The organism is Pseudomonas sp. FW305-25, assembly GCF_017351415.1.
Taxonomy (GTDB): domain Bacteria; phylum Pseudomonadota; class Gammaproteobacteria; order Pseudomonadales; family Pseudomonadaceae; genus Aquipseudomonas; species Aquipseudomonas chlororaphis.
In genome coordinates this window covers 1-55136 of sequence record NZ_JACNDE010000031.1, presented here as the reverse complement: position 1 = coordinate 55136, position 55136 = coordinate 1, and the positions used below count along the sequence as shown (strand labels likewise).

Here is a 55136-nt window from a genome sequence, read left to right as displayed (position 1 = left end):
CGTGTTCATCATCGGCGCCGCCATGGCGGCGCTGGCGGGCGTACTGATCACCATGAACTACGGCACGTTCGACTTCTATGCCGGCTTCATCATCGGCATCAAGGCGTTCACCGCGGCGGTACTCGGCGGCATCGGCTCGCTGCCGGGCGCGATGCTCGGCGGGATCATCCTCGGGATCTCCGAGTCGCTGTTCTCCGGTCTGATCAACTCCGACTACAAAGACGTGTTCAGTTTCTCGCTGCTGGTGCTGATTCTGATCTTCCGTCCCCAAGGCCTGCTGGGTCGCCCACTCGTGGCGAAGGTATAAGTATGTCTGCTGCCAATAAACCGATTGATATCAAAAAGAGCCTCATCGACGCCGTACTGGCCGGGCTGATCTCGCTGATCGTGTTCGGTCCTATCGTGGGCGTGGTACTCGAGGGCTACAGCTTCAACCTGCAACCGGCCCGCGTCGGCTGGCTGGTGGCGATCGTGATGGTCGGCCGTTTCGCCTTGAGCCTGTTCTTGCAGACGCCCAAGGGGTTGAAGATCCTCCAGGGTTTCGAAAGCACCGGTTCCGGTGTGCATGTGCGGGCGCCGGACTACAAGTCGCGGCTGCGCTGGATCATCCCGGCGCTGATCGTGATCGCCATCGTCTTCCCGTTCTTCGCCAACAAGTACCTGCTGACCGTGGTCATCCTCGGCCTGATCTACGTGCTGCTCGGTCTTGGGCTGAACATCGTGGTCGGCCTGGCCGGGCTGCTCGACCTGGGGTACGTGGCGTTCTACGCCATCGGTGCCTACGGCCTGGCGCTGGGTTACCAGTACCTGGGCCTGGGCTTCTGGACCGTGCTGCCCCTGGCGGCCCTCGCCGCGGCGCTGGCGGGCTGCATACTCGGCTTCCCGGTGTTGCGCATGCACGGTGACTACCTGGCCATCGTGACCCTGGGCTTCGGCGAGATCATCCGCCTGATCCTCAACAACTGGCTGTCCTTCACCGGCGGCCCGAACGGCATGCCAGTGCCATCGCCGACCATCTTCGGCCTGGAGTTCGGACGGCGGGCGAAGGATGGCGGGGTGCCGTTCCATGAGTTCTTCGGCCTGGAATACAACCCCAACCTGAAGTTCCTGTTCATCTACATCGTGCTGTTCATCGTGGTGCTGCTGGTGCTCTACATCAAGCACCGGCTGACCCGCATGCCGGTCGGACGGGCCTGGGAAGCCTTGCGCGAAGACGAGATCGCCTGCCGCGCCATGGGCCTGAACCATGTGCTGGTGAAACTCTCGGCCTTCACCATCGGTGCTTCCACCGCCGGCTTGGCCGGGGTGTTCTTCGCCAGCTACCAGGGCTTCGTGAACCCCTCGTCCTTCACCTTCTTCGAGTCGGCGCTGATCCTGGCCATCGTGGTCCTGGGCGGCATGGGTTCGACCGTGGGCGTGGTGATCGCGGCGTTCGTGCTCACCGTGGCGCCGGAGCTGTTGCGCAGCTTCTCCGAGTACCGGGTGCTGCTGTTCGGCATTCTCATGGTGTTAATGATGATCTGGCGGCCACGAGGCCTGATTCGTATCAGCCGCACCGGCGTGACCCCGCGTAAGGGTGCCCTGACCGAGAGGAGCGCATCATGAGCGATGAAGTGATCCTGAAGGTCGAGAACCTGATGATGCACTTCGGTGGCATCAAGGCCCTGAGCGACGTCAGCCTGGAGGTCAAGCGCAACTCCATCTTCGCCCTGATCGGCCCCAACGGCGCCGGCAAGACCACGGTGTTCAACTGCCTGACCGGTTTCTACAAGGCCACGGGCGGGCATATCGCCCTCAATACCCGGGGTACTCCGACCAATGTCATCAAGCTGCTGGGCGAGCCGTTTCGTGCGACCGACTTCGTGTCGCCCAAGCGCTTTGCCAGCCGGCTGTTCTACAAGATGTTCGGCGGTACCCACCTGGTGAACCGGGCGGGCCTGGCGCGGACCTTCCAGAACATTCGCCTGTTCAGGGAAATGTCGGTGCTGGAGAACCTGCTGGTGGCCCAGCACATGTGGGTCAACCGCAACCTGCTGTCCGGCATCCTCAATACCAAGGGTTACCAGAAGGCTGAAAGCGACGCCCTGGACCACGCCTTCTACTGGCTGGAGGTAGTGGACCTGGTGGACTGCGCCAACCGCCTGGCCGGCGAGTTGTCCTACGGCCAGCAACGCCGCCTGGAAATCGCCCGCGCCATGTGCACCCGGCCGCAGATCATCTGCCTCGACGAACCGGCCGCCGGCCTCAACCCCCAGGAAACCGAAGCGCTCAGCGCGATGATCCGGCTGCTGCGCGACGAGCACGACCTGACCGTGGTGCTGATCGAACATGACATGGGCATGGTGATGAGTATTTCCGACCATATCGTGGTGCTCGACCACGGCAACGTGATCGCCGAGGGCGGGCCCGAAGCGATCCGCAACGACCCGAAAGTGATTGCCGCCTACCTGGGTGCGGACGAAGAGGAACTGGTATGACGACTGCGCCTATCCTCGAACTCAAGGACCTGGACGTGTACTACGGGCCGATCCAGGCCCTGAAGAAAGTCTCGCTGCACATCAACGAAGGTGAAACCGTGAGCCTGATCGGCTCCAACGGTGCCGGCAAGTCCACGCTGCTGATGTCGATTTTCGGCCAGCCGCGGGCCGAGTCCGGGCAGATCATCTACCGCGGTGTGGACATCACCCACAAGTCCTCGCACTACATCGCCTCCAACGGCATCGCCCAGTCGCCGGAAGGGCGCCGGGTGTTTCCGGACATGACGGTGGAAGAGAACCTGCTGATGGGCACCATCCCCATCGGCGACAAGTACGCTAGCGAAGACATGCAGCGCATGTTCGAACTGTTCCCGCGGCTCAAGGAACGTCGGACCCAGCGGGCCATGACCATGTCCGGCGGCGAGCAGCAGATGCTCGCCATCGCCCGCGCGCTGATGAGCCGTCCCAAGCTGCTGTTGCTGGACGAACCGAGCCTGGGGCTGGCGCCGATCGTGGTGAAGCAGATCTTCGCCACCCTGCGCGAGCTGGCCTCCACCGGCATGACCATCTTCCTGGTCGAGCAGAACGCCAACCACGCGTTGAAGCTGTCGGACCGCGCCTATGTGATGGTCAACGGCGAGATCCGCCTGAACGGCACCGGCCAGGAACTGCTGGTCAACGAGGAGGTGCGCAACGCGTATCTGGGCGGTCACTGAGCCTGAGTGCCGTGGATAAGACATGCCCCGCCGGTTCGCGCCGCCGGGGCATTTTTTATCTCTTTGATCTTGTAGGAGCGAGCTTGCTCGCGATGCTCGTCAACGGTGACGCTGGCTGTCTGGATATACGCGTCGTTCTCCGGTTCTTCGCGAGCAGGCTCGCTCCTACAGAGGCTGGATGACCTTGTCCACAGCAGAAAACGCAAATTGTGGAAAACATTCTGCGCAAGCTGGCAAAGCGCGGCATAAAGACGCTGCAAATAGTTGTTTTGCCAAGGTTTTGACTTGTCCCCGTTTGCTGTGGAACTGGCTGTGGGTAACGTGGGAGTAGCTGGCTGGAGGCCTTGAGTGGCGTGGCCTGCAGGCTGGCGATCGTTTTTTGATCAGGCGTTTTTGCATGACCTTGAGCGGCCGTTGTCAACCTTTTTATTGTCGCAGGCAAAGGGCGGAAACCCCCTGGATAAACCTGTGGATAAGTCTGTGATTAAACTCTGGAAAGACTCGCCGAGGCAGCGTCGTTACTGGCTTGAAGCCATCCCTTGCCTGACCGTCCGGTCGCCTGTGTCGGCCTGGGCTGCATGGACGCCATGCCCAGGTCAAGCAAAAAACTTTCTAAAACCGCCTGCAGCCCCTGTGGATAGCGGCTTGCGGACTTTTGCACTTGCCCCCAAAGACTGTGGAGCGTCCTGTGGATAAGGTGCGTGCATGTGGCTGCGGGCCACGACCTGCCTGGCTTGGCGGTGGTTGGTTGTTTTTTGTACAGTTGCGTCTCTGTAGCCGCTGCCGAAGGCTGCGATAAGGCCCGGAGGGCCTTTCAACGATCTTGAAGAGCACGCCCTCTTCGAACGGAATGCCGCCCAGACCGATCGCAGCCTTCGGCAGCGGCTACAGGGGAGGCTGATAGCCTGGCTCGCACAACCTCCGGTTGCCGCTGCGATTCAGGCCGGGCATGCTGCGAAACGATTTTTCATTTCCACGGCGGTTCGACGCCCAGCAAGGAGAACACCATGACTTCCACCCTGTTTATTACCGGCGCGACCTCCGGTTTTGGCGAAGCTTGTGCCCGTCGTTTTGCCGAGGCCGGCTGGTCGCTGGTGCTGACCGGGCGCCGCGAAGAGCGTCTCAACGCCCTGTGCGCCGAACTGTCGAAGCAGACCGAAGTGCACGGCCTGGTGCTCGATGTGCGGGACCGCAAGGCCATGGAAGAAGCGATCGCCAACCTGCCGCCGTCCTTCGCCAAGCTGCGCGGGCTGATCAACAACGCCGGCCTGGCCCTGGGGGTCGACCCGGCGCCCAAGTGCGACCTGGACGACTGGGACACCATGGTCGACACCAACATCAAGGGGCTGATGTACAGCACCCGCCTGCTGCTGCCACGGCTGATCGCCCATGGCCGCGGCGCCGGCATCGTCAACCTCGGCTCCATCGCCGGTAACTACCCGTATCCGGGCAGCCACGTGTATGGCGCGAGCAAGGCGTTCGTCAAACAGTTCTCCCTGAACCTACGTTGCGACCTGCAAGGCACCGGTGTGCGGGTGACCAACATCGAGCCGGGCCTGTGCGAAAGCGAGTTCTCCCTGGTGCGCTTCAAAGGCGACCAGGAGCGTTACAACGCCACCTACGCCGGTGCCGAGCCGATCCAGCCGCAGGACATCGCCGACACCATCTTCTGGGTGCTCAACACCCCGGCCCACGTCAATATCAACAGCCTGGAGCTGATGCCGGTGAGCCAGACCTGGGCCGGCTTCGCCATCGAGCGCAACGCCAAGGGCTGAATGCTCCGCCTGTAGCCGCTGCCGTAGGCTGCGATGGTCCGGGCCACGTTGGTCGCAGGACCTTCAGCGATCTTGAGTCCTGCGACCGGTTCCCGGTCGATCGCAGCCTGCGGCAGCGGCTACACTCCGCGTGCCGATGCGTTTGGCAACACAGCCGTTCAGGCCTGAATCAGCCCGCACAAGGTAGACTCCCGCTCCGCAACCCATCGCAGCCTTGCATCAAGGCCGCGAATTCAAAGGTTCTCGAGGAGGAAATGTGAGTAACCGAGGTGAGCAGGTACTGCTCAAACAATCGACCGTCCTGATGTTCGCCGTGGCGATCGCCGCTATCGTCACGGGTTTTTTTTCCGGTTCCCAATCGATTCTGTTCGATGGTTTTTTTTCGCTGATCGCGACTGTCATCAAGGTCTTGATGCTGATCACCGCCAAGCTGATCGCCAAGGAAAGTAACCAGCGCTTTCAGTTCGGCTTCTGGCACCTGGAACCGATGGTGCTGCTGATCGAAGGCAGCTTTTTGTTGCTGATTGCGATCTACGCCTTTCTCAGCGGTATGTTCGGCATCATCAACGGTGGCCGCGAGATCGAACTGGGCCTGGTGATCCCTTTTGCGATGGTGCTTAGCGTCGTCTGCTTCGCCTATTTCTTCTACGTCCGTTATCGCAATCGCACGTTGAAATCCTCGTTGATCCAGTTCGACAACGTCAGCTGGCTGGTGGACGCGATGCTCTCGGTCGGCTTGCTGGTGAGCTTTCTCATCGCGTTGCTGCTCAAGACCCAGGGTTATGGCCAGTGGGCCGCTTACGTCGACCCGTCAATCCTGATCCTGCTGGCCCTGAGCATGCTCGCGCCGGCCTTCAATATTCTCAAGCCAGCGTTACGCGATGTACTGGGAATTGTCCCGGACCAACTGGATGACAAGGTTCGCCAAGTGATGGACGAGGCGACAGTCGAGCACGGCTTTGCCGACTACGTCTCGTATGTGCAGAAGCATGGACGGGCGCGGTTCATCGAGATTCACATCGTGCTGCCGCAGGACTATCCATTGCAGGGCGTGGCGACGCTGGACACGCTGCGCGAGGAGATATCCACACAGCTCGGCAAGGCGGATGCGGCGCGCTGGCTGACCATCAGCTTTACCGGCGATCGCAAGTGGATTGCCTGAGGCCTTCCTGAGCGCAGGCGCGCAATCGCGAGCTTCGCTCCTACAGAGGCATGCCCGTTTTTCTGTAGGAGCGAAGCTTGTTCGCGATAGCGATGTAAAGATCAGCCGAAGTATTCAGCCAGGCCGAGATAACAGGTCGCCAGGTGATAAGGCGTGGTCGACGGCATGTCCCGGCGGCTGAGTACGCCATGGGCGTCCAGGCATTCGTTCCAGCCCTTGGCATGCAGGAAGTGTTGTTGCAGCGCCAGCAATTGGTGTTGCAGGCGTTCGGCGCTGTCCTGGCGCAAGGTCAGGGCGCGCAGGTATTCGGCCTGGGCCCAGATGCGCTGGGTCGGGTCGAGCACATCGCCCTCGACACTCAGCATTCCGCTCACCGCGCCGCTGGAGTTATCCACACCAACCTGCTCGGCATAGGCGAAGGCCCGCTCCAGCGAGGCGTGCAGCGGGCAGCCGCGCAGCAAGGCCGAGGATTGCAGCAGGAAGAACCATTCGAACTGGTGCCCCGGCTCGAACCAGTTATCCACAGCCCCCAGCGGTTTCTCCATCATCAGCCCATGCCGTGGCTCGATGAAGCGCTGCTGCATGGTCGTGCACAGGGCCAGCAGTGCGCCTTGCACGGCGGCGTCGTCACGCACGGCCAGGGTGGCGAGGAAGGCTTCGGCCAGGTGCATCAGCGGGTTCTGCAAGGGGCCGCAAGCCAGGGACGACCAGTCTTCGGCGAGGACCGCTTCGTACAGGCCATCGCCGCTGGCAAAACGTTCGGCCACCACTTTCAGTGCGGCATTGAGCACCGATGCCACCAGCGGCTCGCGGACCCTGGCCCAGTAATGGGCGCAGGCAAAGACGATAAAGGCGTGGGTGTAGAGGTCCTTGCGCCTGTCCAGCGGCGCGCCCTGGGCATCGATGCTGTAGAACCAGCCACCGTGCTCGGCGTCGTGGAAGTGCCGTTGCAGGGAGCGGAACAGCGCCGCGGCGCGCGCTTCGGCAAGCGGTGTACGGCCATCGCCGATCAGGCTGGAAAACAGGTACAGCTGCCGGGCGCAGGCCATGGCCCGATAACGCTGAGGCGGCAGCGGGGCATGCTCGGCGTCCAGCGCCTCGAAGGGCAGTGCCAGTTCCGGATTCCAGCCCGGCCCCTGCCAGAGCGGCACGATCACGCTGTGGAAATGCTGTTGCACGGCCTTGAACAGGGCGGTCGATTCAGACGGGGAAGTGGGGCTGGAAACATCGGGCATTGGCTGGCGTCGTCACGGCAGGGTGGAATGCGCGACATGGTAGCAGAGAAGGCCCCGGGGATCGTGGTTGGGCCGGAGCCCTTAATCGCGAGCAAGCTCGCTCCTACAGTGGCGGCGTTGTTCCTGTAGGAGCGAGCTTGCTCGCGAAAATAAGCCTCAAACGACGCGCATCAGCCGGCCAGCAACCACACGCCCGTCGCGGCGGACGCCGCGCCCGCCAGGCGCACCAGCGGCGCAGCGGCCTGTGGCAGGAGCCGGACCACGGCATAACCGGCCGCGTGCAGTGCCGCGGTGGCGGCGACGAAGCCTGCGGCATAGGTCCAGGGGCTGGACATGTCCGGCAGTTCCAGGCCGTGGGCCACGCCGTGGAACAGGGCGAACAGCGCGGTGGCGGCCACCGCCAGGCTCAACGGCGGCCGCACCGCCAGGGCCACAGCCAGGCCGAGGGCCAGGACCGAGGCGGCGATCCCGCTTTCCAGGGCCGGCAGGTTCAGCCCCGCAAAACCCAGCACGCCGCCGATCAGCATGGTGCCGACGAAGGTGCAGGGCAGTACCCAGCGCGCCGCGCCTTGCTGCTGCGCGGCCCACAGGCCGACCGCAACCATCGCCAGCAAGTGGTCGAGGCCACCGATCGGGTGGCTGATGCCGGCCATCAGGCCGTTGTCGCCGTGGCCCGGGTGAGCGAAGGCCAAAGCTGGAGTCAGCAGCAGGGCGAGGGTGCCGAGAATGCGTTTGAGTGTCATGACAGGTTTCCTTGTTGAGCTTTTTTGAAAAGAGCGATCAGGCCGCGATCAGCAGTCCCTGGCGTTCGATAAAGGCGATGATTTCCTCCAGGCCCTGGCCGGTCTTCTGATTGCTGAAGACGAACGGTTTGCCGCCGCGCATGCGCTGGGTGTCGCCGTCCATCATCTCCAGCGAAGCGCCGACCAGGGGCGCCAGGTCGATCTTGTTGATCACCAGCAGGTCGGACTTGCAGATGCCCGGGCCACCCTTGCGCGGCAGCTTGTCGCCCGCCGACACGTCGATCACGTAGATCGTCAGGTCGGACAGCTCAGGGCTGAAGGTCGCCGACAGGTTGTCGCCGCCGGACTCCACCAGAATCAGGTCGAGGCCGGGAAAACGCCGGTTCAGTTGATCTACCGCCTCAAGGTTGATCGAGGCGTCTTCGCGAATCGCCGTGTGCGGGCAGCCGCCGGTTTCCACGCCGATGATGCGCTCGGGCGCCAGGGCCTGGTTACGCACCAGGAAGTCGGCGTCTTCGCGGGTGTAGATATCGTTGGTCACCACCGCCAGGTTGTAGCGTTCGCGCAGGGCCAGGCACAGGGCCAGGGTCAGGGCGGTCTTGCCGGAGCCCACCGGGCCGCCGATGCCGACGCGCAGAGGTTGTGCGTTCATGTGACTCTCCACAATAAAAGGCACCAAGTAAAAGGCGCCAAACTAAAAGCACCTAGGCTCTGTACGAAAAGTGGCTGCGCTCGGCCATGCTGCGTTAAAAACAGGCTCGGAATGCTCATTTAGGCCCCTACAGTCGAGCGCGACCCCGGCCGTTCCTCGCCTGTTTTTGCCTTGCCTGACCTTCGCTCGCCGACTTTTCGTACAGACCCCTAGGAACGGAACAGGCGGCTGTACTGGCGCTCATGGGCCATGCACGCCAGGGACAGGCCGAAGGCGGCGCTGCCGTAATGTTCGGGGTCGAGGTTCGAGGCATTGCGCTGGGCCTCTTGCAGCAACGGCAACAGTTCGCTGGTCAGGCGCTGAGCAGCCTGCTGGCCCAGGGGCAGGGTTTTCATCAGCACCGCCAGCTGGTTTTCCAGCCAGCTCCACAGCCAGGCGGCCAGGGCGTCCTGCGGGCTGATCCGCCAGGCCCGCGCGGCCAGGGCCCAGCCCAGGGCCAGGTGCGGCTCGGCGATCTGCGCGAGAAAGGCGCGGGCCGGCGGATCCAGCTCCGGCAGGCCGTTCAGCAGCTGTTGCAGGGAATAGCCCATTTGCCGGCTTTCCTGGTGCAGCTCGCGGGTTTCGCGGCTGGCGCGATGTTCCTGGCACAGCTGCAGCAACCGCGCCCAGTCCTCGTCCGCGGCCGCCTGACAATGAGCCAGCAACAGCGGTGCTTCGAAGCGCGCCAGGTTGAGCAGCAACTGGTCGCCGATCCAGCGTCGGGCGCTGTGCGGGTCGTTGACCCTGGCCTGTTCCACGGCCATTTCCAGGCCCTGGGAATAGCTGTAGCCGCCAATCGGCAGCTGTGGGCTGGCCAGGCGCAGCAGGGCCCAGGCCGGGTTCATTGACGGACGCCGAACTGGTGCAACCGCGGCGCGTAGTTGAAGTCCTCGTCGCCGTGGCGGGAATGATGATGGCCGCCGCCGTAGGCGCCGTGTTCCGGCTGGAACGGCGCCTCGATGGTTTCGGTATTGGCGCCGAGCTGTTCGAGCATGGCCTTGAGCACATAGTCGTCGAGCAGGCGCAGCCAGCCATCGCCGACTTGCAGGGCGACGTGGCGGTTGCCCAGGTGGTAGGCGGCGCGGGTCAGTTCGAAGGCATTGCGGCAGGTGACATGCAACAGGGTTTCCGGACGCGCGCAAACCCGCACGATCCGGCCGTCTTCGGCTTGCAGGCATTCGCCGTCGTGCAGCGGCGACTGGCCACGCTCCAGAAACAGCCCGACGTCCTCACCGTCGGCACTAAAACAGCGCAAGCGGCTTTTGCTGCGGGCTTCGAAGGTCAGGTGCAACTCGGCGGACCAGTCGGGTTGCGGCGCGATTCTGCGATGAATCACCAGCATTGGAAGGCTTCCAGCTATGAGCGATGCAGGGTGTAGAGCAAGTGCCTTGCCAATCGCCCGGTCTGATCGGAAACGGGTGGAAAGCGCCTGAAAATGGGGCAGGCTTCTGTTTTATTTTGTTACAAATTCAGGGTGTGCGCTGATTTATAGCACTGACTTGGTGCGTTGTGCTGTTTTTTGATGCGCGGCGAAGCGCCGCCCTGGCGCGAGCCATGGCGGGCAGATGAGGCGGTGGAGGAGGTTGTGCGGTTGAGCGCAGCGGCGGGGGTTATTCGGTGCTGCCCAGCCCTTGCCAATGCTTGAGGCCGATAAAGATGAAACGCAGCTGCTGGGTGATTTTCGCCTGGGGCGTGAGGTGCTCGGGCAGGGCTTGCGCGGGCGGATCGATGATGTCCGGCAAGGTGGCGAACACACTTTTGACGATCAGGTCGGCCATCACCGTCAGGTCGGCGATGTTCAGGTGTTGCAGCTTGGGCATCAGGGTCAGGTCGGCCGCCAGGTCGGCGCTGATGTTTTCCCGCAGGCTGGCGATCGCCTGGCGCACCGGCAGCGAACCGCCGTACTGCTCGCGGGCGAGGAACAGGAACTGCGAGCGGTTGGCTGCCACTACATCGAGGAAGATCCGTACCGAGGCATCGATGATGCCGCCCATGACAAATTCGTTATGGCGCACCAGGCGGATGGTTTCGCGGAAGGTCTGGCCGACTTCGCTGACCAGTACCAGGCCGAGTTGGTCCATATCGTCGAAATGCCGGTAGAAACCGGTCGGCACTATGCCGGCGGTTTTCGCCACTTCGCGCAGGCTCAGGCTGCCGAATCCGCGGCCGCATTCCATCAGGTGGCGGGCAGCGTCCATCAGAGCGTTGCGAGTCTGTTGTTTCTGTTCGGCGCGGGGCAGCATCGGCGGGCTGGTTTTCTGATCAAGAGAGCGGCGCACTCTAGCAAATCAACTTTGCCGGCGTCGAACCTGGTGGGGGCGGTGAGCTGAAGGCGAGACCTGGATCGGAGCGGTGGACGCAGAAAAAAACGGTGCGGCTCAGGAAAAAACAAAGCCCGATCCAGGGACCGGGCTTTTCTGTAGAGGCATCATAGGCTTGACTCACAGCTGGGTTGCGTTAGGCCAAACGGTCGTTGCCGTCTTAAACCAGACCTTTCTCTTCCAGGCGATCACGGCCACCTTCGGCTACAGCCTGGCCCAAGGGAGTGCGATCGAAGCCGTCTTCAGCCAGGGTCTGGCCTTGTGGGGTACGGTCGCCGCCATCGGAAGCCAGGGTCTGGCCTTGTGGGGTACGGTCGCCGCCATCGGAAGCCAGGGTTTGGCCTTGTGGGGTACGGTCGCTGCCGTCAGAGGCCAGGGTCTGACCTTGTGGGGTACGGTCGCTACCGTCGGAAGCCAGGGTTTGGCCTTGTGGGGTACGGTCGCTACCGTCGGAAGCCAGGGTTTGGCCTTGTGGGGTGCGGTCGCTGCCATCGGAAGCCAGGGTCTGGGTGAATACCGAGGTGCTGGCCTTGACTTGTGGGGTAGCCTGTTCAGCGGCTGGCAGGGCGAAAGCATTGGCTGCCAGGATCGAGAGAGTCAGGCTAAGCAGTAATTGGCGTTTCATGATGGGTTGCTCCTTGGGAGGGCGATAAAGTGGGTACGGAGCCAATGTTACGCGCGCAAAATCGATATAAAAGTTCATAAAGACAATGGTAATAATCAACAGAATTGATTGTTCTGCCCGAGGGCTCTAGAACGGGCGTTTCCGAAGAAGGGTTTTGCACCGGGGTGGGTATTTTCGACCCATCTGCGCCTCGCAAAAGTGCGGCGGCGGTAACGCCAAGCTGGCGCTTCGGTCAGGAAAATCCGTGCTTTTGTGTCTGATTCGCGGCTTTGGGTTAAACCTGCGGGCCGTTTGTCAGTCCTAGTTTTCATGACCGGTGGATTTCAACCCCGGCCGTTCACAGGGGCGTCGTTATCCCGGTGCCCTTCAGTAGTCAGGAGCCCTGTGCATGACGCGCACTCGTAAAATTCTCGCCTGGACAGTCGGTAGCCTTTTCCTGCTGCTGGCCGTGCTGGTACTGATCATCGCGTTCTTCGATTGGAACCGGATCAAGCCGCCACTCAATGCCAAAGTCTCCGAAGAACTGCATCGCCCCTTCGCCATCAATGGCAACCTGGCGGTGATCTGGCAGCGCGAGCCCGACGAAGGCGGCTGGCGGGCCTGGGTGCCGTGGCCGCATGTGGTGGCCGAAGACCTGACCCTGGGCAACCCCGACTGGTCCAAGTCGCCGCAGATGGTCAGCCTCAAGCGCGTTGAGTTGCGCATTTCACCCTTGGCATTGCTGGCGCAGCGCGTGCGCATTCCGCGTATCGACCTCACCGAGCCGAACGCCGCCCTCGAACGCCTGGCCGACGGCCGCGCCAACTGGACCTTTCAGTTCGACCCGAAAGACCCGAATGCCGAGCCCTCCAACTGGGTGGTGGACATCGGCGCCATCGGCTTTGACAAAGGCCATGTCACCCTCAATGACCAAAGCCTGAAAACCCGCCTCGACCTGCTGATCGACCCGTTGGGCAAGCCAATTCCGTTCAGCGACATCGTCGGCGACAAGGCAGCGAAGAAAGCCGAGGAGAAAGGCGCGGCTCCCCAGTCCTATGCCTTTGCCTTCAAGGCCAAGGGGCAATATCACGGCCAGGCGCTCGCCGGTTCCGGCAAGATCGGCGGCTTGCTGGCGCTGCAGGACGCGAGCAAGCCATTTCCGCTGCAAGTCCAGGCAACGATCGGCGATACCCGTGTCGAACTGGCCGGCACCCTGACCGACCCGCTCAACCTCGGCGCCCTGGATCTGCGCATGAAGCTCGCCGGCACCAGCCTGGGCAACCTGTACCCGCTGACTGGCGTGACCCTGCCGGACTCGCCGGCCTATGCCACCGATGGCCACCTGACCGCGCAGTTGCGCGACCCGGCCGGGGCGAAGTTCCAGTACCAGGATTTCAACGGCAAGATCGGCGACAGCGACATTCACGGCAACCTGACCTATGTCGCCAGCCAGCCGCGGCCCAAGCTGACCGGCGCGCTGGTGTCCAATCAGTTGCTGTTCAGCGACCTGGCGCCGCTGATCGGCGCCGACTCCAACGCCGAGCAGAAGGCCCGGGGCGGCGACAGCAAGCAGCCGGCGGACAAGGTGTTGCCGGTGGAAGAGTTCCGCACCGAGCGCTGGCGCGACATGGACGCCGATGTCGAGTTCACCGGCAAGCGCATCGTCCATAGCGCCGACTTGCCCTTCACCGACCTGTACACCCACCTGGTGCTCGACGACGGGCGCCTGAGCCTGGAGCCGCTGCGTTTCGGCGTGGCTGGCGGCAAGCTGGATGCGCAGATTCGCCTCAACGGCCAGGCCACGCCGCTGGAAGGCCGGGCCAAGCTGACCGCGCGCAACTTCAAGCTCAAGCAGCTGTTCCCGACCTTCGAGCCGATGAAAACCAGCTTCGGCGAACTCAATGGCGATGCCGATATCGCCGGGCGCGGCAATTCGGTGGCGGCCCTGCTCGGCAGTACCAATGGCGAGCTGAAGATGCTGATCAACGACGGCGCCATCAGCCGCAGCCTGATGGAGATCGCCGGGCTCAACGTCGGCAACTATGTGATCGGCAAGATGTTTGGCGACAAGGAAGTGAAGATCAATTGCGCCGCCGCCGACTTCGGCATCAAGACCGGCCTGGCCACCAGCCGCCTGTTCGTGTTCGACACCGAGAACGCGATCGTCTACATCGACGGCACCGCGAACATGGCCAGCGAGCAACTGGACCTGACCATCACCCCGGAATCCAAGGGCCTGCGCCTGTTCTCCCTGCGCTCGCCGCTCTATGTGCAAGGCAAGTTCATCAAGCCGGAGGCCGGGGTCAAGGCCGTGCCGCTGATGTTGCGCGGCGCCGGCATGGTGGCGCTGGGGGTGATCGCCGGGCCGGCGGCCGGGTTGCTGGCGCTGGTGGCACCGAGCGGCGGCGAGCCGAACCAGTGCGCGCCGCTACTCGAGCAGATGCGTTCGGGCAAGGCGCCGGTGGCGGTCAAGCCGACGCGTTGAGAGCAAACGGAGTTTTCCTGTAGGAGCGAGCTTGCTCGCGATAGCCGCGAAGCGGCGACCTGTCTGCCAAAACTGGTCATCCTTGGCGATCTTTTCGCGAGCAAGCTCGCTCCTGCCTGGTCCCTGGGGCATTAGCCGGCGGCGAGCAGCGGATGCCCGGCTGCCTGGGCCTCTTCGCGCAACCACTGGAAAAACACCCGCACCGGCGGATGCCGTTCGCGCCCGGGCACGCACAAGGCGCTGTAGCCCGCGCCGTCGACATGGATCTCCGGGCGATACGGCAGCAACAGGCCGCTGGCCACGCTTTCCGACACCAGGATATTGCTGGCCAGCACCAGGCCCTGGCCGGCAATGGCCGCCTGCAGGGCGTAGTGTTCCTCGTCGTATTCGCGAATCACCGGGCGGCCCTGCATCCAGCTTTCCTGCGCCTTGTCGCACCAGGCCTCCCAGCCATGGGCGTAGAGCTTGGAGTTGTGCCAGCGCACGCTGATCAGCGTCGGCGTCTGTTGGCGAGCCAGGGTTACCTGCTCCGGCGAGCCGTAGACCGCGAAGCATTCGTCGAACAGGCACAGCCCATAGAGATTCGGGTAGTCGTCCAGGCTGTAGCGGATCACCAGGTCGACGCTCGCATCCTGTTGCAGGTCGATGACCTCGCAGTTGGTGTCCAGGCGCAGGTTGATGTTCGGGTGCCGGGCATAAAAACGCCCCAGGCGCGGCACCAGCCACAGCGCGGCGAAGGCCGGCGTGGTGGAGATCATCAGGTTCGCGCCGCTGCGTTGCGGGCGCAGGCTGTCGACGCTCTGCGCCACTTCCAGCAAGGCGCCGTGCAGGCTGTGGAACAGCCGTTCGCCGCATTCGGTCAGGCGCACCTGGCGCGGCAGGCGCTGGAACAGCGGCACGCCCAGCCAGCTTTCCAGGGAGCGGATCTGGTGGGAAATCGCCGTGGGCGTAACCGACAGTTCCTCGGCGGCAGCCTTGAAGCTCAGGAGCCGGGACGCCGATTCGAAGGCGCGCAGGGCGGTCAGCGGCAGGTTGGCAAACATACTGGGTCACCTTATGGGTGAAATTAATTCATCCTGATCAACTATTGCTCATTTGTTCCATAGGGCCTGCATCAATAGCTTTATTCCTCGCCCAGGAAGGCTTTTTACGGTCTTCCAGAATGTTCCAGGATGAGGAATGACAGATGAGCAGAATTCTAGCAGTACATGGCAGCCCCCGTGGCGAACGCTCCCATTCGCGGCGGCTGACGGAGCGCTTTCTCCAGGCCTGGCTCGAGGCCCATCCCCAGGGCAAATTGACCCGCCGGGAAGTCGGTCGCGCTTCGCTGCCCCACGTCAGCGAAGCCTTCGTCGCCGCGGCGTTTTATCCCGAACCCCAGGCGCGGCCCTTGTCGATGCAGGCCGACCTGGCCCTGAGCGACGAGCTGGTGACGGAGTTGCTGGAACATGAACTGCTGGTGATCTCGGCGCCGATGTACAACTTCAGCGTGCCCAGCGGCCTCAAGGCCTGGGTCGACCAGATCGTGCGCCTGGGCCTGACCTTCAATACCGTCCAGGACAACGGTGTCGCCCAGTACGAGCCGCTGGTGCGGGGCAAGAAAGCGCTGATCGTCACCAGTCGCGGCGGCTTCGGCTTCGGCCCGGGCGGCGAACTGGAGGCCATGAACCATGCCGACCCATGGTTGCGCACGGCGCTGGGCTTTATCGGTATCGACGACGTCACAGTGGTCGCGGCCGAAGGCGAGGAATCGGCCGAGCGCACGTTCCAGGTGTCCTGCGCCGAAGCCGAGCAGCGCCTGCTGGCACTGGCGCGAACCTTCTGAGGAGGCGACATGGCCTGGCTGTTCTTGCTGATCGCCGCCGCCTTCGAAGTCACCTTCGCCATGGGCATGAAGTACGCCGAGGGGTTCACCCGGTTGTGGCCGTCGCTGCTGACGGTGGTGGCCGCGCTGGGCGGCATCTACTTCCTGACCCTGGCGATGCGTGAACTGCCGGTGAGCATCGCCTACCCGATCTGGACCGCCATCGGCTCCCTGGGCACGGTGTTCCTCGGTTTCGCCTTGCTGGGGGAGAGCCTGACGCTGGTCAAACTGCTGTCGGTGGGGCTGATCGTGGCCGGGGTGGTGGGGCTGAAATAGCGTATCCCTTGTAGGAGCGAAGCTTGCTCGCGATGGGCTGCGTAGCAGCCCCAAACCCGCTCAGGTTCTACTGGAAGAAATCCATTGCCTGAATCGGGGCTATCGCGAGCAAGCTTCGCTCCTGCAGACCCGGGGCGATCCATTTATAGCCAGTCCCCTGTAGCGAGCTTGCTCGCGTTAGCCTTGGGGGAATGTCATACAGTGGTCGTGAAGCTGTCATCTTGGCTGTCGATGCTCTTGGCTGCTGTCCTGCATCCAGCCTTGGGCGCCGCGGTCCCTGATACAAGTCCGATCACAAGGATGTTCCCATGTCCCAAGAGCTTGCCACGCGTTACCCGCTGGTCCTGGTCCCCGGCATGCTGGGGTTTATCCGGCTGGTGCTGTACTCCTACTGGTTCGGCATCGAGTCGGCGTTGCGCCGCGGCGGGGCCACGGTGATTGCGGTGCAGGTCTCGCCGCTGCACTCCACTGAGGTGCGCGGCGAGCAATTGCTGGCGCGGATCGAGGAGATCCGCCGCGAAACCGGCGCGGACAAGGTCAACCTGATCGGCCACAGCCAGGGCTCGCTCACCGCCCGCTATGCCGCGGCCAAACGGCCGGACTGGGTGGCCTCGGTGACCTCGGTGGCCGGGCCCAATCATGGCTCCGAACTGGCCGACTACATCGAGCGCCACCATTCCATCGACACCCTGCGCGGGCGTGTGCTGAGTTTTATCCTGCGGGTGATTGCCGTGCTGATGAGCTGGCTCGACACCGGTTATCGCGGGCCGAAGCTGCCGGCGGATATCCATGCCTCGCACCGCTCGCTGACGAGCGAGGGCGTGGCGCTGTTCAACCGCCAGTATCCCCAGGGCCTGCCGGACACCTGGGGTGGGCAGGGACCGGAAGAGGTCAACGGGGTGCGCTACTACTCCTGGTCCGGCACCTTGCAGCCGGGCAAGACCAATCGCGGGCGCAACCTGTTCGACGGCACCAACCGCACTTGCCGGCTGTTCGCCAGGACCTTTGTCCGCGAGGCCGGGCAATGCGATGGCATGGTCGGCCGCTACAGCTCGCACCTGGGCACGGTGATTGGCGACGATTACCCCCTGGACCACTTCGATATCGTCAACCAGTCGCTGGGGCTGGTGGGCAAGGGCGCCGAGCCGATCCGGCTGTTCGTCGAGCATGCGCAGCGGTTGAAGGCGGCGGGGGTATAGCCAGAGAGGGATGTGGCGGTCTTGAGATGTATCGCGAGCACGCTCTCTCCTACAGGATCGCGCGGTCCCCGGTAGGAGCGAGCTTGCTCGCGATGACGATCTGTCAGGCGACGCTGGCCTTGCGCCCCAGCGCGGTGGTCCAGCGTTCCGACAGAATCACCCCGCCCAGGGTCAGCACCCCACCCACCAGGTGATACAACGCCAGCTGTTCATGCAGCACCACGGCGGCAATCAGCGCGGTGATCAGCGGCAGCAGGTTGAAGAACAGCGTGGTGCGGCTCGGTCCCAGGCGTACCACCGCCTGCATCCAGGCCAGCGGCGCGAGCATCGAGGCCAGCAGGCAGGCATAGAGCACCAGGGGAATGTTGTGCAGGGTCAGGCCGGTTTTCGGCGAGGCCAAAAACAGCGGAAACAGCACCACCACGGCCACCAGCACCTGCAGGTACAGCAGCACCAGCGGCGGCAGGCGCAGCTGCCATTTTTTCAGCAGGGTGCTGTAGATCGCGTAGGCCAGGGTGGCGATCAGCATCATCGCGTCGCCCAGGTTCACCCCCTGTTCCAGCAGCACGTCGAGGCTGCCGGACGACACCACCACCAGCACCCCGGCAAACGACAGCACGGCACCGGCCAGGGCGCCGGCCGTCAGGCGCTGGCCGAGGCTGGCGATGGCCATGGCCAGCGACATCAGCGGCATCAGCGAGAGGATGATGCCCATGTTGGTGGCCGAGGTCAGGGTCGCGGCGAAGTAGGCCAGGCTCTGATACACCGCCATGCCCAGCACGCCGAGGATGAAGATCTTGCCCAGGTTCGGGCGGATCACCGCCCAATGGGCGACCACTGCCTTGAGCATGAAGGGCGTGAACAACAGGCCGGCCAGCAGCCAGCGATAGAAACCGATCTCCGCGGGGAAGATCGCCCCGACCGCCAGTTTGTTGATGACGGTATTGCCGGCCCAGATAAAGACGGCCAGTAACGGATAAGCGTATTGCATGAGGAAAACCAGAACGTTGATGAAGGGTGATTATCCCTCTGTCTGGATCCAGGCCTATACTTCGATCCAGACAACCCGCCCCTGAATCCGGACAGCATGAGCAAAAAACACATCGACCTGCTGCCCTTCAGCGGTCTGCCGGCGCCGGTGTACTTCCGCTACGCCGATTTCGACGCCCACAGCCATGCGCTGGAACATCGCCACCCCTGGGGCTGCCTGGAATATTCGGCCCATGGCGTGATGCACATGGAGATCGCCGGCCAGCGCTTTATGTCGCCGCCACAGTACGCCATCTGGATTCCGCCGGGCACCGAGCATAGTTTCTACAGCCCGCAACCGATCGTGTACCGCGCCGTGTGTCTGGCCCCGGAGTTGTGCCAGGCGCTGCCGCAGCAGGCCTGTACCCTGGCCATCAGCGATATTCTCAAGGCGATCCTCAAGGACTTCGCCGCGCGCGACGTGCAGATTCCCGAGCAGGAAGCGGACAGCCGCCTGGCCCAGGTAATGCTCGACCAGTTGCAACAGGCGCCGGTGCATGACGGTTACCTGCCGTATGCCAGCAGCCCGGCCTTGCTCGGTGTGCTGGAAGCGTTGCAGGCCGCCCCGGGGGATAACCGCGCGCTGGCCGATTGGGCGCGGCAGATCCACGTCAGCGAACGCACCCTGGCCCGGCAATTCGTGCGCGAGCTGGGCATGAGTTTCGGCGAATGGCGCCAGCGCCTGCGCTTCCTGGCGTCCATCGAGGCGCTGGACAGCGCGCGCAGTGTCCAGGAGGTGGCGTTCGACATGGGCTACAGCAGCGCCTCGGCATTTATCGCGATGTTCCAGCGCCAGGCCGGTTGCACCCCCGAGCAGTACCGGCGCACCAGCCTACAGAACAGGTGAACCTGTAACAGGGTTTGTCTACACTGCGCTGGAGGCCGCGCCCGTCGGTGCGGTAACAAGGAGAAAACTCCATGAAGATGCTGCGTATCCCTTTGTTGATGGTCGGTCTGCTGCTCTGTTCCCAAGGCTTTGCCGCCACCGCCCAGCAGAACAAGATGACCACTTGCAACGCCGACGCCACCGCGAAAGCCCTCAAGGGCGATGAACGCAAAGCCTTTATGAGCACCTGCCTGAAAGCCACGCCGGCTGCCGCGGCAACCCCGCAGGAACGGATGAAGACCTGCAACGCCGACGCCACTGCCAAAGCCCTCAAGGGCGATGAGCGCAAGACCTTCATGAGCACGTGCCTGAAGAAGCAATAACCTTCTCCCTCGCAGGCGCGAGCTTGTTCACGGTCCGGTCGCGGCGGTTTGCCTGACACACCCTGTATCGTTGATCGCCAGCAAACCCGCGCCTGTCGGCCTCGCATCGTCAGTGCAACGCTGGCAGACTGCCAATCCTTTCACGCTGTTTGTTTGAGGCTGTATGCCAACGTTTTCTCAGCGTCATCTGTTGTTGTTCAGTTGGGTGATCATCTTCGGCGGCCTGTTGCTGGTAATCCCGTTGCGGCTATTACCGAGCCTGCTGGCGGGCCTGCTGGTGTTCGAACTGGTCAACATGCTCACCCCGCAACTGCAACGGCTGATCGAAGGTCGGCGGGCGCGCTGGTTGGCGGTGGCCCTGCTCGGCACCCTGGTGGTCAGCGTGCTGACGCTGCTGTTCGCCGGCGCCATCAGCTTCCTGCTGCACGAAGCGGAGAACCCGGGGGCTTCCCTGGACAAATTCATGACGGTGGTGGACAAGGCGCGCGGCCAGCTGCCGCCGTTCCTCGACTCCTATCTGCCGGCCAGCGCGGCGGAGTTCCAGGTGGCCATCGGCGCCTGGGCCAGCAAGCACTTGAGCGAGCTGCAACTGGTGGGCAAGGACGCGGCGCACATGTTCGTGACCTTGCTGATCGGCATGGTGCTGGGGGCGATCATCGCCTTGCAGCGCGTGCCCGATCTGACCAAGCGCAAGCCACTGGCGGCTGCGCTGTTCGACCGCCTGCACCTGCTGGTCCAGGCCTTTCGCAACATCGTGTTCGCGCAGATCAAGATTTCCCTGCTCAACACCTTCTTCACCGGGATCTTCCTCGCGCTGATCCTGCCGATGTTCGGGGTCAAGCTGCCGCTGACCAAGACCCTGATCGTGCTGACCTTCCTGCTGGGGCTGTTGCCGGTGATCGGCAACCTGATCTCCAACACCCTGATCACCATCGTCGGCATGTCGCTGTCGATCTGGGTGGCCGCGGCGGCGCTGGGCTACCTGATCTTTATCCACAAGCTGGAATACTTCCTCAACGCGCGGATCGTCGGCGGGCAGATCAGTGCCAAGTCCTGGGAGTTGCTGTTGGCGATGCTGGTGTTCGAGGCGGCGTTCGGCCTGCCGGGGGTGGTGGCCGGGCCGATCTACTACGCGTACCTGAAGAGTGAATTGAAGCAGGCGGGGTTGGTTTAAAAGCAGCTGCAAGCTTCAAGCGGCAAGCGGCAAGCGGCAAGCTGCAAGTTTGAGGCAGATAAGGCTTCTGCTTTTACTTGCGGCTTGTAGCTTGCAACTTGCCGCTGCTTTTATCCGTAACGTTTCTTCGCTTCGATCGCCAGGCCGCTACCGATGCTGCCGAAGATATTGCCTTCGACATGGCGGGCGTTGGGCAGCATGTCCGCGACGCTCTGGCGCAGGGCCGGGATGCCGCTGGAACCGCCGGTGAAGAACACCGTATCGACCTGGCCGACGCCGACATTGGCATCGCCCAGCAGTTGCGTGACGCTGCCGCGGATGCGCTCCAGCAGGCTGTCGATGGACGACTCGAACAGCGCCCGGCTCAGGTCCACGCTCAGGCCGGCCTCGATACGGTCCAGGGGCACCATGCGGTTGTCGGCGTGGGTCAGCTGGATCTTGGTCTCTTCCACTTCCATGGCCAGCCAGTGCCCGGCGCGCTGTTCGATCAGCTTGAACAGGCGGTCGATGCCGCCGGTGTCTTCGATGTCGTAGCGCATGCTGCCCAGGGCCAGCTGGGACTTCTGCGAGTACACCGAGTTGATGGTGTGCCAGGTCGCCAGGTTCATGTGGGTGCTGGTGGGCATGTAGGCGCCGCTCTTCATCCGGCTGCCGTAGCCGAACAGCGGCATCAGGCCCTGCAAGCTCAACTGTTTGTCGAAGTCGGTGCCGCCGATGTGCACGCCGCCGGTGGCGAGGATGTCCTCGTGGCGGTTGTCCAGGCCACGGCGCTCGGGCGACAGGCGCACCAGGGAGAAGTCGGAAGTACCACCGCCGATGTCGACGATCAGCACCAGCTCTTCGCGCTCGATGGTCGACTCGTAGTCGAAGGCCGCGGCAATCGGCTCGTACTGGAACGAGACTTCCTTGAAGCCCAGCTTGCGCGCCACTTCCACCAGGGTGTCCTGGGCCTCCTGGTCGGCGGCGGCGTCGTCATCGACGAAAAACACCGGGCGACCCAGCACCACTTCCTCGAACTCCCGGCCGGCGGCGGCTTCGGCGCGGCTCTTGAGCTGGCCGATGAACAGGCCCAGCAGGTCCTTGAACGGCATCGCCGTGCCCAGCACGCTGGTGTCGTGCTTGATCAGCTTGGAACCCAGCAGGCTCTTCAGCGAGCGCATCAGCCGGCCTTCGTAGCCTTCCAGGTATTCGTGCAGCGCCAGGCGGCCATACACCGGACGGCGTTCTTCGATGTTGAAGAAGACCACCGACGGCAGGGTGATCTTGTCGTCCTCCAGCGCAATCAGCGTTTCCATGCCGGGGCGCAGCCAGCCGACCGTGGAGTTGGACGTGCCGAAGTCGATACCGCAGGCACGGGCCGCAGATGCGTTTTTCATGTCTTTCGAGTTCCGGTTGGAAAAAACGGCCGCGCAGTGTATGCCAGTCGTTCGCAGAATCGAAGGCCGACTATCCGCTAAATCGAAACCCGCAAGCCTTGAAAGACTATTCTTCACCCCAAACTTGCAGGCATGGGCCGGGCAGCCATCGGGCGGTCGCAAGAACCGCCGCCAGCTGCCGATAAACTTCTGCTGCGCCGCGTGAGTCACAGTATTGAGATCGATCAGCCTTGACGCTGTTCAAGAGTGCATGCTGTACGTCCCGCCGCGCCATATTGATAACGGATGGTGATCCTTAGATGGACTTCAAAGACTATTACAAGATTCTCGGGGTGGAGCCGACGGCGGACGACAAGGCGATCAAGGCCGCCTATCGCAAGCTGGCGCGCAAATACCACCCGGATGTCAGCAAGGAAAAAGACGCCGAAGCCAAGTTCAAGGACGCGTCGGAAGCCTACGAAGCGCTGAAAAGCGCGGACAAGCGGGCCGAATACGACGATCTGCGGCGTTACGGCCAGCACGGCCAGCCGTTCCAGGGCCCACCGGGCTGGAAGGGTCGCGCGGATGCCGGCGGTTTCGGCGATGGCGGGGATTTTTCGGACTTCTTCAGTTCGATCTTCGGCAACCGCGGGCCGGGTTTCGGCGGTGGACAATCGCGCAGCGCCGGGCGCAGGGGGCAAGACGTGGAAATGGAATTACCGATCTTTCTGGAAGAGACCCTGTCGGCCGAGTCGAAGAAGGTCAGCTTCAAGGTGCCGCAGTACAACGCTGCCGGCCAGCACGTCAGCAACACCAGCAAGAGCCTGAACGTGAAGATCCCGGCCGGCGTCACCGACGGCGAGCGTATCCGCCTCAAGGGCCAGGGCGCGCCGGGTGTCGGTGGCGGGGCCAATGGCGACCTGTACCTGACCATTCGTTTCGCGCCCCATCCGAAGTTCGATATCGAGGGCGAGAACCTGATCATCACCTTGCCGCTGGCCCCTTGGGAGCTGGCGCTGGGAACCGAGGTCGCGGTGCCGACCCTGACCGGCAAGATCAACCTCAAGGTGCCGGCCGGCAGCCAGAACGGCCAACGCATGCGTGCCAAGGGCCATGGCCTGCTGAACAAGGCCGGGCATCGCGGTTATCTGTTCGTGCAGCTCAAGGCCGTGATGCCCAAGGCCTCCGGCGATGACGTCAAGGCGCTGTGGCAGGAGCTGGCGAAAAAGGCCGCCTTCAATCCGCGGGAGCATTTCTGATCTGCAACCCATTCTGATCTGAAACAAGGAGTCGCTAACCATGAGCACCCTGATCGTTCAGCTGGATATGGAAGAGTTCTGCGAGGTGGCCGATCTGCCGGCCGCCTATGTGATGGAAATTGTCGAGCACGGGATCCTCGATCCCCATGGCTCGGCGCCACGGGATTGGCGTTTCACCGATTACGAACTGGCGGTCGCCAAGCGCGCCGCCAAGTTGCGGCGTGATCTGGAACTGGAGTGGGAAGGCGTCGCCCTGGCGCTGGAACTGCTCGACGAAGTCCGCGAATTGCGCACGGAAAACCAGATGCTCAAGCAGCGCCTGGGGCGTCTGCTCAGTGAGTGACGAGCGTCTGTAGGCGCTGCCGAGCCTGCGAGGCTGCGTTCGAGGACGGAGTCCTCGCAAAACCTGCATTAGCGGTTTACCTGAAGGAAAGCAGTGCCCGGTTTACGACCGCTCCGCGGTCGAGCGCAGCCTCGCAGGCTCGGCAGCGGCTACAGGGATGTCGGCAGTTTGCTCTCTACGACTATTCGGCGTGGGACACCCGCGGCAGGGTCACGGTGAAGGTGGTGCCATCGGCTTCGCTGGAGCTGACCTCGATGCTGCCTTGGTGGGCAGTGACCACTTCCTTGACGATGAACAGGCCCAGGCCGAGGCTGGTGGAGGAGCTGCCGAGTTCTTCGTTGGCGCTGCGCACCAGCGGATCGAAGAGGGTACTCAAGGCTTCCTTGGGGATCGGCGGGCCGTAGTTGTGGATGGTCAGCAGCACCTGCTCGGCGGCGCCGGTGAGGGTGACGGTCACGGTGTGGTTATTGCTGCCATGCTGCAGGGCGTTGCCGATCAGGTTCTGCAGCATCTGCTCGATGCGCCCGCGATCCCAGATGCCATGGCTGTCGCCATGGAAGTTCAGCGCCGGCGTGCAGTCCGGCCAGCCGGCGCAGGCTTCGTCCATGGCCGCCTTGGCGGCACTGGCCATGTCCATGGGCGCCGGTTCGATGGGCAGGCTGCTGCCCAGGCGGCTGCGCACGAACTCCAGCAGGTCGCCGACCATCGTCGCCATGTGCCGGGAGCTGCTCTTGATCCGCGACACGTAGGCCAGCGCATCGGCGTCCAGCGCGACTTTGCGCGCCAGCATCTCGGTGGACATGCTCACCGCCTGCAAGGGGGTTCGCAGGTCGTGGCCGAGAATCGCCAGGAAGATATCCCGCGAACGGTTGACCTGTTCGGCATAGGCCGCGGTGGACTCGGCCAATGCTTCGTCTATGGCTTCGTTGAAACGGATCATGTCCTGGAAATAGGCCAGTTCCGGCGACTCCAGGCTGGCGACCCAGAGGCGGATCACGCAGGCGCGCAGGTGGCGGAATTCCGAGGTCATCTGCACCAGGTCGAAGCCCACGTTGTGGCGCAATTCGCCATGGCTGGCGGCGGCTTCGTCGAGGCTCGGGGTCTTTTCCGGGCCTTCGCCCCGCGCCTTGGCGGCCTGTTCGCTGGCGGTCTGGGCAGTGCGCATGTCGCGAGCGGCGGCCAGCAGGATGGACTTGGCGTGGTCGCGCAATTGCAGGCGGGTCAGGGAGTCGGTATCGGGGGCAATGGATCGGGCGAACCGCTCCCACTCATCAACGATGCGATCAACCTGTTGCACGATGAAATCGGGTAGACGCATGGCCGGGAACCTTGTCAGGCAGCAAGAGTGAGGACGGCGTGTCGAATTCTAGTCGCGATTGAGCCGTTCAACACGGTAAGACGTCCGGCTTTGCTGACCGTTGGGCGGCCCGGATGGGCGCCCGTTGGATCCAGGTTTCTAGAACAGCCAGGTTTCTAGAACAGGAAGTAGCGCTGCGCCATCGGCAACACGTCCGCCGGTTCGCACCAGAGCAGCACGCCGTCGGCCTTGACCTGATAGGTCTGCGGGTCAACCTCGATATCCGGCAGGTAGTCGTTGTGGATCAGGTCGCTCTTTTGCACGTCGCGGCAGCCCTTGACCACAGCGATCTGCTTTTTCAGCCCCAATTGTTGCGGCACCCCGGCCGCCAGCGCGGCCTGGCTGATAAAGGTCAGGCTGGTGGCGTGCCGGCTGCCACCGTAGCTTGCGAACATCGGCCGGTAATGCACGGGTTGCGGGGTCGGGATCGAGGCGTTGGCATCACCCATCAGGCTGGCGGCGATGGCCCCGCCCTTGAGGATCAATGTCGGCTTGACCCCGAAGAACGCCGGACGCCAGAGCACCAGGTCGGCCCATTTGCCGATTTCGATGGAGCCCACTTCGTGGCTGATGCCGTGGGTGATCGCCGGATTGATCGTGTATTTGGCGATGTAGCGCTTGACCCGGAAGTTGCTGTTGCCGGCGCCGTCGCCCGGCAGCGGGCCGCGCTGGCGGTGCATCTTGTCGGCGGTCTGCCAGGTGCGGGTGATGACCTCGCCGACCCGGCCCATGGCCTGGCTGTCGGAGCTGATCATCGAGAAGGCGCCCAGGTCGTGGAGGATGTCTTCGGCGGCGATGGTCTCGCGGCGGATGCGGCTTTCGGCGAAGGCCACGTCCTCGGCGATGCTCGGGTCGAGGTGGTGGCAGACCATCAACATGTCCAGGTGTTCGTCGATGGTGTTGCGGGTGAACGGCCGGGTCGGGTTGGTCGAGCTCGGCAGCACGTTGGGCAAGCCGCAGGCCTTGATGATGTCCGGGGCATGGCCGCCGCCGGCGCCTTCGGTGTGATAGGTGTGGATGGTGCGGCCCTTGAACGCGCCGAGGGTGGTTTCGACGAAGCCCGATTCGTTGAGGGTGTCGGTGTGGATTGCCACCTGCACGTCGTACTGGTCGGCGACGCCCAGGCAGTTGTCGATGCTGGCCGGGGTGGTGCCCCAGTCCTCATGGAGCTTGAGGCCGATGGCCCCGGCCTTGACCTGCTCGATCAAGGGTTCCGGCAGGCTGGCGTTGCCCTTGCCGGTGAAGCCGATGTTCATCGGGAACGCGTCCGCCGCCTGGAGCATGCGCGCCATGTGCCACGGCCCCGAGGTGCAGGTGGTGGCGTTGGTGCCGGTGGCCGGCCCGGTGCCGCCGCCGATCATGGTGGTGACGCCGCTCATCAGCGCCTCTTCGATCTGCTGCGGGCAGATGAAGTGGATATGGGTGTCGATGCCGCCGGCGGTGAGGATCATGCCCTCGCCGGCGATCACTTCGGTGCTGGCGCCGACAGCGATGGTCACGTCGGGCTGGATGTCCGGGTTGCCGGCCTTGCCGATGGCGGCAATGCGTCCGTCCTTGAGGCCGACGTCGGCCTTGACGATGCCCCAGTGATCGATGATCAGCGCGTTGGTGATCAGGGTGTCGACCACCTCGGCCGCCAGCAGTTGGCCCTGGCCCATGCCGTCACGGATCACCTTGCCGCCGCCGAACTTCACTTCTTCGCCGTAGGTGGTGAAGTCCTTCTCGACTTCGATCCACAGCTCGGTGTCGGCCAGGCGCACCTTGTCACCGACGGTGGGGCCGAACATGTCGGCGTAGGCTTGGCGGGAAATCTTCATTGCACCTTCCTAAGAATTGAGTCGGGCACCTGTAGCCGCTGCCGAAGGCTGCGCTAAGGGCCGAAGGACCTTCGTTCGCTTTGAAATGCAGGGGCCGCTGCGCAGCCATCGCAGCCTGCGGCAGCGGCTACCGGGATTGCATCAGTCCAGGTCACCCATGACCCGCCCGGCAAACCCGAACACCCGGCGATGCCCGGCCAGGTCCACCAGTTCCACCTCCCGGGTCTGCCCCGGCTCGAAGCGCACGGCGGTGCCGGCCGGGATGTTCAGGCGCATGCCACGGCTGGCGGCGCGGTCGAAGGTCAGGGCGTCGTTGGTTTCGAAAAAGTGATAGTGCGAGCCCACCTGGATCGGCCGGTCGCCGCTGTTGGCGACGCTCAGGCTGAGGGTGCGGCGGCCGGCGTTGAGTTCGATGTCGCCGGGCTGGATCTGGTATTGGCCTGGAATCATACGGGTTGCCCCAGAGTCTTGAAGTAAATGGCGGTCGGGCTATAGGTGCCGTCCGGGCTTTGGCAGTAGTTCGGCAGTTCGCCGACGCGGGTGTAGCCCTGGGCGCTGTAGAAGGCTTCGGCGTCCGAGCCGGCTTCGGTGTCCAGGTACAGCAGGCCGCGTTTGTGCTGGCGCGCCGCCTGTTCCACGGCGTGCATCAACTGCTGGCCCAGGCCACGGCGGCGAGCGTCGTGGCGCACCTGCAGCTTTTGTACCTCGGCGCGATTGAGGCCGTTGGGCTTCTGGCACAGCGCCAGTTGCACGCTGGCCAGGACCCGCTCGTCCTGCACCACCACCCACAGCAGCAGGCTGCCGTCGGTCACGCTGGCCTGGACGCTGTTGACGTAGGCGCGGGCCTGTTCCTCGTCGAGGTCGGCCATGAAACCGACCGAGGCGCCGTGGCCCACGGCGTCGAACAACAGATCAATCAACCCCTGGCGATAGTGGGCAAAGCTCTCCGCATGGACTCGACGCAGTTGGGCAGCGTTCATCGGGTATCACTCCTTGTGGATGGTGGGCGGTGGCGCCCCCGGATCGAGGGTCAGCTGCATGAACGTCAGGTCCAGCCAGCGCCCGAACTTGGTGCCCACTTGCGGCATCTGTCCGGTGGTGACGAAGCCCATGCGTTCGTGCAGGCGGATCGAGGCGGTATTGCCGCTTTCGATGGCCGCGACCATCACGTGCTTGTCGCAGCTTTTGGCGCGTTCGATCAGCGCTTGCATCAGGCGCGGGCCGAGGCCGTTGCCGCGCTGGTCGTTGCGCACATAGACCGAGTGCTCGACGGTATGGCGGAAGCCGTCGAAGGGCCGCCAGTCGCCGAACGAGGCATAACCGAGCACGCTTTCGTCGGCGTCGACCGCCACCAGGATCGGATAACCCTGGGCCTGGCGGGCGCTGAACCAGGCCTGGCGATTGCCCAGGTCCACGGCCTGTTCGTTCCAGATCGCCGTGGTGTTGAGTACGGCGTCGTTATAGATATCGCGGATCGCCGGCAGGTCGGCATGCACGGCATCGCGGATGGAATACGTCATGGGCGGCCTCAGGCGATCGGTTGGTGGACGGTGACCAGCTTGGTGCCGTCGGGGAAAGTCGCTTCCACCTGGATTTCCGGAATCATCTCCGGGATGCCTTCCATTACTTGTTCGCGGGTCAGCAGGGTGGTGCCGTAGTGCATCAGCTCGGCCACGGTCTGGCCGTCGCGGGCGCCTTCGAGCAGCGCCGCGGAGATGTAGGCCATGGCTTCCGGGTAATTGAGCTTCACGCCACGGGCCAGGCGCCGTTCGGCCACCAGGCCGGCGGTGAATATCAGCAGTTTGTCTTTTTCGCGTGGGGTCAGGTCCATCGTTCAAAATCCGTTGTTGTAGGAGCGAGCTTGCTCGCGAAAAGTCTTGACGATAATGCGTACTGCCTGAAGGAATGCGGTGACTTGGCGTTTTTCGCGAGCAAGCTCGCTCCTACAGGGGCGTGGATATTCATGTGTTCCAGATCCTCGGCGGCAGCGCCTCGCGCCCCAACAGGGCCGGGCGCAACAGGCGCCACAGGTCGATCAGCCAGGCGCGGGCCAGCAGCGCTTCGCTGGCCAGGCAGCGGGCCACCAGCAGGCCGGGCAGTTGCGTCAGGTCGCCGCGCACGGCATGAGGCAGCGAACGGCAACGCTCCAGCAACTGGCTGGCGATTTCGCCGGTGGCCAGCAGGGTGGCGAAGACCGGCTGGCCGTCCAGGCCGATCGGCGAGTCGAGCAAGCCGTCGCCGCCGCCGATGCGCTGGCGTTCGTGCCACAGCAACTGGCCGTCGCGGCGGATGTCCAGGTGCGACTGGAAATGCCCGAGGTCGAAGCGCTCGTCGCTGGCGGGGCGGCCGAGGGCCACCACGTCCCAGTAGAACAGCCGGGCGTCGCCGTGCAGCTCGATACGGGTGCTCAGTTCGGCCTGGGCGGCGCTGAACACGATGGTTTCCTGGGGCAGCCATTCCAGGGTGGCGCCATCGGCGACGTTCAATTCCAGGGTCTGATAGGCGGGCCCGTTGGCGCGATACCACTTGGCGGCGCCGGGGCTGGTCAGTTGCGCCCAGGCATCGCGCTCGACCCTGGCGCGGATCTGCAGGCGGTCGCCGCCGGCAATCCCGCCGGGCGGATGCACGATGATGTGCTGGCAGACCTCGGGGCCTTCGGCGTACAGGTGTTTCTGCACCCGCAGCGGGCCCTTGTGCCGGCGCTGCACTGGGCGCGTGCTGTCGTCAAAGCGGGCGTAGCCGAGTTCCAGCTCGGCATGCCAGCTGGGGGTGAACAGGGCGGTGTGGGCTGGCAGGTTCATGGTTCGTGCTTAATGTCTGGACGTTACAGGCTAGATCGTAACTTAGATGGTAACCAGGCCGCGTACACCCTCGGCTTGCATATTTTCACCGCGGCCCTGCTGGACGATTTCGCCCCGGGACATCACCAGGTACTGGTCGGCCAGTTCGGCGGCGAAGTCGTAGAACTGCTCCACCAACAGGATCGCCATATCGCCGCGGGCCGCGAGTTTCTTGATCACCGCGCCGATTTCCTTGATCACCGATGGCTGGATGCCCTCGGTGGGCTCGTCGAGGATCAACAGCCGCGGCCGGCTGGCCAGGGCCCGGCCGATGGCCAGCTGCTGTTGCTGGCCGCCGGACAGGTCGCCGCCGCGCCGCTGTTTCATTTGCAGCAGCACCGGGAACAGCTCGTAGATGAAGGCCGGCACTTCCTTGGCCTCCTTAGCGCCAAAACGGGAAAGCCCCATCAACAGGTTTTCTTCCACGGTCAGGCGGCCGAAGATTTCCCGGCCCTGGGGCACGTAAGCGATGCCGGCATGCACCCGTTGATGGGGCTTGTAGGCGGTGATGGCCTGGCCTTCCCAGTTCACCGTGCCTTCCTTGGCCGGCAGCAGGCCCATCAGGCATTTGAGCAGGGTGGTCTTGCCCACCCCGTTGCGCCCGAGCAGGCAGGTGACTTCACCGACCTTCGCCTCGAAGCTCAGGCCGCGCAGGATGTGGCTACCGCCGTAGTACTGGTGAAGGTGTTGGACCTGTAGCATTGGAACTCCGTTAGTAGGGCGGCAAGGGGCAGTTGCAAGCGGCAAGCTTCAAGCTGCAAGTAAGAGCGAGGTGCATGGCTTTGCTGTTCACTTGCCGCTTGAAGCTTGCGGCTTGAAGCTGGCCGATTCATCGCCCCAAATAAACTTCAACAACGCGTTCATCGGCCTGCACCTGTTCCAGCGACCCTTCGGCCAGCACGCTGCCCTGGTGCAGCACGGTGACGTGGTCGGCGATCGAGCCGACGAAGCCCATGTCGTGCTCCACCACCATCAGCGAATGCTTGCCCGCCAGGCGCTTGAACAGCTCGGCGGTGAACTCGGTCTCGGCATCGGTCATGCCCGCCACCGGCTCGTCGAGCAGCAGCAACTGCGGGTCCTGCATCAGCAGCATGCCGATTTCCAGGAACTGCTTCTGGCCGTGGGACAGCAGGCCGGCCTGGCGTTCCACCGAGGCGGTCAGGCGAATGGTTTCCAGCACTTCGTCGATGCGGTCTTTCTGCTCGCCGGAGAGTTTCGCCCGCAGGCTGGCCCATACCGACTTGTCGGTGTTCTGCGCCAGCTCCAGGTTTTCGAACACGCTCAGGGCTTCGAACACCGTGGGTTTCTGGAACTTGCGGCCGATGCCGGCCTGGGCGATCTGCACCTCGCTCATCTGCGTCAGGTCCAGGGTTTCGCCGAACCAGGCCTTGCCGTGGGTGGGCCGGGTCTTGCCGGTGATCACGTCCATCAGGGTGGTCTTGCCCGCGCCGTTGGGGCCGATGATGCAGCGCAGCTCGCCGACGCCGATGTACAGGTTGAGGTCGTTGAGCGCCTTGAAGCCATCGAAGCTGACGCTGATGTCTTCCAGGGTCAGGATGGTGCCGTGGCGGGTGTTCAGGCCCTTGCCGGCGGCCTGGCCGAGGCCGATGGCGTCGCGGCTGGCGCCTGCATCCTTGTTGGCATCGAGGATAGGTTCGAGCATGAATTCGGCCGTCGGTGTGATTCTCATGATTCGCCCCTTTTCTTCAGCAAGCCGATGATGCCTTTGGGCAAATACAGGGTGACGATGATGAAGAGCGCCCCAAGGAAGAACAGCCAGTATTCCGGGAAGGCCACGGTGAACCAGCTCTTCATGCCGTTGACCACGCCGGCGCCGAGCAGTGGGCCGATCAGCGTGCCGCGACCGCCCAGGGCGACCCACACGGCGGCCTCGATGGAGTTGGTCGGCGACATTTCGCTGGGGTTGATGATGCCTACTTGCGGTACGTACAACGCCCCCGCCAGGCCGCACAGCACCGCGCTCAGCACCCAGACGAACAGCTTGAAGCCGCGTGGGTCGTAGCCGCAGAACATCAGGCGGTTTTCCGCGTCCCGCAGCGCGGTCAGCACCCGGCCGAACTTGCTCCGGGCCAGGCGCCAGCCGATATACAGGCTGGCCACCAGCAACAGCACGGTGGCCAGGAACAGCACCGCGCGGGTTCCAGGCTCGGTGATGCCGAAGCCGAGGATGGTGCGGAAGTTGGTGAAGCCGTTGTTGCCGCCAAACCCGGTCTCGTTGCGAAAGAACAGAAGCATGCCGGCGAAGGTCAGGGCCTGGGTCATGATCGAGAAATACACGCCCTTGATCCGCGAGCGAAAGGCGAAGAAGCCGAACACCAGTGCCAGCAAACCCGGCGCCAGCACCACCAGGCACAGGGCCCAGAGGAAGCTGCCGGTGCCGCTCCAGTACCACGGCAGCTCGGTCCACGAGAGGAAGGTCATGAACGCCGGCAGGCTGTCCCCCGCGGCCTGGCGCATCAGGTACATGCCCATGGCGTAGCCGCCGAGGGCGAAGAACAGGCCATGGCCCAGGGACAGCAGCCCGGCATAACCCCAGACGAGGTCCAGGGCCAGGGCGACGATGGCGTAGCAGAGGATCTTGCCCACCAGGGTCAAGGTGTAGGCCGAGACGTGCAGCGGGTTGTCCGGCGCCAGCAGCGAGAGCAGCGGCAGGGCCAGCAGCACCACCAGGATCAGCGCGCCGACGGCGACCGAGACCTTGGGCCCGGCCTTTTGTGTAGCGGTAACCAATAGAGGCTGATTCATCAGTCGATCACCCGTCCTTTCAATGCGAAGAGGCCTTGCGGACGTTTCTGGATAAACAGAATGATCAGCGCGAGGATCAGGATCTTGCCGAGCACGGCGCCGATCTGGGGTTCGAGAATCTTGTTGGCTACCCCCAGGCCGAACGCGGCGAACACGCTACCGGCCAGCTGGCCGACGCCGCCGAGCACCACCACCAGGAACGAGTCGATGATGTAGCTCTGGCCCAGGTCCGGGCCGACGTTGCCGATCTGGCTCAGGGCCACGCCACCGAGGCCGGCGATGCCGGAGCCGAGGCCGAAGGCGAGCATGTCGACCCGTCCTGTCGGTACGCCGCAGCAGGCGGCCATGTTGCGGTTCTGGGTGACCGCGCGCACGTTCAGGCCCAGGCGGGTCTTGTTCAGCAGCAGCCAAGTGAGTACGACGACAAACAGCGCGAAGGCGATGATCACGATGCGGTTGTAAGGCAGCACCAGATTGGGCAGCACCTGGATCCCGCCGGACAGCCAGGCCGGGTTCGACACCTCGACGTTTTGCGCGCCGAACACCAGGCGCACCAGCTGGATCAGCATCAGGCTGATGCCCCAGGTGGCGAGCAGGGTTTCCAGCGGCCGGCCGTAGAGATGGCGGATCACCGTGCGTTCCAGGGCCATGCCGATGCCGGCGGTGACGAAGAACGCCACCGGCAGGGCGATCAGCGGGTAGAACTCGATGGCCTGTGGGGCGTAGCGCTGGAACAGCAACTGCACCATGTAGGTGGAGTAGGCGCCGAGCATCAGCATCTCGCCGTGGGCCATGTTGATCACCCCGAGCAGGCCGAAGGTGATTGCCAGGCCCAGGGCCGCCAGCAGCAGGATCGAGCCCAGGGACATGCCGCTGAAGGCCTGGCCGAGCACCTCGCCCACCAGCAGCTTGCGCTTGACCTGGGCCAGGCTGGTTTCGGCGGCGGTGCGCACCCCGGCATCGGCTTCCACGCCGGGTTCGAGCAGGCCTTCGAGGCGGGTGCGGGCCAGCGGGTCGCCGGTTTCACCCAGCAGACGCACCGCGGCCAGGCGCACGGCCGGGTCGTCGTCCACCAGTTGCAGGTTGGCCAGGGCCAGGCTCAGGGCGTCGTGTACGGCCTGGTCCTGTTCGGCGGCCAGGCTGGCATCGAGGAATTTCAGCTGCGCCGGCTTGGCGCTTTTCTGCAACTGCTGCGCGGCGGCCAGACGGACTTTTGCGTCGGCGGCGAGCAGTTGATGGCTGGCCATGGCGGTGTTGATCAGACCCCGCAGGCGATTGTTCAGGCGCAAGGTCTTGGCTTGGCCATCGACGGTCAGCTGGCCTTGTTGCAAGGCGCCGAGCAGTTCGAGGCGCGCCGGGTCGGGCTGCGCGGCCCAGCTTTCCAGCAGCCTGGCCTGTTGCGTGGCGTTGGCCGCGACGAAGTCTTCGGCGTCTCCTGCGTGGACGGTGATCGGCAACAGCAGGAGGCAGGCCAGGAGCAGGCGAAAAAGGGACATGGTGACGTCCTTGAATGCGACAGAGGACCCTGTAGGAGCGAAGCTTGCTCGCGATGGCGGCCGTCAGGACGCCAAAAGCTTCGCGGGCAAGCCTCGCTCCTACAGAAGAGTGGATGCGGCGATCAGTTGCTCTTCACCGCGTAGTCCGGCTTCTTGTCGTTGCCCGGGATGAACGGGCTCCACGGCTGGGCGCGGATCGGGCCTTCGGTCTGCCAGACCACGTTGAACTGACCGTCCGGCTGGATCTCGCCGATCATCACCGGCTTGTGCAGGTGGTGGTTGGTTTTGTCCATGGTCAGGGTGTAGCCCGACGGCGCGGCGAAGGTCTGGCCGGCCAGGGCTTCGCGGACCTTGTCGACGTCGGTGGACTTGGCTTTCTCCACCGCCTGGGCCCACATGTGGATGCCGACGTAGGTGGCTTCCATCGGGTCGTTGGTCACGGCTTTATCCGCGCCCGGCAGCTTCTTGGCCTTGGCGTAGGCTTTCCAGTCGGCGACGAACTTCTGGTTCACCGGGTTCTCCACGGACTCGAAGTAGTTCCAGGCCGCGAGGTTGCCCACCAGCGGCTTGGTGTCGATGCCGCGCAGTTCTTCCTCGCCCACGGAGAAGGCCACCACCGGTACGTCGGTGGCTTTCAGGCCCTGGTTGGCCAGCTCTTTGTAGAACGGCACGTTGGAGTCACCGTTGACCGTGGAGATGACCGCGGTCTTGCCGCCGGCGGAGAACTTCTTGATGTTGGCGACGATGGTCTGGTAGTCGCTGTGGCCGAACGGGGTGTAGACCTCTTCGATGTCCTTGTCGGCCACGCCCTTGGAATGCAGGAACGAGCGCAGGATCTTGTTGGTGGTGCGCGGGTAGACATAGTCGGTGCCGAGCAGGAAGAAGCGCTTGGCGCTGCCGCCGTCTTCGCTCATCAGGTATTCCACCGCCGGGATCGCCTGCTGGTTAGGCGCCGCGCCGGTGTAGAACACGTTCGGCGACATCTCTTCGCCTTCGTATTGCACCGGGTAGAACAGCAGGCCGTTGAGTTCCTCGAACACCGGCAGCACCGACTTGCGCGACACCGAGGTCCAGCAGCCGAACACCACGGCGACCTTGTCCTGGGTCAGCAGCTGGCGGCCTTTCTCGGCGAACAGCGGCCAGTTCGACGCCGGGTCGACCACCACCGCCTCGAGCTTTTTACCGTTGACGCCGCCCTTGGCGTTGATCTCGTCAATGGTCATCAACGCCATGTCCTTGAGCGAGGTTTCGGAGATCGCCATGGTCCCCGACAGCGAATGCAGGATACCGACCTTGATGGTCTCGGCGGCCTGGACGGTCCAGGTCATGCCCATCGCGGCAATGCTTGCCGTGAGTGTGAAAGCCTTGATCAAGCTGCGACGCTTCATTGTGCGATCTCCATGAACTTATGAGTTTTCTTGGGTGGCAGATGCGGACTACTGAAGGGCTGTTTTGCAAGGGGTGTGCCTAGTCGGCACAGGGCATGAAAACGTCGCTTTCATGGCGTGGAGGGGAGGGCTGGCGCACCAATGCGGGGCCGCCAGGCGGCTTTGGTGCGCACGAATGCGCTTCGTTGGTGCTGGTGGCGACCGCCCTTGTAGCCGCTGCCGCAGGCTGCGATCGCGACCGAAGGGCGCGCACGGCTTCAAGATCGCCAAAGGCCTTCGGCCTTATCGCAGCCTGCGGCAGCGGCTACAGGGCGTCGTTGGCCAAACCGTGCCGTAGGGGCGAGGCTTGCCCGCGCAGGCGGTCACAAGGACGCCAAAAGCTTCGCGGGCAAGCCTCGCTCCTACGGGTTTGGGTTTTTAGCGGCGGCGCATCAGGCCGATGAAAAACAGCCCGCCAATGGCCGCCGTGGCCACGCCTATGGGCAGGTCTTCGGGGGCGATCAGGGTGCGGGCGGCGACATCGACCCAGACCAGGAACACGCTGCCCAGCAGCACGCACACCGGCAACAGCCGCCGATGCTCGGCGCCCACCAGACGCCGGGCAATGTGCGGCACCATCAGCCCGACGAAGCCGATGGAGCCGCTGATGGACACCAGCACCCCGGTCATCAAGGACGCGATCAGGAACACCCGCAGCCGCACGTTGCGGGCATTCAAACCGAGGGTCACCGCGGTCTGCTCGCCGGCCATCAGCGCGTTCAACGGCCGCGCCATGCCCAGCAGCAGGACCAGCCCCAGCAGCACGCTGGCCGCCGGCACCGCGAGCAGTTCCCAGCGCGCCAGGCCCAGCCCGCCGAGCATCCAGAACATCACCGCCGAGCTGGCGCGGTGGTCGCCCATGAACAGCAGCAGGTTGGCCACCGCCATCATCACGAAGGACACCGCCACCCCGCACAGCAGCAGGCGGTCGCTGTCGAGCCGGCCGTGGCGCGCGGCGATGCCGAGCACCAGCAGCATGCTCGCCAACGCGCCGATAAAGGCGGCGATGGGCAGGGTCAGCAGGCCGACGATTTCACCCACATGCAGCACCACGATCACCGCGCCCAGGGTGGCGCCGGAGGTCACGCCGAGCAGGTGCGGGTCGGCCAGCGGATTGCGCGTCACGGCTTGCAGCACCGCGCCGATCAAGGCCAGCCCGGCGCCGACCAGGGCCCCGAGCAACATGCGCGGCACGCGGATCAGCCAGACGATATGTTCCTGCCCGGCGCTCCAGTCCGCCTCGCCCAGGCCGAGGGTCTTGTGCAGCAGGATGCGCCAGACCACATCCACCGGCACCCGCGCCGAGCCGAAGCCCAGGGACAGCACGCAGGACGCCAGCAGTAACGCGCCGAGGGCAGTCAGCAACAAGGCATAACGACGATCGATCATGCGCCGTGGAAACCCTTGGCCAGGGTTTGCACCGCTTCGACGTTATCGATGCCCGGCGTGGCCTGCACGTAAGGGATCACGATGAAGCGCTGGTTACGGATCGCATCCACCGATTGCAACGCCTTGTTGTTCAGCAGGAACTGCTGTTTCTGCTCGGCAGTGACTTCGCTGTAGTCGACGATCACGATCACCTGCGGGTTGCGTTCGACCACGGTTTCCCAGTTGACCCGGGTCCAGCTGGCCTCGACGTCGTCGAGGATGTTGCGCCCACCGGCGGCATCGATCAGCGCCTGGGGCATGCCCAGGCGGCCGGAGGTCATGGCGCGGTCTTCGCCGCTGTCGTAGAGGAACACCCGCGGTTTTTCCGTGGGCAGGTCCTGCTGGATCGCGGCGACCTGCTGCTGCATCTCGGCGATCAACTGGTTGGCACGGTCCTGCACGTCGAAAATCCGTCCGAGGTTGCGCAGGTCGTTGTAGGTGTCGTCGAGGCTGGCGGCCGGGCGCTTCATCACGAAGGCGCAGGACTCGGTCAGCTCCAGCACATTGATGCCCAGCGGCGTCAGGGTCTGTGGAGTCAGGTCGCCGCCGACGCGCATGCCGTAGTCCCAGCCGGCGAAGAAGAAATCGACATTGGCGTCGAGCAGGGTTTCCACCGACGGGTACTTGGCCGCCAGCTCCGGCAGGCCGTCGAGGATGGCCTGCATCTCGGGCGTCACCGCCTTCCAGCCGCTGATGCCGCTGTAGCCGACCATGCGCGACTTGAGGCCCAGGGCGAGCATCATCTGGGTCATGTTGATGTCGTGGCTCAGGGCGTGCTTGGGTGCTTCCTTGAAGGTCACCTCGCGGTTGCAGCTGTGGACGGTCAGCGGGTAACGGGTGGATTCGGCGCAGGCCTGGCCGGCGAGCAGCGACAGGGCCAGGCCGGCAGGGATCAGGCAGTTGAGGGAGACGCGTAGGGTCATGGTTGGGTTATCCAGGTGATTCGTGGGTAGCCGGACAGCGGGTGTCGGTCGACCAGGGCGTCGACGCCGAACACCTCGCGCAGCAGCGTGACCGTCAGCACTTGCTCGGGCGTGCCGCTGGCGACGATGCGTCCGTGATCGATCACATACAGGCGATCGCAGAAGGCGGCGGCCAGGTTCAGGTCGTGGATGCTGGCGAGGGTGCCGATGCCCAGGCGCTTGACCCGTTGCAGCAGCTCCAGCTGGTAGCGCGGGTCGAGGTGGTTGGTCGGCTCGTCGAGGATCAGCAGTTGCGGTTGCTGGGCCAGGGCGCGGGCCAGGATCACCCGCTGCTTTTCCCCGCCGGACAAGGTGGCGAAGGCATGCGCCTCGAAACCCAGCAGGCCCACCGACTCCAGCGCCTGGCGGGCGATGGCGCGGTCTGCGGCGCTGTCGCCGTCGAACAGGCCCTTGTGCGGGGTGCGGCCCATGGCGACCACTTCTGCGACGGTCAGGCCGAAGGCATCGGGGAACTCCTGCAACACCACGGCGATGCGTTGCGCGCACCAGCGCGGTGTCTGCTTCCAGACGTTGTAGTGATCGAGCCGGACTTCGCCCTGGTCCGGCCGGCTGAAGCGATAGCTGCAGCGCAGCAGGCTGGTCTTGCCGCTGCCGTTGGGCCCGATCAGCCCGACGAACTCCCCCGGCGCCACGCGCAGGCTGGCCTCACGCAGCTGGAACTGGTGATGACAGTGGCCCTGGCCCAGGGGTGTCCAGGCCAGGTTGGTGAGGTTCAGCGAGGTCATGCGGTGTCCGTGTGATGCCCTGTAGCCGCTGCCAAAGGCTGCGAAAAGGTCCGCAGGACCTTCCGAGGACCTCAAGAGCGCGTGTGCTGCGTCGGAATGTCGCGCAGACCGATCGCAGCCTTCGGCGGCGGCTACAGGTATTGGTTAAAAGGCGTAATCGGCGGTCACGAAAAACGACCGTGGTTCGCCGAGGATCCATTGCTGGCCCTCATTGTATTGGCTTTGCGCGTATTGCCGGTCGAACAGATTGTTCAGCTGCAAACCGAAGGTGGTATCGCGCAGGGCTTTCCACGACAGCACCGCATCGACCACGGTGTAGCTGGGCAGCTCGTTGCGGTTGGCCAGGTCGGCGTAGCGGGCATCGACATAACGCACCCCGGCGCCGGCCCGCAGGTTATCGGTCACCGCCTTGTTCAGCCACAGGTTGGCGGTGCGCCGTGGCACGTCCACCGGGCGATTGCCGCTGCGCGAGACGAACTGGTTGCCGACCTGTTCTTCGAAGTCGTCGTACTCGGCCTTGACGATGGCGGCATTGGCTTGCAGTTGCCAGGCGTGGGGCAGTTGCAGCTCGAGGCTGGCTTCCAGGCCGCGGGACGACTGCTGGCCGACCTGTTGCTTGAGCGTCGGGTTGCCCGGGTCGTCGGTCAGCAGCTTCTTCTTGACGATGTGATAGGCCGCCAGGGTCCATTCGCCGCGCTGGTCCCAGAACATCTGCTTGAGGCCGATCTCGCTCTGTCGGGCGCGGGCCAGGTCGTATTGCTGCTGGCTCGGGCTCAGGGAAATCAGGCCGTCGACGCCGTCGGTGCTGGTGGCGTACTGGCCGTAGAACGAGGTGTCCGGCGTCAGCGCGAACACCAGCCCGGCCTTCCAGTTGTTGCCGGTCAGGGTCTTGTCGCTCTGGCTGCCGTCCACCAGGTTGTCGCGATCCACCTGCACGTAGTCGCGGCGCACTCCGGTCACCAACGACCAGCGTTCGCTCAGCTGGGTACGGTTTTCGGCGAAGGCCGACATCTGTTTGGTGGTGCTCTGGAATTGCGGGCGATAGGCCGAGGCGCTGTCGAAGCGGCCCTTGTCCGGGTGTTGCAGATCCAGCGGCTGGCCATCCGGCAGCGCATCCTTGAACGGCGAGTTGTTGTTGAGCTGGAAGCGGATGCGGTTGTAGTCGACTCCGGCCAGGGTCTGGCTGTCGAGGCCGAACAGGCTGTGCTTGAAGGTGAAGGTCTGGCGATCGCCGACCTGCTCCTGCTGGTGCTTGATGGCGAAATTGCCGCTGCGCAGAAGCTGCTGGCCGGCGGTGTCCCAGCTGTAGTTTTCGGCGTTCTGCCAGCGCCGTTGGGCCTTGAGGTAATACAGCTCGTTGCTGGCGCTGAGGGTGTCGGAGAGCTGCCACTCGCTGGTCAGGCGCGTCCACTGATCGTTGTAGTGCTGCTTGTCGTTGCCGATGTTGTAGTTCTTGTCCCGCAGGCCCTCATGGAAGCGGCCATTGATCAGCGGGGTGCCGAAATCATTCATCGGCTGCTGGTCGCCGTAGTCGTGGGCGAGGGTGAACGCCAGGTCGTCCGTGGCCTGCCAGCGCAGCGCCGCGCTGATGAAGTCGCTGGCGCTGTCGCCGCGATCGATCCAGCCGTTGCCGCGCAGGCGGTTGAGGTTCAGGCGATAGCTCAGGGTGTCGCTCAGCGAGCCGCCGCTGTCGAGGGCCTGCTGCTGGCTGTCGTAGGAGCCATAGCCGAGGCGCAGGTGGTTTTCGATCTCGCCGGCGAAGGGTTTCTTCGGGATCACATTGACCACCGCGCCGGTGGCGCCTTCGCCATACAGCACCGAGGCCGGGCCGCGCAGCACATCCACCCGCTCCACCGACCAGGTGTCCACCGGGAAGGTCACGGTGCCCATGCCGCTGTACAGGCGATTGCCGTCGTACAGCTGCATCACCGAACCCTGGCCGGTAAAGCCGCGCGCCGACAACGAAGTGCCGCCGTCGCCGGGCGTGCCGGTGCGGCTGATCCCGGTGCTGCGCGACACCGCGTCCTGCACGCTGCGGTCGCCGCGCTGGCGAATGCGCTCGCCGCTCAGGCTCTCGGTGCTGGCCGGGGTTTGCAGGGCGCTCAGGCCCAGGCGCGAACCGGCGGTGGTCGGGGTGTGCAGGCTGATGTCCTGCGTATCGATGGCAGGCGCGCTGATGGTGCCGGTGGGCAGCGTCAGGGGCGCGTCGTCGGCCTGGACGGGGTGATTCAGGGCCAGCAGGCAGAGGCTGGACGCCAGGAGCTTAGTTGTCGGGCGGTTCATCGGGGCGGCTGAGTCGCTTCTTCGAGAGGGTTACCCGCAGCATGGGCGGCTGCGGGTAGGGGATCTTACACTTCAATGTTACAAAGTAACATTATGCGTGTCGTAAATTGAACCGACAGCAGTCTACAGATCCCTCTAAACCGCGCATCTCGCCTGATTCATGATGAAGATGAGGCCGATTCAGTCGAGCGGTTCCAGCGCGACAACAGCACGCGATCCAGCAGCCACACGGCCACCAGCGAGGCCCCGACCAGGGGAAAGGCCACGGCCAGCGCCAGCATGATCGCCATCGCGGTTTTCCATTTCGGCAGGTCATGGCGCAGCGGCGGTACACCGAGGCGCCCCTGGGGGCGACGCTTCCACCAGATCACCAGGCCGCTGACGGCGCTCAGCAGAATCATCAGGCAGATCAGCAGCACCACGATCTGGTTGAACGGGCCGAACATCTTGCCTTCGTGCAGCATCACCCCGACTTCGGTGGCGCGGGCGACGTTGCTGTACTGCTGCCAGCGCACATCGGCCAGGACCTTGCCGGTGTACTGGTCGACATGCAGGGTGGCGTCGTTGCGCGGGTCGTCGGCGAACACGGCGATGGTGAACACGCCGCTGGCGCTGGTCGGCAGGGTGATGCTGTAGCCGGCTTCGACCTGGCGCTGGGTGGCGATGTCCTGCACCTGCTGCAGGCTGACCGTGGGCGCCGCCGGGCCTTCGTGCGCGGCACCGTGGGCCATGTGTTCGGCATGGTCGCCGGACATCGGCAGCGGTGTGTTCTCCATGGCCCAGGGCACGGTCTGACGGCTGGCGGTGTTGAGCTCGCCGGCCTGCTGGTCGGACTTGGGCACATCGTTCCACATCGCCGCCGGGAAGCGGTTCCACAGCTCGGCGTATTGCTTGCCCCAGAAGCCGGTCCAGGTCATGCCGCTGAGCAGCATCACCAGCAGGAACGCCGCGCCCCAGAAGCCGACCACGGCGTGCAGGTCGCGCCACAGCACACGGCCGCGGCTGCTGAACCGCGGCCACAACACCCCGGCCGAAGACTTGCCGCGCGGCCACCACAGGTACAGCCCGGACACCACCAGGACGATGCCCCAGCCCGCCGCCAGCTCTACCAGCCGGTCGCCGAGGGTGCCGATCATCAGCTCGCCATGAATGGCCCGGGCGATGGCTTGCAGATTGTTCTTGGCGTCTTGCTCGCCAAGGATATTGCCGTGGTAAGGGTCGACGAACACATTGAGTTCGCCACCTTCCTTCTGCACCACGAACTGCGCGCTGCGTCCGGCTTCGAGCGGCGGCAGGTACTGTTTGACATGGCCCTGGGGATACGCGGCCCGGACCCGCTGGAGTTGTTCATCGGCGCTGAGAATATGGTGCCCCGCCGGCACCTGCAGCAGGTGGCCGTACATCAGCGGGTCGAGCTGGGGTTTGAACAGGTAGATGATCCCGGTCAGGGACAGCATCACCATGAAAGGGGCCACGAACAGTCCGGCGTAGAAATGCCAGCGCCAGGCCAGGTTGTAGAAAGACACTTTCGGTTGGCTCATCAGGGAACGCTCCGCATGGGCAATTACTCTCTGTAGCCGCTGCCGATAGGCTGCGATCGGCCGGAACGGCCGCAACGTACTCAATAGCGCTGAAGGCCTTCGGCCTTATCGCAGCCCTTCGGCAGCGGTTCCATTTGTTGTTGTGTTTAGAAGCTCAGGTCCACCTTGGTCCAGAGCGTGCGCCCCGGCTCGTTGATGGCTTGCGGGTCATTGGCCGGGTAGCCGAACCCGGCGTTGCCGGCCAGGTTCAGGTGCTCGGCGTAGGCCTTGCCGAACAGGTTGTCGACGCCGGTGCTGACCTTCAGGTTCTTGTTGATCCGATAGGCGCCGTTGAGCGAGAACACGCCGAAGCCGCCGCTCTTGCCGAAGTCCTTGCCGACCACGTTGCCCTTGTTTTCATCGATGCGGTTCTGCGCCGCCACCACTCGCCACAGGGCGCCTGCGCTCCAGTTGTCCGCGCTGTAGGTCAGGCCGAAACGCGCGTCCAGCGGCGGCATCTGCGGTAGCGGCGAGCCGTCGCTGCTGTTCTTGCCCCAGGCGTAGGCGAGGGTGGCGTCGGCCTTCCAGTTGTCGGTCAGCTTGTAGGCCGCGCCGAGTTCGCCACCCATGATGCGGGCATCGATGTTCTCGGCTTGCGAGGTCATGCCCATCATCCCGGGGCGGTAGTTGAACAGGATGTAGTCGCGTACCTGGCCGATGTAGCCCGAGGCCCAGGCTTCCAGTTCCGCGGTCTTGTATTGCAGGCCGAAGTCGAGCTGGGTGGTCTTTTCCGGCTTGATCGAATCGAAGGCGTTGACCGATCCGGCCGGGCCCATTTTTGGCGAGAACAGCTCCCAGTAATCCGGGAAGCGTTGCGCGTGGCCGAGGCCGGCGTAGACCGTGGTCGGGCTGTCGGCCAGGTCATGCTCGTAGCGGATGAAACCGCTGGGCAGGGTGTCGGCGCGGGTATCGCCGGCGGTCGGGTTGGGCCGGGCCATCATTCCGGAACCGATGCTCTGGCGGTAGTCCTTGGCCGAGGCGCGGTCCACTCGGGCGCCGCTGATCAGCCGGTCGCGATCGGCGGCGTACCAGGTCAGTTCGCCGAATGCGCCGTAGTTATGGAAGTCGGCGTCCTTGGTGCGTGGCTGGTCCTTGTAGGTGTCGATACCCATGGCGCTGCGTTGGCGATGCTCGTTGGTCTGCGCGTCGATACCGCTGATCAACTGCACATCGGCCCAGCGCCAGGTGGCCTTGATCCGCGCGCCGAGGGTGCGGCGGTCGACGTTGCTGGCCATGGGGCCGGCCATCATCCCGGTGCCGGATGGCGTGCGCAGGCTGTAGTTGTCCATCACGTGGTCGGCGTAGTTGTAGTAGACCTGCGCCTCGACCTTATCCAGCACCTCGCCGATATTGGAACGCTCGAAACGCAGGCCCAGGCTTTCCCGCTTGAACTGCGAACCGTCCATGCCGCGCCCGGCGTAACGCGCTTCGCCGTCGCCCTTGCCGGCGGTGAGTTCCAGCAGGGTGTCGGCGTCCGGGGTCCAGCCCAGGGCGACATCACCGTTCCACTTGTCGTAGCGCGACGGCACGGTGTCGTTGTTGCCGTCCTTGTAGTCGTCGGAATGGGCCTGGTTGCCGATCACCCGCACGTAACCCAGCGGTCCGCCGGCGGCGGCATCCACCACCTTGTCGAAGCGGCCGTTGGAGCCGGCCAGGACGCTGGCATTGACCCGGGTACCCAGCTCGCCGAAGTTTTCCGGCTCGCGGTCGAAGAGGATGGTCCCAGCCGAAGCGCCCGGCCCCCAGAGCACGGTTTGCGGACCCTTGATCACCGTCAGCTTGTCGTAGGTTTCCGGCGAGATATAGGAGGTCGGCGCGTCCATGCGGCCGGGGCAGGCGCCGAGCATCATGCCGCCGTTGGTGAGGATATTCAGGCGCGAGCCGAACATGCCGCGCAGCACCGGGTCGCCGTTGGTGCCGCCGTTGCGCACCAGGGCGAAGCCGGGGATGGTCTTGAGGTAGTCGCCGCCGTCGCTGGCCGGGACCGGCTGGCGCGGATCCTTGGGGTTGGTGACCACGGTCAGCGGTGAGCTGGGGGCGATGGCGGTGATCACCGTCGGGCTCAGTTCTTCGCCATGCTGGCTGTGATCCACCGGCTGTTCGGCCGCCAGGGCCAGCGGCGTGAGCAGGGCGCCGCAGAGCAGGGCGATGGCGTGGCTGAAACGTACGCGAGGTTCGTTCAGGGCAAAGGTAGCGGGGGCCTGGGCGGAGCACAGGCGAGTGTCAGCAGAAAACCTGGACATAAAGGTTCCATCAATCATTTCGTAAACAACACGGCCAGCAGCCTGCGGCTGTCTTTTCTACAGTCGGCCGGGTGAAGTGCGGTTGGGGGGGTTACGCAATGACAGGTGGCGCGCGGGTCCGGGCGCCGGGGAACACGGTCTGCCGGGCATGGCCCAGGCGCGGCGAGGGGGTGAGGAAGTGGCTGGACGGCGAACTGTCGAGCGCCGTGAACGACAGGCTGCCAGGCAGTGCCGGGCAGTTGAACAGCAGGCTGCAATAACCGCATTTTTCCCAGAGCGCATGGTGTTCGCCCTGGACCTTGCCGTGCTCCGTGCCGTGAGGGTTTTCACCGTGGCAGCCGGGCTCGCCCATGTTCATGTCCATCGACATGGACATGTTCATCGGCACAGCCTGATCCATCGGCATCGACTGGGAAATCAGCGGACCGATAAAGATCATCAGCATGGCGAACAGGCTGATCCAGCTGCCACGCCGTACTTTCAGGGGCGTGCGCACGGATCGCCGGGTGCCAGGCGAGCGCAAGGCGTTCACGGTAATGACGGCCGGTACTTACTGGGCGTGCATGTGTTCCTGGCTGCCCGCGGGCGCCTGCTTCTGCACCGCCACCTCGACCGTGACGTCGCCGGATTTCTCGAAGTGCAGGGTCAGCGGGAAGCGCTTGCCGTCGCTGAGCAGGCTGCGGTCTTTGAGCTCCAGCAGCATCACGTGATAGGCCATGGGCGCGAAGGTGACGGTCGCACCTGGGGCGATCGTCACGTTGGGCACCTGTTGCATTTTCATCAGGTCGCCCTGCTGCACGTGTTCATGCAGCTCGGCCTTGCCCGAGATCGGCGAGTCGACGCCGAGCAGGCGGTCGGCATTCTTGCCGGTGTTGTGAATAACGAAATAGGCCGCCACCGTCGGTGCGTTGGGCGGCAGCTCCTGTGACCAGGGGTGGGCAATCTGTAACTCGCCAGCCTGGTATTCATGGGCGGCGGCAAAACCAGCGGGCAACAGCAGGGCGGCCAGCAGCAAGGCTTGCAGGGCCTGTACGGATTTCAACATGGCAGTTCTCCAGAACGATTCGACACGCAGATCAATTGCGAGGTGGAATCAGACCAGAGGTGAAGCGCGGGGATTGAGGCTCGGCCATTGCTGGCGTGGCGTGGGCATGACCAGCGCGGGTGGCGCGACGCTGCGGTTGGACTCGAAACGGGCGAAATACAACTGCGGCGCATGGCCTGGCAGGGCGACCAGGGGCGCCGAGCCGGAACAGCACCAGCAGTGCTGCATCGTGGAGTGATCGTCGTTCTGCGGGGCTTGCTGTTCCAGCTTGCCCAGGGAGATCGCCACCAGCTTGGTGCCGCTGGAGGAACAGAAGCTGCCCCACAACAGTTGCTCGGCAGGTGCTCGATCGGTCTGCTGCATGGCTCCCGAAAGCGGCATGGCAAGCATGTTGAACAGCACTGCGAAGCAGGCGATCCAGGCAAATGCGAGCCGTTGTCGGGACATGGTGACGATCCGTCAGGTTGAGCGAACAGGGGGGTATTTAGCCTGATTGCTGTGGATAAGTAAAAAGGCGCCGTGCGGTGTGGTGTCGCAGAGCCACCTGGATTGGCGTTCCTCAGTGAGCCGGTACCGCGCGGACCTCGATGGCCACGCCGAGCTTGGCGCGGATGGCGGCGAAGATCGCGGCCAGGTTGTCCATGCTCGGGTTACCGCTGGCGGACAGCATGCGATGCAGGCTCTTGCTGGGCTTGGCGGTCTCGCGGGCCAGGGCTTCGAAGCCGACGGTGGCGTTGACCAGGTCGCGCAGAATGATCCGCGACATCTCCGGTTCGCCGTTGAGAAACAGCGTAGCAGCCTCGTCCAGCAGCGCTTGGGAAAACGCCGGGTCGCGCTCGGCGCGTTCGGCAATGCTGTGCTTGAAGCTTCGAGTCAGTGCCATGGGTGTCACCTCGTTTTCAGTTCGGCCTTCTTGCGGTGATGGAATTCGGCGATCAGTTTCTTCGCCTGCCTGATGTCGGCCTGCTGGGTGGACTTGTCGCCACCGCCAAACAGGATCACCAGGTGCCGGCCTTCCTGGATCAGGTAGATCCTGTAGCCGGGGCCCCAATCGATGCGGTATTTGCCAAGCCCGTCGAACCACTTGATGTTGGATGTGTTGCCCATTTCCAGGCGCAGCAGCGCGGTGGAAACCTTGACGGCTGCCTGGGTATCCAGCGTTTCGAACCAGCGACCGAAGGGGCTGCGCTGGTTCTCTTGCTGGTATTCCTCGACTGTGATCATCGTCGGCCTTAAAGGTAACAAATAAGTTACTATATGGATAGGCCTTTGATCGTGCCGCAAAGCCTGTCCGTGGCCAACGCCGCAAGTGTTTCCTCTGTCTTCAATACGCGAAGGTCCCGTGGCGCGGCGGCCAGGGCTGCGTTCTACCGTTCAGCGGGGGACTTGGTAACTCGATGTATCGGCCGGGTTTTGCGCGGCCAGGCGGCCAGGCGGTCAGCGCAGGGCCTGGAGCAACTCGCCCAGGTCATGGAATTCCCGATCGACGGCTGGCAACGACGGCCGTTGCAGGATCAGCACTGGCACCCCACGCTCGCGCGCCACTTCCAGCTTGGGTTCGGTGGCGCTGCTGCCGCTGTTCTTGCTGATCAGCACGTCGATACGGCGGCGTTCGAACAGCTCGCGCTCGCTGTCGATCAGGAAGGGGCCGCGTGCGCCTATCACTTCGCACCGGTCATTGCCGGGGTACGGGTCGAGGGCGCGCAGGGTCCAGAACTGCCCGGAGGGGATCTCATGCAGATGCTGCAAGGGTTCGCGGCCCAGGGTGAACAGCGGGCGCTTGAAGGGTTCGAGTGCCTGGACCAGTTCGGCCCAGTCGCGGACTTCGCGCCAGTCGTCGCCGGCCTGCGCCTGCCAGGCCGGTCGGCGCAGGGCCCAGCAGGGGATGCCACACAGCTGCGCGGCCGTGGCGGCGTTCTGGCTGATTTGGGCGGCGTAGGGGTGGGTGGCGTCCAGCAGCAGCTCGATGCCTTGCTCGCGGATGAACCGGGCCAAGCCCTCGGCGCCGCCATAGCCGCCGACCCGCACCTGGCAGTCCAGGTCTGCGGGCACGCGCCCGATGCCCGCCAGGCTATAGATGTGCTCCGGTCCCAGGGTCCGGGCGATGGCCAGGGCCTCGGTCACGCCGCCCAGCAGCAGTATGGGTTTCATCGAAAAGCTCCGGCATGGCCGACGATGCCGCCCTGGCGATCGATGGCGAAGACTTCGACCTGGACCTGTGGCGGCACCACGCTGCGGGCAAAATCCAGGGCGTGCTGGCACACCGCGTCGCCCAGGGCGATGCCGGCGGCGCTGGCCATGGCCAGCGCTTGCTGGCTGGTGTTGGCGCCACGTATGGCGTCTTGCAGCGCCGGGTCGGCGCCGACCGCCGCGGCCCACTCGGCCAGTTGCGGCAGGTCGATGCTGGAGTGGCGGCTGTGCAGGTCCATGTGCCCGGCCGCAAGCTTGCTGATCTTGCCGAAGCCGCCACACAGGCTGAGTTTGTCCACCGGCACTTTGCGCAGGTGCTTGAGCACGGCGCCGACAAAGTCGCCCATTTCGATCAGGGCGATTTCCGGCAGGTCGTAGACGCGGCGCATGGTGTCTTCGCTGGCATTGCCGGTACAGGCGGCGATGTGCAGGTAGCCGTTGGTCTTGGCGACGTCGATGCCCTGGTGGATCGAGGCGATATAGGCCGCACAGGAAAACGGCCGCACGATGCCGCTGGTGCCGAGGATCGACAGGCCGCCGAGAATGCCCAGGCGCGGGTTCATGGTTTTCAGCGCCAGGGCTTCGCCATCCTCGACGTTGACCGTGACCTCGAAGCCGCCCTGGTAACCCTGTTCCCGGGCCAGGGTTGCCAGGTGTTCGCTGATCATCCGGCGCGGCACTGGATTGATCGCTGGCTCGCCCACGCCCAGCACCAGCCCCGGGCGGGTCACGGTGCCCACGCCTTGGCCGGCGATGAAACGAATGCCGCTGTCCGCGCTCAGGCGCACCTGGGAATAGAGCAGGGCGCCGTGGGTCACGTCGGGGTCGTCGCCGGCATCCTTGATCGTGCCGGCTTCGGCGCCGGTGTCGGTGAGGCGGCAGAATTCCAGGCGCATCTGCACCTGCTTGCCCTTGGGCAGGACGATCTCCACGGCGTCGCTGCTGGCGCCGCCGAGCAACAGGCGCGCCGCCGCCAGGCTGGTGGCAGTGGCGCAGCTGCCGGTGGTCAGGCCGCTGCGCAGCGGGGCCGGTTGTTCCGCTGTTTCTTCACGCATGCCGCGCGGCCTTGTGCAGGCGCGAGCTTGCTCGCGATAGCGTCCGCCAGACGGACCGCGTGGTCTGGATCGCGAGCACGCTCGCTCCTACAGGGGAGGGCAGGGTGCTCATAGTGGTTTGACGAGGTCGAGCAAGGTAATGGGCAGGGCCTGGCGCCAGGTGTCGAAGTCCCCCAGCGGCAGGGCCTGGGCAACATGGATGCGGGTCAGCTCGCCGCCATGCCGTTCGCGCCAGGCCATCAGGGTCGTTTCGCTTTGCAGGGTCACGGCGTTGGCCACCAGCCGGCCACCGGGCTTGAGCCGGGCCCAGCAGGCGTCGAGCACGCCGGGGCGGGTCACGCCGCCGCCGATGAAGATCGCGTCCGGGGCTTCCAGGCCATCCAGCGCCTGGGGCGCGCTGCCGCGAACCAGTTGCAGGCCGGGCACGCCGAGGGCGTCGCGGTTGTGTTCGATCAGTTGCTGGCGGCCTGGGTCGGCCTCGATGGCCAGGGCTCGGCAGCTGGGGTGCGCGCGCATCCACTCGATGCCGATCGAGCCGCTGCCGGCGCCGACATCCCACAACAGTTCGCCGGGCACCGGGGCCAGGCGGGCCAGGGTAATGGCGCGGACGTCGCGCTTGGTCAGTTGGCCGTCATGCTGGAAGGCCGAGTCGGGCAAGCCGGCCAGGCGCGACAGGCGCAGCGTATCGGGCTCGGCCAGGCATTCGATGGCCACCAGGTTGAGGTCGGCGATGGCCGGGTCGCTCCAGTCGTTGGCGGTGCCGTCGGTCCGTCGTTCGGCCTCGCCGCCCAGGTGCTCGAGCACGCTGAGACGGCTCGGGCCGAAGCCGCGTTCGCGCAGCAGCGCGGCGATGGCCGAGGGGCTGAGGCCGTCATTGCTCAGGACCAGCAGGCGCACGCCGCTGAACAGCTGGGCGCTGAGGGCGGCCACGGGGCGGGCGACCACCGAGAGCGTCACCACCTCTTGCAGCGGCCAGCCCAGGCGCGCGGCCGCCAGCGAGTAAGACGAAGGCGCGGGCAGGACGTGCATTTCCTCCCGGGCCACCTGCCGCGCCAGGCTGGCGCCGACGCCGAACAGCATCGGGTCGCCGCTGGCCAGCACGCACACCGGCTCGCCGCGCTTGGCCAGCACCGGCTCCAGTGAGAAAGGGCTCGGCCACAGTTGCCGCTCGCCGCGAATGCACACCGGCAACAGGTCCAGTTGCCGCTGGCCGCCGACGATCCGCGAAGCGCCCATCAGGGCCCGCCGGGCGTTCTTGCCCAGGCCCTTGAAGCCGTCTTCACCGATTCCCACTACTGTCAGCCAGGGCGACATCGCTATTCCTCGAGGGTAAAACCTGTTCTTCCGACAGGCAGGCTTTTCATGCCTTCGGACAAAGCAGGCATAATACCGCGCCTTCGCCCGCGAAGCGCCTTTCCCACACAGCCGGTCACCCCCTTGAACGAACGCCCGATGTCCACCGCCTTACGCCCCTCGGCCTGTCCGGGGTTGCTGCGTATTGTCCCGGCGCTGGACGGCGGTATCTGCCGGATCAAGCTGGCCGGCGGGGCGATCAGCGCCGCCCAGGCCCGCGCGGTGGCCGTTGCGGCCGAGCGTTATGCCGGCGGGGTGATCGAGGCGACCAACCGCGCCAACCTGCAGATTCGCGGGATCGGCGCCGAACATCAGGCGCTGATCGCCGAGCTGCTGGCTGCCGGCCTGGGACCGACCACCGCGGCCGGCGATGACGTGCGCAACCTGATGCTCAGCCCCACGGCCGGGATCGACCGCACGATGATCCTCGACACCCGTCCCCTGGCCGGGCAGATTCTCGCCACTGTGCAGAGCCATCCGCGCTTTCATGAGTTGTCGCCCAAGTTCGCCGTGCAACTCGACGGCGGCGAAGCCCTGGCCATGCTGGAGCATCCCCATGACCTGTGGCTTTCGGCGTTCGAAGGCGCAGGCGAGCCCTGGCTGGCCTTTGGCCTGGCCGGCTGCCCAGGGGACCGGCCCCTGGCCAGCGTGGCGCTGGAGGATGGGCTGGCCCTGGTGGTGGCGGTGCTGGAGCTGTTCCTCGACCTGGCCCGCCCCGAACAGACCCGCATGCGCCAGCTGTTGGTGGAGCACTCGGCGGACGCGCTGCTGGCGCAGGTGTCCGCGCGCTTGCTGGGGCCGGTGATCAGGGTGGGCGATTGGCAGCGCGAGGTCCCTTCCGAGCCGCTGCATATCGGCACTTATCCACAGCGGCAACCGGGCCAGGTCTATGTCGGTGCCGTCACACCCCTGGGGCGGCTGGACCCGTCGATGCTGCGCGGCGCGGCGCAGCTGGCCGAGCAATGGGGCGACGGCAGCCTGAGGTTCACCCCCTGGCAGAGTCTGTTGCTGCCAAACCTGCGGGCCGAAGACGCGCCTGAAGTCACGCGCTGCCTGCAACAGCTGGGGTTTCTCTGCTCGCCAGAGCAGCCCCTGGCCCACCTGATTGCCTGCACCGGTTCCAGCGGCTGCGGCAAGGCCCTGGCCGACACCAAGGGCGACGCGGTGAAGCTGGCTGCCTTGCTCCAGCGCCACAGCCATCAGCTGGACGTGCACCTGTCCGGCTGCTCGCGTTCCTGCGCCGCCGCCCATGTGGCACCGGCTACCTTGCTGGCTGTCGCCCCCGGTCGTTACGACCTCTATTTTCGCGATGCCGCGCAGCCGGGTTTCGGCACGCTGCACGCACGCAACCTTTCCCTTGAAGCGGCCGGCGCATTGCTCGATGCCCGCCCACGGAGCAACACCCATGATTGATTACATCCGCGACGGTCAGGAGATCTATCGCAACTCCTTCGCGATCATTCGCGAGGAGGCCAGGCTCGATCGCATCCCCTCGGACCTGGAAAAGCTCGCGGTGCGGGTGATCCATGCCTGCGGCATGGTCGATGCCATCGACGGCCTGCAGTTCTCCGAAGGCGCGGGTAAGGCCGGGCGCGCTGCCCTGGCCGCTGGCGCGCCGATTCTCTGCGATGCGCGCATGGTCTCCGAAGGCATTACCCGCGCCCGTCTGCCGGCGAACAATCAGGTGATCTGCACCCTGCGCGACGAAAGCGTGCCGGAGCTGGCCCGCGAGCTGGGCAACACCCGCTCGGCGGTGGCCCTGGAGCTGTGGCGGCCGTACCTGGAGGGCAGCGTGGTGGTGATCGGCAACGCCCCGACCGCGCTGTTCTACCTGCTGGAAATGCTCGACGCCGGTGCGCCGAAACCGGCGCTGATCCTCGGTTTCCCGGTAGGTTTCGTCGGCGCGGCCGAGTCCAAGGCGATGCTCGCCGCCGACAGCCGCGGCGTGCCTTTTGTGATCATGCAAGGTCGCCTGGGCGGCAGCGCCATGGCCGCCGCCGCCGTCAACGCCCTGGCCACGGAGATCGAATGATGCAGCAACCTGGACGTTTGATCGGCCTGGGCGTCGGCCCCGGTGATCCGGAACTGATTACCGTCAAGGCCCTGCGCCTGCTGCGCGAATCGCCGGTGGTGGCGTACTTCGTCGCCAAGGGTAAAAAGGGCAATGCCTTCGGCATCATCGAAGCGCACCTGCAAGGCGCGCAGACCCTGGTGCCGCTGGTCTACCCGGTGACCACCGAAGTGCTGCCGGCGCCGCTGTCCTACGAGCAAGTGATCAGCGACTTCTATGACAGCGCCGCCGAAGACTTGGCCAAGCATCTGGACGCCGGCCGCGACGTGGCGGTGATCTGTGAAGGCGACCCGTTCTTCTACGGCTCCTACATGTACCTGCACGACCGCCTGGCCGAGCGTTACCCGGCCGAAGTGGTGCCGGGGGTGTGCTCGATGCTCGGTGGCGCCTCGGTGCTGGGCGCGCCGCTGGTGTATCGCAACCAGAGCCTGTCGGTGCTCTCCGGCGTGTTGCCCCATGACGAACTCAAGCGCCGCCTGGCCGATGCCGACGCGGCGGTGGTGATGAAGCTGGGGCGCAACTTCCCCAAGGTGCGCCAGGTGCTCGAAGAGCTGGGCCTGGCCGAGCGCGCGCTGTATGTCGAGCGCGCGACCATGGCCAACCAGAAGATCGTGCCGCTGGATGAAGTGCAGCCGATGTCCTCGCCGTATTTCTCGTTGATCATCGTGCCCGGTGAAAGGTGGCAAGGTTGATGGCCCGTCCCGCACCGGCCATCGTCATCCTTGGCCAAGGCAGCCTGGCGACTGCGCGCAAACTTCAGCAGCTGTACCCGGACGCGCTGATCCACGGCCTGGCCGAACGGGTCGAGGGCGCCGACCGCCCGTACCAGGAGTTTGGTGCGACCCTGCGTCAGCTGTATCAACAGGACACGCCGATCATCGCCCTGTGCGCCGCGGGCATCGTCATCCGCACCCTGGCGCCGCTGCTGCTGGAGAAGGGCGTGGAGCCGCCGGTGCTGGCCGTGGCCGAAGACGGCAGCGCCGTGGTGCCGTTGCTCGGTGGCCTGGGCGGAGTGAACGTCATGGCCCGGGAAATCGCCGCCGGCCTGGGTGTGGCTGCGGCAATCACCACCAGCGGCGAGCTGCGCTTCGGCACCTGCCTGCTCAACCCACCGAGCGGCTATGCCCTGGGTGATCTGGAGCTGGGCAAGCGTTTTGTCTCCGATCTGCTGGGCGGTGAAAGCGTGCGCATCGAAGGCGCCGCGCCCTGGCTGGCCGAAGCCAAGTTGCCGGAAGACCAACAGGCCCGGCTGACCATTCGCGTCGGCTCCGCCGAGTGCGAGCCATCCGCCAATGAGCTGCTGATCTATCCGCGCAGCGTCCTCATCGCCCTCACCTGTAGGAGCGAGCTTGCTCGCGATAGCGGCCCCGAACTCGCCGCGCATCTGCGAGCCGCCCTGCACACCGCCAAAATCGCCGTGCAGTCCGTCGCTTGCCTGCTGGCCGCCGATACCGAGATGGCCAGCCCGGCCTTGCGCGAAGCCGCCGCCGAGCTGGGCGTATCTTTGCGTTTCGCCCCGGCCGCCAGCAGCGTGGCCGAACTGGCGCAACAGGCGGTTCCGCAATTGCTGCCGCCGCTCAGCGTCGGTGAAGACATCGCCATTGCCGTGGCCAGCCAGCCGCTGGACCCGCAGCAGATCGGCCACCCCCGTGGCCGCCTGGCGGTGATCGGCCTCGGCCCTGGCGCCGCCGAACTGATGGTGCCGGCGGTGAAAGCCGAACTGGCGCGGGCCAACGATATCCTCGGCTACGAAACCTATGTGCGCATGGCCGGCCCGTTCCGCGCCGACCAGGTCCTGCACTGCACCGACAACCGCGAAGAAATGCAGCGTGCCCGTCACGCCTTCGAGCTCGCCGCCCAAGGCCGTTCGGTGGTGGTGGTGTCCTCCGGCGACCCGGGGGTCTTCGCCATGGCCGCGGCGGTGCTGGAAGCGCTGCACGAATCCAGCGAACCGGGCTGGCATCAGGTCGAGCTGGAGATCCTTCCTGGCGTCTCCGCTTCCCTGGCCACCGCGGCCCAGGCTGGTGCGCCCCTGGGGCATGATTTCTGCGTGCTGTCCCTGTCGGACAACCTCAAGCCCTGGGCAATCATCGAGAAGCGCCTGGACCTGGCGTCCCAGGCCGACCTGGCGCTGGCGTTCTATAACCCCATCTCGCGTTCGCGTCCTTGGCAGCTGGGGCGCGCGCTGGAGATCGTGCGCCAGCACCGCACCGCGGATACGCCGGTGGTGCTGGGGCGGGATATCGGGCGTCCGGGGCAGACGTTGCGGGTCATCACCCTGGGCGAGCTGACACCGGAGCAGGTGGATATGCGGACCATGGTGTTGGTGGGGTCATCCACGACCTGTGTGTTTCCCAAGGTTGGAGGTGGGGAGTGGGTCTATACGCCGAGGTGGTACGGGCAGAAACCTTAGGTAACCTCGAACCGCTGTAGGGGCGAGGCTTGCCTGCGATGGCGTCCGCTCCGGCTCTGCATTTCTTGGATGGGGTACATATCCATTCCTGCGGTCACGGCTGCTGGCGGTTTCGCCCTTACGGCGACTCACTTTTTACAGACGCCT

The 55136-nt window shown here is 64.7% G+C and carries 55 protein-coding genes (1 of these 55 running past the window's edge); 19 read left to right on the top strand and 36 right to left on the bottom strand.

The annotated features are described in order from the left end of the window. The 6 genes from J4E58_RS24075 to J4E58_RS24050 all read left to right on the top strand — a co-directional run. On the top strand, window positions 1-307 hold the final stretch of the coding sequence (locus tag J4E58_RS24075) for an ABC transporter permease subunit (protein WP_087089925.1). The gene continues 608 nt to the left of window position 1, outside the view; the window shows 307 of its 915 coding nt (coding positions 609-915); its start codon lies beyond the left edge, outside the window; it ends in the stop codon at window positions 305-307. A 2-nt stretch (window positions 308-309) separates the two neighbouring features. Continuing rightward, window positions 310-1605, top strand: coding sequence for a high-affinity branched-chain amino acid ABC transporter permease LivM (gene livM / locus J4E58_RS24070; RefSeq protein WP_087089927.1), 1296 nt, complete (start codon window positions 310-312; stop codon window positions 1603-1605). Continuing rightward, a complete protein-coding gene (locus tag J4E58_RS24065; RefSeq protein ID WP_053259443.1) occupies window positions 1602-2477 on the top strand; it encodes an ATP-binding cassette domain-containing protein in 876 nt (291 codons plus the stop codon). The genes livM and J4E58_RS24065 overlap by 4 nt, the downstream gene beginning before the upstream one ends. Next, window positions 2474-3193: an ABC transporter ATP-binding protein gene (locus tag J4E58_RS24060; RefSeq protein WP_087089929.1), complete on the top strand. Its 720-nt coding sequence runs from the start codon at window positions 2474-2476 to the stop codon at window positions 3191-3193. Before J4E58_RS24065 ends, J4E58_RS24060 begins: the two co-directional genes overlap by 4 nt. Window positions 3194-4200: 1007 nt before the next feature. Then, complete coding sequence (locus J4E58_RS24055; protein WP_009041929.1) at window positions 4201-4968, top strand: SDR family oxidoreductase; 768 nt, start codon at window positions 4201-4203, stop codon at window positions 4966-4968. A 256-nt stretch (window positions 4969-5224) separates the two neighbouring features. Continuing rightward, window positions 5225-6130, top strand: a complete 906-nt coding sequence (locus J4E58_RS24050) for a cation diffusion facilitator family transporter (RefSeq protein WP_087089931.1) — start codon at window positions 5225-5227, stop codon at window positions 6128-6130. 101 nt (window positions 6131-6231) lie between these two features. Here J4E58_RS24050 and J4E58_RS24045 read toward each other — a convergent pair whose 3' ends face one another. The 7 genes from J4E58_RS24045 to J4E58_RS24015 form a co-directional block, all read right to left on the bottom strand. Then, window positions 6232-7365 (bottom strand): AGE family epimerase/isomerase, encoded by a 1134-nt coding sequence (locus J4E58_RS24045; RefSeq protein ID WP_087089933.1) that lies wholly within the window; start codon window positions 7363-7365, stop codon window positions 6232-6234. A 170-nt stretch (window positions 7366-7535) separates the two neighbouring features. After that, the gene (locus J4E58_RS24040; protein WP_087089935.1) at window positions 7536-8108 is read right to left on the bottom strand and encodes a HupE/UreJ family protein; all 573 of its coding nucleotides are present in this window, start codon (window positions 8106-8108) and stop codon (window positions 7536-7538) included. A 37-nt stretch (window positions 8109-8145) separates the two neighbouring features. Further along, window positions 8146-8760 (bottom strand): urease accessory protein UreG, encoded by a 615-nt coding sequence (gene ureG, locus J4E58_RS24035; RefSeq protein WP_007925234.1) that lies wholly within the window; start codon window positions 8758-8760, stop codon window positions 8146-8148. Window positions 8761-8969: 209 nt separating this feature from the next. Next, on the bottom strand, window positions 8970-9644 hold the full coding sequence (locus J4E58_RS24030) for an urease accessory protein UreF (RefSeq protein WP_087089937.1): 675 nt from the start codon (window positions 9642-9644) through the stop codon (window positions 8970-8972). Next, window positions 9641-10141, bottom strand: a complete 501-nt coding sequence (gene ureE / locus J4E58_RS24025) for an urease accessory protein UreE (protein WP_087089939.1) — start codon at window positions 10139-10141, stop codon at window positions 9641-9643. The genes J4E58_RS24030 and ureE overlap by 4 nt, the downstream gene beginning before the upstream one ends. Before the next feature lie 268 nt (window positions 10142-10409). Next, window positions 10410-11042 (bottom strand): TetR family transcriptional regulator, encoded by a 633-nt coding sequence (locus tag J4E58_RS24020; protein ID WP_009041936.1) that lies wholly within the window; start codon window positions 11040-11042, stop codon window positions 10410-10412. Window positions 11043-11280: 238 nt separating this feature from the next. Continuing rightward, entirely contained in the window at window positions 11281-11745 is a 465-nt protein-coding gene (locus tag J4E58_RS24015) for a hypothetical protein (protein ID WP_087089941.1), read from the bottom strand. A 388-nt stretch (window positions 11746-12133) separates the two neighbouring features. Between J4E58_RS24015 and J4E58_RS24010 the strand changes: the two genes are divergently transcribed. Then, window positions 12134-14209 (top strand): AsmA family protein, encoded by a 2076-nt coding sequence (locus tag J4E58_RS24010; protein WP_087089943.1) that lies wholly within the window; start codon window positions 12134-12136, stop codon window positions 14207-14209. A gap of 131 nt (window positions 14210-14340) precedes the next feature. On the opposite strand, the gene J4E58_RS24005 is transcribed toward J4E58_RS24010, so the two are convergent. Then, complete coding sequence (locus J4E58_RS24005) at window positions 14341-15252, bottom strand: LysR substrate-binding domain-containing protein (protein ID WP_087089945.1); 912 nt, start codon at window positions 15250-15252, stop codon at window positions 14341-14343. A 143-nt stretch (window positions 15253-15395) separates the two neighbouring features. Between J4E58_RS24005 and J4E58_RS24000 the strand changes: the two genes are divergently transcribed. From J4E58_RS24000 to J4E58_RS23990, 3 genes are all read left to right on the top strand, one after another. Then, window positions 15396-16034, top strand: coding sequence for an FMN-dependent NADH-azoreductase (locus J4E58_RS24000; RefSeq protein ID WP_087089947.1), 639 nt, complete (start codon window positions 15396-15398; stop codon window positions 16032-16034). Between the two features lie 9 nt (window positions 16035-16043). Beyond that, window positions 16044-16349: a multidrug efflux SMR transporter gene (locus tag J4E58_RS23995; protein WP_007932767.1), complete on the top strand. Its 306-nt coding sequence runs from the start codon at window positions 16044-16046 to the stop codon at window positions 16347-16349. 308 nt (window positions 16350-16657) lie between these two features. Next, complete coding sequence (locus J4E58_RS23990; protein ID WP_053259454.1) at window positions 16658-17548, top strand: triacylglycerol lipase; 891 nt, start codon at window positions 16658-16660, stop codon at window positions 17546-17548. 103 nt (window positions 17549-17651) lie between these two features. Here the strand turns inward: J4E58_RS23990 and J4E58_RS23985 are convergent, their stop codons facing one another. After that, complete coding sequence (locus tag J4E58_RS23985) at window positions 17652-18539, bottom strand: DMT family transporter (protein WP_009041942.1); 888 nt, start codon at window positions 18537-18539, stop codon at window positions 17652-17654. 96 nt (window positions 18540-18635) lie between these two features. Between J4E58_RS23985 and J4E58_RS23980 the strand changes: the two genes are divergently transcribed. From J4E58_RS23980 to J4E58_RS23970, 3 genes are all read left to right on the top strand, one after another. After that, window positions 18636-19424: a helix-turn-helix transcriptional regulator gene (locus J4E58_RS23980; RefSeq protein ID WP_062823813.1), complete on the top strand. Its 789-nt coding sequence runs from the start codon at window positions 18636-18638 to the stop codon at window positions 19422-19424. 71 nt (window positions 19425-19495) lie between these two features. Beyond that, the gene (locus tag J4E58_RS23975; protein WP_007932771.1) at window positions 19496-19786 is read left to right on the top strand and encodes a PsiF family protein; all 291 of its coding nucleotides are present in this window, start codon (window positions 19496-19498) and stop codon (window positions 19784-19786) included. Window positions 19787-19949: 163 nt separating this feature from the next. Continuing rightward, window positions 19950-20960 (top strand): AI-2E family transporter, encoded by a 1011-nt coding sequence (locus J4E58_RS23970; protein WP_009041944.1) that lies wholly within the window; start codon window positions 19950-19952, stop codon window positions 20958-20960. Window positions 20961-21070: 110 nt separating this feature from the next. On the opposite strand, the gene J4E58_RS23965 is transcribed toward J4E58_RS23970, so the two are convergent. Then, entirely contained in the window at window positions 21071-22336 is a 1266-nt protein-coding gene (locus J4E58_RS23965; RefSeq protein ID WP_087089949.1) for an Hsp70 family protein, read from the bottom strand. A 299-nt stretch (window positions 22337-22635) separates the two neighbouring features. Between J4E58_RS23965 and J4E58_RS23960 the strand changes: the two genes are divergently transcribed. Together J4E58_RS23960 and J4E58_RS23955 are read left to right on the top strand one after the other, a co-directional pair. After that, window positions 22636-23574 carry a DnaJ C-terminal domain-containing protein gene (locus J4E58_RS23960; RefSeq protein ID WP_053259456.1) on the top strand — a complete coding sequence of 313 codons (939 nt, stop codon included), beginning with the start codon at window positions 22636-22638 and terminating at the stop codon, window positions 23572-23574. 40 nt (window positions 23575-23614) lie between these two features. Continuing rightward, the gene (locus tag J4E58_RS23955; protein WP_007923674.1) at window positions 23615-23917 is read left to right on the top strand and encodes a chaperone modulator CbpM; all 303 of its coding nucleotides are present in this window, start codon (window positions 23615-23617) and stop codon (window positions 23915-23917) included. Window positions 23918-24098: 181 nt separating this feature from the next. Here the strand turns inward: J4E58_RS23955 and J4E58_RS23950 are convergent, their stop codons facing one another. From J4E58_RS23950 to cbiE, 26 genes are all read right to left on the bottom strand, one after another. Continuing rightward, entirely contained in the window at window positions 24099-25235 is a 1137-nt protein-coding gene (locus J4E58_RS23950) for a sensor histidine kinase KdpD (RefSeq protein ID WP_007930998.1), read from the bottom strand. A gap of 155 nt (window positions 25236-25390) precedes the next feature. Then, complete coding sequence (gene ureC / locus J4E58_RS23945; RefSeq protein WP_087089951.1) at window positions 25391-27091, bottom strand: urease subunit alpha; 1701 nt, start codon at window positions 27089-27091, stop codon at window positions 25391-25393. A 141-nt stretch (window positions 27092-27232) separates the two neighbouring features. Then, window positions 27233-27541 (bottom strand): urease subunit beta, encoded by a 309-nt coding sequence (locus J4E58_RS23940; protein WP_009041950.1) that lies wholly within the window; start codon window positions 27539-27541, stop codon window positions 27233-27235. After that, window positions 27538-28071, bottom strand: coding sequence for an N-acetyltransferase (locus J4E58_RS23935; RefSeq protein WP_087089953.1), 534 nt, complete (start codon window positions 28069-28071; stop codon window positions 27538-27540). The genes J4E58_RS23940 and J4E58_RS23935 overlap by 4 nt, the downstream gene beginning before the upstream one ends. A gap of 6 nt (window positions 28072-28077) precedes the next feature. Next, complete coding sequence (locus J4E58_RS23930) at window positions 28078-28611, bottom strand: GNAT family N-acetyltransferase (protein WP_087089955.1); 534 nt, start codon at window positions 28609-28611, stop codon at window positions 28078-28080. Window positions 28612-28619: 8 nt separating this feature from the next. Further along, complete coding sequence (ureA, locus tag J4E58_RS23925) at window positions 28620-28922, bottom strand: urease subunit gamma (protein ID WP_007927275.1); 303 nt, start codon at window positions 28920-28922, stop codon at window positions 28620-28622. 130 nt (window positions 28923-29052) lie between these two features. Then, window positions 29053-29892: an urease accessory protein UreD gene (locus J4E58_RS23920; RefSeq protein WP_087089957.1), complete on the bottom strand. Its 840-nt coding sequence runs from the start codon at window positions 29890-29892 to the stop codon at window positions 29053-29055. A 42-nt stretch (window positions 29893-29934) separates the two neighbouring features. Continuing rightward, a complete protein-coding gene (gene urtE, locus J4E58_RS23915) occupies window positions 29935-30633 on the bottom strand; it encodes an urea ABC transporter ATP-binding subunit UrtE (protein ID WP_087089959.1) in 699 nt (232 codons plus the stop codon). A gap of 127 nt (window positions 30634-30760) precedes the next feature. Continuing rightward, window positions 30761-31621: an urea ABC transporter ATP-binding protein UrtD gene (gene urtD / locus J4E58_RS23910; RefSeq protein ID WP_087089961.1), complete on the bottom strand. Its 861-nt coding sequence runs from the start codon at window positions 31619-31621 to the stop codon at window positions 30761-30763. Beyond that, complete coding sequence (gene urtC / locus J4E58_RS23905) at window positions 31618-32697, bottom strand: urea ABC transporter permease subunit UrtC (RefSeq protein WP_087089963.1); 1080 nt, start codon at window positions 32695-32697, stop codon at window positions 31618-31620. Before urtC ends, urtD begins: the two co-directional genes overlap by 4 nt. Next, on the bottom strand, window positions 32697-34193 hold the full coding sequence (gene urtB, locus J4E58_RS23900) for an urea ABC transporter permease subunit UrtB (protein WP_087089965.1): 1497 nt from the start codon (window positions 34191-34193) through the stop codon (window positions 32697-32699). Before urtB ends, urtC begins: the two co-directional genes overlap by 1 nt. A 122-nt stretch (window positions 34194-34315) precedes the next feature. Further along, entirely contained in the window at window positions 34316-35581 is a 1266-nt protein-coding gene (urtA, locus tag J4E58_RS23895) for an urea ABC transporter substrate-binding protein (protein ID WP_009046748.1), read from the bottom strand. 417 nt (window positions 35582-35998) lie between these two features. After that, entirely contained in the window at window positions 35999-37009 is a 1011-nt protein-coding gene (locus J4E58_RS23890) for an iron ABC transporter permease (protein WP_053259464.1), read from the bottom strand. Further along, window positions 37006-37971 carry an ABC transporter substrate-binding protein gene (locus tag J4E58_RS23885; RefSeq protein ID WP_087089967.1) on the bottom strand — a complete coding sequence of 322 codons (966 nt, stop codon included), beginning with the start codon at window positions 37969-37971 and terminating at the stop codon, window positions 37006-37008. Before J4E58_RS23885 ends, J4E58_RS23890 begins: the two co-directional genes overlap by 4 nt. Beyond that, window positions 37968-38756, bottom strand: a complete 789-nt coding sequence (locus J4E58_RS23880) for an ABC transporter ATP-binding protein (protein ID WP_007930927.1) — start codon at window positions 38754-38756, stop codon at window positions 37968-37970. Before J4E58_RS23880 ends, J4E58_RS23885 begins: the two co-directional genes overlap by 4 nt. A gap of 144 nt (window positions 38757-38900) precedes the next feature. Beyond that, window positions 38901-41039 carry a TonB-dependent siderophore receptor gene (locus J4E58_RS23875; RefSeq protein ID WP_087089969.1) on the bottom strand — a complete coding sequence of 713 codons (2139 nt, stop codon included), beginning with the start codon at window positions 41037-41039 and terminating at the stop codon, window positions 38901-38903. A gap of 158 nt (window positions 41040-41197) precedes the next feature. Continuing rightward, window positions 41198-42580: a PepSY domain-containing protein gene (locus J4E58_RS23870; protein ID WP_087089971.1), complete on the bottom strand. Its 1383-nt coding sequence runs from the start codon at window positions 42578-42580 to the stop codon at window positions 41198-41200. 146 nt (window positions 42581-42726) lie between these two features. Further along, window positions 42727-44862, bottom strand: coding sequence for a TonB-dependent copper receptor (locus J4E58_RS23865; protein WP_087089973.1), 2136 nt, complete (start codon window positions 44860-44862; stop codon window positions 42727-42729). A gap of 91 nt (window positions 44863-44953) precedes the next feature. Beyond that, a complete protein-coding gene (locus tag J4E58_RS23860) occupies window positions 44954-45358 on the bottom strand; it encodes a DUF2946 domain-containing protein (RefSeq protein ID WP_087089976.1) in 405 nt (134 codons plus the stop codon). Between the two features lie 54 nt (window positions 45359-45412). Further along, window positions 45413-45907: a copper chaperone PCu(A)C gene (locus J4E58_RS23855; RefSeq protein WP_087089978.1), complete on the bottom strand. Its 495-nt coding sequence runs from the start codon at window positions 45905-45907 to the stop codon at window positions 45413-45415. Window positions 45908-45955: 48 nt separating this feature from the next. Then, window positions 45956-46354, bottom strand: a complete 399-nt coding sequence (locus J4E58_RS23850) for a DUF2946 domain-containing protein (protein ID WP_007932873.1) — start codon at window positions 46352-46354, stop codon at window positions 45956-45958. Between the two features lie 112 nt (window positions 46355-46466). Then, a complete protein-coding gene (locus tag J4E58_RS23845) occupies window positions 46467-46790 on the bottom strand; it encodes a DNA-binding protein (protein WP_007932872.1) in 324 nt (107 codons plus the stop codon). Between the two features lie 5 nt (window positions 46791-46795). Then, the gene (locus tag J4E58_RS23840) at window positions 46796-47131 is read right to left on the bottom strand and encodes a type II toxin-antitoxin system RelE/ParE family toxin (RefSeq protein ID WP_087089980.1); all 336 of its coding nucleotides are present in this window, start codon (window positions 47129-47131) and stop codon (window positions 46796-46798) included. A gap of 213 nt (window positions 47132-47344) precedes the next feature. Next, window positions 47345-48058: a cobalt-precorrin-6A reductase gene (locus J4E58_RS23835; protein ID WP_087089982.1), complete on the bottom strand. Its 714-nt coding sequence runs from the start codon at window positions 48056-48058 to the stop codon at window positions 47345-47347. Next, entirely contained in the window at window positions 48055-49152 is a 1098-nt protein-coding gene (locus tag J4E58_RS23830) for a cobalt-precorrin-5B (C(1))-methyltransferase (RefSeq protein WP_087089984.1), read from the bottom strand. Before J4E58_RS23830 ends, J4E58_RS23835 begins: the two co-directional genes overlap by 4 nt. A gap of 108 nt (window positions 49153-49260) precedes the next feature. After that, on the bottom strand, window positions 49261-50466 hold the full coding sequence (gene cbiE, locus J4E58_RS23825; protein ID WP_087089986.1) for a precorrin-6y C5,15-methyltransferase (decarboxylating) subunit CbiE: 1206 nt from the start codon (window positions 50464-50466) through the stop codon (window positions 49261-49263). 138 nt (window positions 50467-50604) lie between these two features. On the opposite strand from cbiE, the gene cobG reads away from it, so the two are divergent. The 4 genes from cobG to cobJ are packed head-to-tail and all read left to right on the top strand — an operon-like array spanning window position 50605 to window position 54989. Further along, complete coding sequence (cobG, locus tag J4E58_RS23820; RefSeq protein ID WP_305886644.1) at window positions 50605-51918, top strand: precorrin-3B synthase; 1314 nt, start codon at window positions 50605-50607, stop codon at window positions 51916-51918. Beyond that, entirely contained in the window at window positions 51911-52537 is a 627-nt protein-coding gene (locus J4E58_RS23815) for a precorrin-8X methylmutase (RefSeq protein ID WP_087089990.1), read from the top strand. The genes cobG and J4E58_RS23815 overlap by 8 nt, the downstream gene beginning before the upstream one ends. Then, the gene (locus J4E58_RS23810; RefSeq protein ID WP_053259478.1) at window positions 52537-53268 is read left to right on the top strand and encodes a precorrin-2 C(20)-methyltransferase; all 732 of its coding nucleotides are present in this window, start codon (window positions 52537-52539) and stop codon (window positions 53266-53268) included. The genes J4E58_RS23815 and J4E58_RS23810 overlap by 1 nt, the downstream gene beginning before the upstream one ends. Next, window positions 53268-54989 carry a precorrin-3B C(17)-methyltransferase gene (gene cobJ, locus J4E58_RS23805; RefSeq protein ID WP_087089992.1) on the top strand — a complete coding sequence of 574 codons (1722 nt, stop codon included), beginning with the start codon at window positions 53268-53270 and terminating at the stop codon, window positions 54987-54989. Before J4E58_RS23810 ends, cobJ begins: the two co-directional genes overlap by 1 nt. The last annotated feature ends 147 nt before the right edge of the window (window positions 54990-55136 follow it).

Coding starts and splice junctions, on each gene's coding strand:
- livM (WP_087089927.1), top strand. CDS start 310: ATGTCTGCTGCCAATAAACCGATTGATATCAAAAAGAGCCTCATCGAC.
- J4E58_RS24065 (WP_053259443.1), top strand. CDS start 1,602: ATGAGCGATGAAGTGATCCTGAAGGTCGAGAACCTGATGATGCACTTC.
- J4E58_RS24060 (WP_087089929.1), top strand. CDS start 2,474: ATGACGACTGCGCCTATCCTCGAACTCAAGGACCTGGACGTGTACTAC.
- J4E58_RS24055 (WP_009041929.1), top strand. CDS start 4,201: ATGACTTCCACCCTGTTTATTACCGGCGCGACCTCCGGTTTTGGCGAA.
- J4E58_RS24045 (WP_087089933.1), bottom strand. CDS start 7,365: ATGCCCGATGTTTCCAGCCCCACTTCCCCGTCTGAATCGACCGCCCTG.
- J4E58_RS24040 (WP_087089935.1), bottom strand. CDS start 8,108: ATGACACTCAAACGCATTCTCGGCACCCTCGCCCTGCTGCTGACTCCA.
- ureG (WP_007925234.1), bottom strand. CDS start 8,760: ATGAACGCACAACCTCTGCGCGTCGGCATCGGCGGCCCGGTGGGCTCC.
- J4E58_RS24030 (WP_087089937.1), bottom strand. CDS start 9,644: ATGAACCCGGCCTGGGCCCTGCTGCGCCTGGCCAGCCCACAGCTGCCG.
- ureE (WP_087089939.1), bottom strand. CDS start 10,141: ATGCTGGTGATTCATCGCAGAATCGCGCCGCAACCCGACTGGTCCGCC.
- J4E58_RS24020 (WP_009041936.1), bottom strand. CDS start 11,042: ATGCTGCCCCGCGCCGAACAGAAACAACAGACTCGCAACGCTCTGATG.
- J4E58_RS24015 (WP_087089941.1), bottom strand. CDS start 11,745: ATGAAACGCCAATTACTGCTTAGCCTGACTCTCTCGATCCTGGCAGCC.
- J4E58_RS24010 (WP_087089943.1), top strand. CDS start 12,134: ATGACGCGCACTCGTAAAATTCTCGCCTGGACAGTCGGTAGCCTTTTC.
- J4E58_RS24005 (WP_087089945.1), bottom strand. CDS start 15,252: ATGTTTGCCAACCTGCCGCTGACCGCCCTGCGCGCCTTCGAATCGGCG.
- J4E58_RS24000 (WP_087089947.1), top strand. CDS start 15,396: ATGAGCAGAATTCTAGCAGTACATGGCAGCCCCCGTGGCGAACGCTCC.
- J4E58_RS23995 (WP_007932767.1), top strand. CDS start 16,044: ATGGCCTGGCTGTTCTTGCTGATCGCCGCCGCCTTCGAAGTCACCTTC.
- J4E58_RS23990 (WP_053259454.1), top strand. CDS start 16,658: ATGTCCCAAGAGCTTGCCACGCGTTACCCGCTGGTCCTGGTCCCCGGC.
- J4E58_RS23985 (WP_009041942.1), bottom strand. CDS start 18,539: ATGCAATACGCTTATCCGTTACTGGCCGTCTTTATCTGGGCCGGCAAT.
- J4E58_RS23980 (WP_062823813.1), top strand. CDS start 18,636: ATGAGCAAAAAACACATCGACCTGCTGCCCTTCAGCGGTCTGCCGGCG.
- J4E58_RS23975 (WP_007932771.1), top strand. CDS start 19,496: ATGAAGATGCTGCGTATCCCTTTGTTGATGGTCGGTCTGCTGCTCTGT.
- J4E58_RS23970 (WP_009041944.1), top strand. CDS start 19,950: ATGCCAACGTTTTCTCAGCGTCATCTGTTGTTGTTCAGTTGGGTGATC.
- J4E58_RS23965 (WP_087089949.1), bottom strand. CDS start 22,336: ATGAAAAACGCATCTGCGGCCCGTGCCTGCGGTATCGACTTCGGCACG.
- J4E58_RS23960 (WP_053259456.1), top strand. CDS start 22,636: ATGGACTTCAAAGACTATTACAAGATTCTCGGGGTGGAGCCGACGGCG.
- J4E58_RS23955 (WP_007923674.1), top strand. CDS start 23,615: ATGAGCACCCTGATCGTTCAGCTGGATATGGAAGAGTTCTGCGAGGTG.
- J4E58_RS23950 (WP_007930998.1), bottom strand. CDS start 25,235: ATGCGTCTACCCGATTTCATCGTGCAACAGGTTGATCGCATCGTTGAT.
- ureC (WP_087089951.1), bottom strand. CDS start 27,091: ATGAAGATTTCCCGCCAAGCCTACGCCGACATGTTCGGCCCCACCGTC.
- J4E58_RS23940 (WP_009041950.1), bottom strand. CDS start 27,541: ATGATTCCAGGCCAATACCAGATCCAGCCCGGCGACATCGAACTCAAC.
- J4E58_RS23935 (WP_087089953.1), bottom strand. CDS start 28,071: ATGAACGCTGCCCAACTGCGTCGAGTCCATGCGGAGAGCTTTGCCCAC.
- J4E58_RS23930 (WP_087089955.1), bottom strand. CDS start 28,611: ATGACGTATTCCATCCGCGATGCCGTGCATGCCGACCTGCCGGCGATC.
- ureA (WP_007927275.1), bottom strand. CDS start 28,922: ATGGACCTGACCCCACGCGAAAAAGACAAACTGCTGATATTCACCGCC.
- J4E58_RS23920 (WP_087089957.1), bottom strand. CDS start 29,892: ATGAACCTGCCAGCCCACACCGCCCTGTTCACCCCCAGCTGGCATGCC.
- urtE (WP_087089959.1), bottom strand. CDS start 30,633: ATGCTACAGGTCCAACACCTTCACCAGTACTACGGCGGTAGCCACATC.
- urtD (WP_087089961.1), bottom strand. CDS start 31,621: ATGAGAATCACACCGACGGCCGAATTCATGCTCGAACCTATCCTCGAT.
- urtC (WP_087089963.1), bottom strand. CDS start 32,697: ATGAATCAGCCTCTATTGGTTACCGCTACACAAAAGGCCGGGCCCAAG.
- urtB (WP_087089965.1), bottom strand. CDS start 34,193: ATGTCCCTTTTTCGCCTGCTCCTGGCCTGCCTCCTGCTGTTGCCGATC.
- urtA (WP_009046748.1), bottom strand. CDS start 35,581: ATGAAGCGTCGCAGCTTGATCAAGGCTTTCACACTCACGGCAAGCATT.
- J4E58_RS23890 (WP_053259464.1), bottom strand. CDS start 37,009: ATGATCGATCGTCGTTATGCCTTGTTGCTGACTGCCCTCGGCGCGTTA.
- J4E58_RS23885 (WP_087089967.1), bottom strand. CDS start 37,971: ATGACCCTACGCGTCTCCCTCAACTGCCTGATCCCTGCCGGCCTGGCC.
- J4E58_RS23880 (WP_007930927.1), bottom strand. CDS start 38,756: ATGACCTCGCTGAACCTCACCAACCTGGCCTGGACACCCCTGGGCCAG.
- J4E58_RS23875 (WP_087089969.1), bottom strand. CDS start 41,039: ATGAACCGCCCGACAACTAAGCTCCTGGCGTCCAGCCTCTGCCTGCTG.
- J4E58_RS23870 (WP_087089971.1), bottom strand. CDS start 42,580: ATGAGCCAACCGAAAGTGTCTTTCTACAACCTGGCCTGGCGCTGGCAT.
- J4E58_RS23865 (WP_087089973.1), bottom strand. CDS start 44,862: ATGTCCAGGTTTTCTGCTGACACTCGCCTGTGCTCCGCCCAGGCCCCC.
- J4E58_RS23855 (WP_087089978.1), bottom strand. CDS start 45,907: ATGTTGAAATCCGTACAGGCCCTGCAAGCCTTGCTGCTGGCCGCCCTG.
- J4E58_RS23850 (WP_007932873.1), bottom strand. CDS start 46,354: ATGTCCCGACAACGGCTCGCATTTGCCTGGATCGCCTGCTTCGCAGTG.
- J4E58_RS23845 (WP_007932872.1), bottom strand. CDS start 46,790: ATGGCACTGACTCGAAGCTTCAAGCACAGCATTGCCGAACGCGCCGAG.
- J4E58_RS23840 (WP_087089980.1), bottom strand. CDS start 47,131: ATGATCACAGTCGAGGAATACCAGCAAGAGAACCAGCGCAGCCCCTTC.
- J4E58_RS23835 (WP_087089982.1), bottom strand. CDS start 48,058: ATGAAACCCATACTGCTGCTGGGCGGCGTGACCGAGGCCCTGGCCATC.
- J4E58_RS23830 (WP_087089984.1), bottom strand. CDS start 49,152: ATGCGTGAAGAAACAGCGGAACAACCGGCCCCGCTGCGCAGCGGCCTG.
- cbiE (WP_087089986.1), bottom strand. CDS start 50,466: ATGTCGCCCTGGCTGACAGTAGTGGGAATCGGTGAAGACGGCTTCAAG.
- cobG (WP_305886644.1), top strand. CDS start 50,605: ATGTCCACCGCCTTACGCCCCTCGGCCTGTCCGGGGTTGCTGCGTATT.
- J4E58_RS23815 (WP_087089990.1), top strand. CDS start 51,911: ATGATTGATTACATCCGCGACGGTCAGGAGATCTATCGCAACTCCTTC.
- J4E58_RS23810 (WP_053259478.1), top strand. CDS start 52,537: ATGCAGCAACCTGGACGTTTGATCGGCCTGGGCGTCGGCCCCGGTGAT.
- cobJ (WP_087089992.1), top strand. CDS start 53,268: ATGGCCCGTCCCGCACCGGCCATCGTCATCCTTGGCCAAGGCAGCCTG.